The following is a 44844-nucleotide window of genomic DNA, read 5'->3' as shown; positions in this document are numbered from 1 at the left end:
AACGTGCGGTGGGTTCGGTGTCAGCGCGTTCGACGAAGGGGCAGCTTCAGCTGTCTGTGCTGTCGCCGCAGCCGTGCCCTCCTGCTCAAACTTATCGACATGCATTGACTGGTTCTTACGCCATCCGCCATGAAGATAAAGCGCGCCAGCCATAAGCATCGTCGAAAGCATGGCAACAGGGAAGCTGAGCCACAGGGCATCCGGTCCGAGCCAGTCTCTCATGCCGACGGCAACACCAAGCCGCACCGGGTACATCGAAACAAACAGAATGATAAGCGGCCAGATAACTTGTCCATTCGCCCGTACGGTGCCAAACAGAACCATGGAAACGCCAAAGGCGATAAAGCCCCAGGTTGCGATCTTGCCGATGTGCTGACCGATCGGGATGGCAGGGCTGTCAGAGCCCAGGAATATCTGCATGGCCTGCTTGTCGGCAATGAGCAGCACAAAAACCAGAATACCAGTCATCAGAATAGCGTAGAAGACGCCGATCCGTGTGATGCTATTGACGCGATCCCATTTGCCAGCGCCGATATTCTGAGCAGCCATCGCACTCACCGCTGCGCCAAGCGCCATAGCCGGCATCTGAACATAGGTCCATAATTGTTGTGTTGCGCCGAAGGCTGCTGTCGTATTGACGCCTTCCTGATTGACCAACCGCATCATCGTCAGCATGGCACTCGAGACCACGATCATCTGGATGCCCATCGGAAGACCTTTGCTGAAAATCAGCTTCAAGACCTTGAGGTCCGGCACCAGAAGCCAAAGCTCCTGTCCCTTGAGACGCAAAGGCAAATCCTTGCGATAGACATAGATGAGCATGGCTGCGAGGCTGATATAATTGGCTACTGCTGTGGCGAGTGCCGAGCCTGATATGCCAAGCGCGGGAATTGGGCCGATCCCGAGAATGAGCAGTGGGTTAAGCGCTATATCAAGGATGACGGCGAGGCCCATGAATATCAACGGGGTTATGGAATCACCGCTGCCGCGCAGCGCCATCATCAGGATTGTCTGCATGAGAATGGCAGGCATCGCGACGAAAGTTACTTGCAGGAAGGCGCGTGCCAGCGGTTCAATCGTTTCCGGAGTGCCGAGCAGGCCAAGGACGTAAGGTGCGAGGAACCAGCCGACCACAGCCACAATAATGCTGACAGGAATGAAGGCTCCGAGTGTCGTACCTGTGATGGCGCGTGCCGTTTCGATATCCCGCCGCCCAAAGGACTGGCCGATCAGAATCGTCGAGGCCATGCCGAAGCCGAAGACAAAGGCGGTCAGCAGAAACATTACCAGATTGCCGTTTGTTGTCGCTGCGAGAGCGTCTGTTCCCAGCAACTGACCGATCCAGATTGTATCGATGGAGCCGTTGGCCGATTGCAGGATTGACGAGCCGAGCGTTGGCAGAGCGAACAGCAGCAGTGCCTGATTGATGGGCGCGGTTGTCAGATCAATGGTCTTTTTCATCCGGCCTCAATCATGTTGGACTGTATTACTTCATGGTTACGCGACTATCTAGTTCGCTTGATAATGCTTCCAAGTCTCAAACAACACAAATCGCTATCTTGGACGATCCAGTCTCTTTTCGATGAAGATATAGCAAAAACAATGTTCTGGCTTTGAAACTGTCATTTGGCTGCTATCTTGTACCAGAATCAGGCGGGGCACCGTTTCATCCGATGCACCGTTTTGCTCGCAAGAACACAGATTTTCGGAATGGTGTGGCATGATTTCACGTTTTCTCGTTGCTGGCATGACCTTGGTGTTGGCTGGCTCAGCGAATGCTCAATCGGATACTACTCATCCAACATCTCTGGATAAGATCATCCCTGTTTCACAAGTCAGCGGCGTTGATATTGTGCGGCTAGTAGAGCTGCCAAAGGCGCCAAAGAAAAGCGGAGACGCCGCTTCTTGTGATAACCAGGACACCAAAACGACAAGTTCCGAGGCGCGTGCGGTGGAAGAGCGGGGCTGGACCGTGACCGGGGAAGCGAAGCTTGGCGCGTTGCAGGCTGTCAGTTTCGTGGCCGATATGGAACAAGGAACGAGCGGATCGTGCTTGTTGAAAGAAGGCAATCTTGCCTTTTATGAAGACGGCAAACTTGTTGCACTTGCGTATGCCGCCAAAAATGCAGCTCTCAGTCTGGGGCGTGTCGAACAGAACGGTGAAGGCATACGCATTTGGGATGGCGACTGGGTACAGCAGCCGATTGCTGATGTGAAGCTGGTTGGTGGCAAAGGTATTATTGTCACAGCATTACCGGGCGAAGAGAAATTCTGTTCAGGCCAAGTGACGGTACCTAATATTTATCGACTGCCGATTAGTCTGGCGCGTATCATGCTCATTGAACATGGCTGGCAGCCAGAAGAAAGCAAGGATGAGCTGGACATCATATCGAAGGGTTTGCGAGAGATGGGTATCAGCGAGGTTGATGGCTGCTCAGGAACCGGCTTCGGCTATTGCGGCTTCTCCTATAAGAATGCCGGCCACAGCCTGTCTGTCACAACGGTCGGTGATACGCCTTCGGTCCTGTCTTATGATGCGAAGTGCTCGAATTAGAGCGTAATGCGCATCCCGAAAAGTGCGAAGCGGTTTTGCAGAACAAGATGCGCGCAAAATAGATAGAGCAGTTCCAACATTTAATGAAAATTGGAAATGCTTTAAGGCGTGCATCTCAACAAGTTGAGGGCACTGATCTAATCAGTCACGATCTTTGCTTTCACGAAGACATCGTAGCGGGTGCTTTTACCGAGAATCTGATGGGAGGGCTTGCGTAGCCCTGCCATGGGCTCAGCGCGCAGCGGCCATTTCAGTACGACACGGTTTAGCGTGTGTTCAAGAGCCACAAGCATCAGCTTCTCAGAGTCTGCATCGGTGCCGACAATCTCGCGGATCTGACGCATTTCCTTTTTGACCAGAGCCGTATTGCCTCGCGGTGGATGCATGGGGTCAACCAGAACGACCATTGGCTTCAATTCCGGTATCAGCAGGCAGGAATCACCATGTAATAGCGTCATGCGCGCCACGGTTTCCGCATATTGACCGCCTTCAGCTGCAGCGCGCGCAAGGCCTTCAGCCAGCAGCCTGTGCATTTTCTCTGATCGTTCTATCAGCGTTACCTTCGCCCCCAGTGCGGCGAGCAAAAAAGCGTCGCGGCCAAGACCGGCTGTTGCATCCACAATGTCGGGCGTGATGCCACTCGCAAGACCCGCCGCCTTTGCCAGAGCCTGTCCGCGTCCCTCACCGGAACGAAAGCGATGCCCGACGGCACCACCGACAAAATCAACAACCAGTTCCGATGTGTCTATTTTCTGCGACATGGGTATTTCCGAAACATAGCCATTGTTAGAAAGGGCAAGGGGCCGTGAATTTCACATGCCTACCATCCGGGTGATGGAAAGCGACTTCTTCTGCATGAAGAAGCAAGCGGTCTGCTGCGCCAAGTGCCTCACCTTCGGCATAAAACTCATCGCCAAGAATAACATGCCCCAGCGCTTTCATGTGAACGCGCAATTGATGAGTACGACCGGTCAGCGGAAACAACTGCATCCTCGTGCTGTTTTCATGACGCTCCAGCACCTGCCAGTGTGTTTGGGCTGGCTTTCCATTATCAAGATCGACACGATGACGCGGTTTATTGTCCGGATCAATTGCCAATGGCAGATCGATCAGTCCCTCGTCTTGTTCCACCCGACCCCAAACCTCGGCAATGTAGCGCTTCTCTGTCGTGCGCGCTTCAAACTGCGCAGCAATAGCGGCGTGGGCTTTGCGATTGAGCGACATGAGCACGAGACCGGACGTGTCCTTGTCCAGACGATTGATCATCAAAGCTTTTGGAAACTGCTTTTGGACGCGTGTGGCCAGGCTGTCAGAAAGTGCCGGATGACGTCCGGGCACGGATAACAGTCCGCTTGGCTTATCGAGAACCAGAATATCCTCGTCGCGATGAATGATCGAAACATATGGCTCTAACGGCGGATTATAAACGGGAGAAACATCTGACAACACACTCATGACGGCCTTCTAGCACGGACTGGCCATTGCTGAGAAGCGGTGGCCGGAAGCACTCAGCAAGATCATTCTGTGTCAGGCGAGTTGACCTCTTGGCTTTGTCTCTTACTTCCTTTGCAAGTGAGGCTTGTTCGATTGCAAAGAGGAAATTGCTATGACGAAAGTGAATGTAGCTGTTCTGGTTGGGAGCTTGAGAAAAGATTCTTTCAATCACAAGGTTGCGCTCGGCTTGAATGCAGTAATACCAGACGACATGGCATTGACGATTGTCGAGATCGGCGACTTGCCGCTCTATAATCCGGATCTGGACACCGACACTGCGCCTGCCGCCTGGAAGCGTTTCCGTTCTGAGGTGAGCAAGGCCAATGCCGTGTTGTTCGTAACGCCGGAATATAACCGGTCGGTGCCCGGAGGCTTGAAGAACGCGCTCGATGTCGGTTCACGTCCATATGGCCAGAGTGTCTGGAGTGGAAAGCCTGCTGCGATCATCAGTGGCTCGCCGGGCAATATTTCGGCCTTTGGTGCCAATCATCATCTTCGTCAGTCGTTGGTATTTCTGGATATGCCGACTTTGCAGCAGCCAGAGGCTTATCTCGCACATGTTGACAAGCTGCTGGATGAAAGCGGCAAGCTGGTGCCTGATACGGCCAAGTTCCTCGGTGAGTTCCTGAAGGCATTTGATCGGTTTGCTCAGAAGAATTTTTAGCGGCTCTTCAATCCGCAAGCATTACGGTGTCTCAGGCGTGGTCCAGCAGTTGATGATTGTGGGCCGCGCAGGGGAGAACTGCTGTTAGTCAGCGATGTTCGGTGCGATCTCGTTTCAATAGATAAAATGGCGGAGAGGGTGGGATTCGAACCCACGGTGGAGTTACCCCCACGCCGCATTTCGAGTGCGGTACTTTCGACCACTCAGCCACCTCTCCGCATTGTGCACCACGGGTAAAGCGATCCATAAAATCGCGCCGTTGATAAGCATCTAAAGCGAATGCTAAGTGTGTAGCGGCTCAATAACGAGCCAGAGACGATTAGACAAGAGCTAATTTGCATTCTGTTGTGAAAATTCTTGACTTTTCTGCTGCTTCACACCTATAAGCACCAGACTTCAGGCGTGGAGTGATCCGCGCCTATTGTTTTGATTGCGAAATTTCGGGTTTCCGGAGTTGTAATCAAGGGCATAAAGCCCACTCACCAACCGACTGATAAAAAGACGGCCCATCACTTCGGCGCAAATGTCGTGGAAATGAGAGCCGGACCGAACAACCGAAAGGACAACAAATGTTCGCAGTCATTAAGACCGGTGGCAAGCAGTACCGCGTTGCCGCAAATGACCTGATCAAGATCGAAAAAGTTGCTGGCGAAGCTGGCGACATCGTAGAATTCGCAGAAGTTCTGCTGGTTGGCACGACGATCGGTGCTCCGACCGTAGCTGGCGCTCTCGTAACGGCTGAAGTCGTTGAACAGGGCCGTGCACGCAAGGTTATCGCGTTCAAGAAGCGTCGCCGTCAGAATTCGAAGCGCACCCGCGGTCATCGTCAGGAACAGACGACGATCCGTATCTCGGAGATCCTTACCGACGGCGCAAAGCCATCGAAGAAGGCCGCTGAGAAGAAGGCTCCTAAGGCAGACGCCGCTGAAGGCGAAGTCGCAAAGCCAAAGAAGGCAGCGCCTAAGAAGGCTGCAGCCAAGGCCGAGTCGGCTGAGTAAGTAGAAGAGATTAAAGGAGAAATCCAATGGCACACAAAAAAGCTGGTGGTTCGTCGCGTAACGGTCGCGATTCAGAGTCGAAGCGCCTTGGCGTGAAGAAGTTCGGCGGCGAAGCTGTCGTTTCTGGCAACATCATCGTGCGCCAACGCGGCACGAAGTGGCATCCGGGCGCCAATGTTGGCCTCGGTAAAGACCACACCATTTTTGCTACCACCAACGGTTCCGTTGCTTTCCGCACGAAAGCCAACGGCCGCACCTACGTATCGGTAAACCCGATCGCGGAAGCAGCAGAGTAAGCCGGGCACTCATAAATACCGGCGTCCCATTGGACCCGGTATATATGGCGACCAGCCTAAAGATCGAAGGGAAGATGGGACAACCATCTTCCCTTTTTGCATCTGGAGGACAGACAAATGGTCGTCGAAGTTTTAGAAGAAGAATATTACGAGAGCTGTAGCGAGCGGGAGGCCAGTTATGCTGATCTCTCGCCTGGATTAGCAGATCAGTTAGATTGCCCCGTCCTCGTCACGGACAGGCTGGTTCTCCGCCCGCCACATACCGAAGACGTGGATGCAATTTCCTATCTTGCCAATAACGCCCGCGTCTCGACTATGCTCGCCCGTATGCCTCATCCATACACCCGCGAAAATGCCGTGGATTTTGTCGAGCGCGTGCGAAAAGGCGAGATGGGCAATTGCATTTACGCAATCACCCAAGCTGAAACCGGTATCTTTATGGGTTGTTGTGGCATCCACCCGCATAGCCACGGCGAAGGCCTGGAGATCGGCTATTGGCTGGGTGAGCCCTATTGGGGGCATGGTTTTGCCACGGAAGCTGCCCACGCATTGATCGATCTGGCTTTCCGGGCCACGCCAATCGAGCGGTTGCATGTTTCGTGTCACGCTAGCAATGGCGGTTCGCGTCGCGTGATTCATAAGTGCGGCTTTCAGTTCAGCAGCATGGGCATGGCGGATTCACTTGCTGCCGGGAATGTCCCTGTCGAGCGCTATGTCCTTGACCGGCGGACCTGGATCGGCCTGAGAAGCTGGCAGTCATAATAAAAAAGGTCCTGCGTGAAAATCGCAGGACCGATAATCATCGGGGAATATAATGAACGATATTTACGCTGTCGCCCGTGAAAGGGTTGTTGTTCGCGCACTGGATAAGGGAGACCTGCACCGGTTTCGCGCGATCCGCCTGTCTGCATTGCAGCTTGCGCCGCAAGCTTTCGGGTCGACCTTTGAAGAAGAAAATGCCTATTCCGACAGCGTGTTTGCGCGCCGTCTGGAGCAGGTGAACGGCAATGTCATTTTCGGCGCCTTTGATGGTGAAAACCTGATGGGTATCGCCGGCTTGTTCCGCCATGAACGCAGGTCCGAGCGTCATCGTGGCACTCTGGTCAGTGTCTATGTCGCGCCGGAAGCGCGTGGCTTGCGACTTGGCAGGGCACTTGTTGGGCAGATTATCGAACACGCGGCTGAGCACGTCGTGATACTGGATGCGAAAGTTGTGGCAACCAATGAGCCTGCGAAGCGCATCTATTATGAGCTTGGTTTCAAATCCTATGGTGTTGAGCCGAAGTCGCTTTATGTGCAGGGTCAGTATCTGGATCAGGAACTGCTCTATATTGATTTCAGTGATCCTGCGTGGAAACTGAATTTAGGCTGAAAACCTTATGTTTCTGCTGTTTGCAGGACACGGGTTTTGCTGTAATTGCAAATCGGATTGCGCGAGATTGCGCGCAATCCCAAAGTTTAAGACGCACCCAAGTCAAGTTCTATTGCGTCGTAAGAGGTAAGGTTCAATGAAATTTCTCGATCAGGCCAAGATCTATATCCGCTCCGGTAATGGCGGGGCGGGGGCCGTGTCGTTCCGCCGCGAGAAGTTTCTTGAATTCGGTGGCCCTGATGGCGGTGATGGCGGGCGCGGTGGCGACGTCTGGGTGGAAGCCGTCAATGGCCTCAACACGCTGATTGATTATCGCTATCAGCAACACTTCCGGGCCAAGACCGGTATGCATGGCATGGGCCGCAACATGACCGGCGGCAAGGGCGATGATGTCATCCTCAAAGTGCCGGTTGGCACGCAGATTTTTGAAGAAGATGATGAAACGCTGATCTGCGACATCACCGAAATTGGTCAGCGTTATCGTCTGGCCAAGGGTGGTAATGGCGGCTTTGGCAATCTGCATTTTACGACCTCTACCAATCGCGCGCCACGTCGCGCCAATCCGGGTCAGGACGGTATTGAGCGTACACTTTGGCTGCGGCTCAAGCTGATTGCTGATGCTGGTCTGGTCGGCCTTCCGAATGCGGGCAAATCGACCTTTCTGGCAAGTGTGACGGCTGCAAAGCCCAAGATTGCGGATTATCCTTTCACGACACTGCACCCCAACCTCGGTGTCGCGCGCGTCGATGCGCGTGAATTTGTCATCGCTGACATTCCGGGCCTGATTGAAGGCGCTAGTGAAGGTATCGGGCTTGGCGATCGCTTCCTGGGCCACGTCGAGCGTACCCGCGTGCTTCTACATCTGGTGTCGGCGCAGGAAGAAGATGTTGCGAAGGCTTACACCGTCATTCGCGGTGAACTGGAGGCCTATGAACATGGCCTTGCGGACAAGACGGAAATCGTGGCGCTGTCGCAGATCGATACGCTTGATCCGGATGCACGCAAGGAAAAGGTGAAGGCGCTGAAGAAGGCTTGCGGGCGCGATCCGCTGCTGCTTTCAGCGGTCAGCCATGAAGGCTTGAACGATGCGCTACGCCAGCTGGCTGCGGTTATTGATCAGAGCCGGGCTGTTGAAGCCGGTACTGCTGAAGACGAATAAAGCATAGGGTTTTATTTGGTCGCGCATCTTGTCCGAAAACCGCTTCACGCTTTTCGGGATGCGCTTGAGAATGCGGCGAGGGAATGAAGGCATGTTGAAACAACTCAAAGACTATCGCCGCATCGTTATCAAAATCGGATCAGCCCTTCTGGTGGACCGCTCAACTGGTCTCAAGCAAAATTGGCTTGAGAGCCTGGGTCAGGACATTGCGGCGCTCCATCATGCGGGCGTCGAAGTTCTGGTTGTTTCATCCGGCGCTATTGCGCTTGGACGCACGGTTCTTGGTCTGCCCAAGAAATCGCTTAAGCTTGAAGAAAGTCAGGCAGCAGCAGCCGCCGGACAGATCGCGCTCGCAAAAGCCTATGCCGATGTGCTCGGCGGCCACGACATCAAGTCGGGTCAGATTCTCGTGACACTTTCGGATACGGAAGAACGTCGCCGTTATCTCAATGCGCGCGCGACGATTGAAACGCTTCTGAAGCTCGGCGCAGTGCCGATCATCAACGAGAATGATACGGTTGCGACAACCGAAATCCGTTATGGCGATAATGATCGTCTCGCAGCCCGTGTTGCAACCATGATGGGTGCAGACCTTCTTATTCTGCTTTCGGACATTGATGGTCTTTATACGGCACCGCCGCATAAAGACCCGAACGCACAGTTTCTGCCGCTCGTTACAACAATCACACCTCAGATTGAGGCGATGGCGGGTGCCGCGGCATCAGAGCTTTCACGCGGTGGCATGAAGACCAAACTTGACGCTGGCAAGATAGCCAATGCGGCAGGCACTGCGATGATTATCACCTCCGGCACACGTATGGGGCCGCTTTCGGCTATTGATCGGGGTGAACGCGCGACATTGTTTGAGCCAGCGCGTGCGCCGGTAAATGCATGGAAGACGTGGATTTCCGGCAATCTTGAACCTGCTGGTCATTTGCGTGTCGATGCTGGTGCAGCCAAGGCGCTGAAATCCGGTAAGTCGCTTTTGCCTGCGGGTGTGAAAGAGATTGAAGGCCAGTTTGAGCGTGGCGACACGGTTGCGGTTCTCAACGAGGACGGCCGTGAAATCGCGCGCGGTCTGATTGCTTATGATGCGGAAGATGCGCGCAAAATTGCCGGGCACAAAAGCGATGAGATCAGCGCCATTCTTGGCTATGATGCGCGCGCTGCAATGATCCATCGCAATGATCTGGTGGTACGGGGTGTAACCACTAGCGAGACGGAAGAAGCATAAGGGGAAGAGGATGTTGAACAAAGTGGACGCCGGAACTGACATCGCAGCCATCATGGCAGAAGTTGGTCGTAAAGCCAGACAGGCAGCGGCTCCGCTTTCCATCGCTTCGCCTCAACAGAAAAACAAAGCCCTGCTTGCTGCTGCTGATAGCATCCTCGCAAGCAAAGATGCCATTCTTGAAGCCAACAAGCTCGATCTTGCCAATGCTGCGGAAAGCGGGATGGCGGCTTCGTTTGTTGATCGACTGACACTCGATGACAATCGCATCCAGGCAATTGCCGACGGCATTCGCGCTATTGCTGAATTGAATGATCCGGTTGGAGAAGTAATTGCTGAGTGGGATCGTCCAAATGGTCTCCATATCGAGCGCGTTCGTACACCATTGGGTGTCATTGGCGTGATCTATGAAAGCCGTCCCAATGTGACCGCAGATGCTGGCGCACTATGTCTTAAAGCTGGCAATGCGGTCATCCTGCGTGGCGGTTCAGATTCCGCACATTCGTCGGCTGCTATTCACAAGGCACTGGTTGCGGGACTGGAGGCAGCGCAATTACCTGCCGATGCTATCCAGATCGTTCCGGTTACTGACCGTGCGGCAGTTGGCGAAATGCTCAAAGGTCTGAATGGCGCAATTGACGTGATCGTGCCACGGGGCGGCAAAAGCCTTGTGGCGCGCGTGCAATCGGAAGCGCGCGTGCCGGTTTTCGCGCATCTTGAAGGCATCTGTCATCTCTATATCGACAAGTCCGCTGATCTCGACATGGCGCGTGCGATTGCTGTGAACGCCAAGATGCGCCGCACCGGCATTTGCGGTGCGACCGAAACCTTGCTTGTGGATCGCGCGGTGGCTCAAACGCATCTGGTGCCGGTTCTTGAAGATCTGGCTGCCAAGGGCTGCGAAATTCGCGGCAGTGATGAAGTCATAACACTTTATGCAGCCGCTACGCCTGCTACAGAAGAAGACTGGTCGACCGAATATCTGGACGCGATCATTTCGGTGGCGCTGGTTGATGGTGTCTCGGGTGCGATTGAGCATATCAACCGTTACTCCTCCCACCACACAGAAGCTGTTGTGGCTGAGGATGCGGATGTTGTTGCGCGCTTCTTCAACGAGATCGACTCTGCCATTCTTCTGCACAATGCCTCGACGCAGTTTGCAGATGGTGGCGAGTTCGGCATGGGGGCTGAAATTGGTATCGCGACCGGCAAGATGCATGCGCGCGGGCCGGTTGGCGCCGAACAACTGACCTCTTTCAAATATCGTGTTCGTGGGAACGGACAGGTTAGAGGCTGATGAAGTTCGGCTTCGGGCTTTCCGCATTAAAGGCGAGTTATCCGGACGTTGATGCGCAATATTTGCGTATGCCGCATGTCGAAAAGGGCATGACGGTGGGCCTGTTTGGCGGCTCGTTCAACCCACCGCATGGTGGTCATGCGCTGGTCGCTGAAATCGCCATTCGGCGGCTGAAGCTTGATCAGCTCTGGTGGATGGTGACGCCCGGCAATCCGCTGAAGGATAAGCGCGAACTTGCCCCGCTTGCTGAACGTCTGGAGCTCAGCGAGCATGTGGCAAGCGATCCGCGCATCAAGGTGACGGCATTGGAAGCCGCGTTTGACGTGCGTTACACAGCCGACACTCTGGCGCTGATCCGCAAGGCCAATCCCGGTGTGCATTTCGTCTGGGTCATGGGGGCGGACAATCTCGCTTCCTTCCATCGCTGGCAGCGCTGGCGGGAGATTGCGCAGAATTTCCCGATTGCAGTCATCGACAGGCCAGGTTCGACCTTGGCTTATTTATCGTCACGCATGGCGCAAACATTTTCCGATAGCCGGCTAGATGAACATTACGCCCCGCTCCTTGCGCGGCGTACACCACCGGCCTGGACCTTCATTCACGGACCGCGATCTTCGCTCTCGTCGACCGCACTCCGCAAACAGAAATTGAAAAAGTGAATGGTGTAAGCCATTCAAGACTCTTGAAAGAATACAGGGACTCTGCCTATCTTAGGTATGTACGGTGCTTATGAATGCCGTACTGCGTTGTTCTTGTCGGAAAGGAACTACACTGAGAACAGCAATTGAGAAGAAGGCTCACCACGCGCCTTCACCGGTCGGGATGAACGAAACAGCTTTCGTGTCCCAGGCCTTCGACGCGGCTTTGGCCAGTCTCGAAAACTCCAAAGCAGAATCCATTATCCCCATCGACATCCGCGGAAGATCTTCGATCGGCGATTATATGATCGTCGCGTCTGGTCGTTCGCATCGTCATGTGACGGCTGTCGCTGACCATCTTTTGCAGGCCCTTCGTGAAATGGGCTGCAAGGATATGCGGGTCGAAGGGCTCGAGGGCGGTGATTGGGTTCTCATCGATACAGGCGATATCGTCGTCCATATTTTCCGTCCGGAAATCCGTGATTTCTACAATCTGGAAAAAATCTGGATCAACGACGATTTTGAAGATCAGCGCGCATCGGGAACGGTGCACTGATTTGAGCGCATCCGAAACGTGTGGAACGGTTTTCGGATAGAGATGCGCGTTAAAAGAAAGAGTTAGAGCGCCGATCTGATCGAAATGCGCTCTAAGTCGTAAAGAGGACGTGATGCGTGTGAGTGTTATGGCCGTGGGCCGGATGAAAGCCGGCCCCGAGCGGGAGTTGGTCGAGCGTTATTTCGACCGTTTTTCCAAGGCGGGGCCGCCGCTTGGGCTTGAATTCGCCGGTGTGAGCGAAATCCCCGAAAGCCGTGGACAGACGGCTGAACTGCGCAAGGCCGAAGAAGCACAGCGCATCAATGAAGCTCTGGATAATGGTGCTGCTCTTATCCTGCTCGACGAGCGCGGCAAGGCGCTCGGTTCGGAGGTTTTTGCTGAACGCATCGGCCGTATGCGTGATGATGGCAAGCGCCAGCTGATTGTCGCCATTGGCGGCCCGGATGGGCACGATCCTGCTTTGCGTTCGCGCGCCGATCTGGTTCTCGCTTTGGGAGAGCTGACATGGCCGCACCAGATAGCCCGCATATTGATTGCTGAGCAATTATATCGGGCCGCAACAATTCTTGCGGGACATCCTTATCACCGATCCTAATTATTTCATGTTCTTCCAATAGTTGATGCGCCGGGTCGGGTTTTGTAACTGCCTTGTGCATCATTTGAAGAATTGCATGTCGCTCTCATCGACGAATAAAACGCTGCCACAGATCGCATTCGTGACTGATCGTGGTTTTCTCAAGCCAACTCTGGTGGCGATGTGGGGCGTTCTGCGCCACTTGTCTGTCCCGGGTATCATTCATTTCTGGGGTGACGGATTAAGGGACGAGGATTGGGAGGCCGTGCATCGGGTCGCTTCCAAAAATCCTGCAGTCACGCTGAATTGCCTTGCTCTTACTCAGGATGATTTGGACGGGGCAAAAGGGCCAACGGCCTATATCTCTGCCGCATCAATGGGGCGTCTGCATATTCCGACCAGAATTTCAGGTCGTGTTCTCTATATTGATGGCGATACGCAGGTAGTGGGCGACGTCGCCCCACTTTTCGCGCTTAATCTCAATGGATGTCCGGTTGGCGCGGTGCGCGATTGCGTTGTGGCGAAATGGTCTGCCCGCAATCTCAATGTGCGCGAAAAATGTATGCCCCGTGTCCGTGAGTTGCAGGGACTGATGCAGCAAAGCGATATATCGCGCTACTTCAATTCCGGTGTTCTTCTGCTTGATACCGATGCCATCCGCGCAGAGCCTGAACTGCACCGGGCCATGCATGATCTGGTTCGTGCTTCTGCCTGCCCGCTGGGCGATCAGGACCATCTCAACAATGTCTTTCGGGATCGCGTGCATTTGCTCAACCCGGCTTATAATTCGTCGTGGAGACAGGCCGCGAGGCAGCGGCGCCACATCGCCCGACTAGGTGGCGACGCTGAAGAAAGCAAATCCGTGCCGGATATCATCGTGCATTTCCATGGTCCGGAAAAGCCATGGAAACAGCCACGCCGCGACCTCTGGAAACACCGCGCACGCGCTGTCTGGCGTTATCGGCGTGAAATGCACGAATATGTGCAGAGCTATCCTGATCTGGCGCCGTGATAATTAGGCTCATTTATTAGCTTTTGATCTTGGTTGCTCTGTTCGCAATTCTCATGAATATTCACATGAATTGGGAATTGATTACAGAAAGTGGCGTCCTTGAAATCTAATCCAGTCAAGCTTTGGGAAGACTTTTTGAACCCTGATGTCATCAAGGGGAGACTTGTTCGCGCTGGCTTGTTTCTGGTCGCACATGAAATGCTTGTAAGCGCGATCAAAGAAAATCTTCATGCCTTTTATGCGGATTCGTGGTCAGCAGACAAAGGATGGGCGACAGGAGATGATTACCGGAGCGAGGTTTTATCTTTAGATCCAAAATCCAAGGAAGATCCTCATCGTTCGAGTATTGCTTGGCTTAAAAAGAACGACGTTCTGACTGATGATGAAGAAATCGCAATAAGACGTTTGACCCTCGAGCGAAATCGTTTTGCTCATGAACTCCAAAATGTCATCGGTGGAAGCTATGAACCCGATTTTGATACTATGTTCTCAGAAATTGTCGCACTTGTAACTAAAATTAAACGTTGGTGGATACTAAACGTTGAGTTGGAAACTGACCCAGATTGGGCAGGTAAAGTGGTGGAAGTTGAAGATGTTACTCCCGGGTCGTCGATGCTTTTGCAGATAATGGCAAAGGTAGCGTTAGGAGCAGATGACGAAGCTTGGGAACTCTATAAGGAATTTTCTAGAATTCACTCTGAAGCATCTTAACAGTTTGCCTTTCTCCTGAGTTATAAAGATTAAACGTTGCCGCCCTGACTATGGCTAACAATTCCTTAATGCTCTGCGGCTAGTTTTGGCCTTGTTTCTTTCTGATATAGCGCGCCATGAGTCCTTTTCGCCTTTCAAAAAAGTCTTTGCTGTCTGCGTTGATGCGGGCTGGCCTTGTTGCGACTGCACTTATGTCAGGCGCAACGCTGGCTTTTGCGCAAGAAGGAATCCAGCAGCAGCGCGACAAGGCGGCAAGTGAATATGAGCAGCTCAGCACCGAACTCTCTGTATCAAGCGACAAGCTTAAACAGCTCGAAGACGAGGTAGCCAACCTTAAGAAAGATCAGGCAACGATTACGGCAGCGCTTATCCAGTCTGCAAAGACGGACAAGAAGTTGCAGCAGGATATTGCCGATAGTGCCGACAAGCTGGTTTCCTTGCGCGAGCAGGAAGACGGCATTCGCAATTCTTTGCGCGCGCGCCGAAGCGTTTTGGCAGAGGTGCTGGCTGCATTGCAGCGCATGGGTTTGAACCCGCCGCCCGCTATTCTCGTGCGGCCCGATGATGCGTTGGCATCGGTGCGCAGTGCTGTGCTGCTGGGCGCCGTTGTGCCGGAAATGCGCGAGCAGGTGGAAGAGCTGACCGGCGATCTGAAAGATATGCAGCGCGTGGTCGCCTCCATCGCTCAGGAGCAGGACAAGCTCAAGGAAACACGCACAGCACAGGCCGAAGAGCAAAAGCGTCAATCACTTCTTCTTGAAGAAAAGAAGAAATTGCAGGCCCAGTCCGAGCAGGAAATCCTAGCGCAGCGCAAGCGTTCGGAAGAACTTGCTGACAGGGCAGGCAGTCTCAAAGAGCTGATTGACGGGCTGGATGAGCAGATGGCTGGTGTGCGCGATGCTGCCGAGGCTGCACGCAAAGCGGAAGCTGATCGTCTTGCAAAAGCGCAGGAAAAGGCTGGAGAAGCAACGCCTGACGAGAACCGTCTGCACGCGCAGATTGATTTTGCATCGCTGCAAGGAAAGCTTGGATTGCCTGCTGCAGGCAAAACTCTCCGGCATTTTAACGAAAAAGACGGTGTCGGTGGCAACATGATGGGGCAGGTGGTTGAAACCTTGCCCGCTGCCACGATTACGTCACCTTCCGATGGCGTTGTACTATACGCAGGTACATTCAGATCTTATGGGCAGCTCTTGATCCTGGATGCTGGCGGCGGATATCATATCGTGATGGCTGGCATGGGCCGAATCGATGTGGCGCAAGGTCAGTTTGTGTTGGCGGGTGAACCTGTCGGCGCAATGGGTGAAAAACTTCTCGCAAGTGTTGCACCGATTGAGGTGGGCAATGGCGCGCCATTGCTTTACATTGAGTTTCGAAAAGATGGAAAACCCGTTGATCCGGCCCCGTGGTGGTCCGAGCGGCTTTCTGGAAGGACACAAAATGATACGTAAACTGTCGCTGCTGTTCGCCGGGGCCCTGATGGGGGCGTCAGCCATGGTGATGGTTCAGGGCGCGCCTGCCTCCACTGCTTTTGCCGCAGCGGGGAAAGATAGCGATGTCTATAAGGACCTGGCTCTCTTCGGTGATATTTTTGAGCGCGTGCGCCAGCAATATGTGACGCCGCCAGATGATAAGAAGCTGACGGAAAGCGCCATCAACGGCATGTTGACGTCGCTTGACCCGCATTCATCCTACCTCAACCCGGAAGCAGCGCAGGATATGCGCGTGCAGACCAAGGGTGAGTTTGGCGGTCTTGGTATTGAAGTCACCATGGACAACGATCTGGTTAAGGTCATTGCGCCAATCGATGATACGCCAGCCTCCAAAGCTGGTGTCCTCGCAGGCGATCTGATCAGTAAGATCGATGGTCAGGAAGTTCGTGGCCTCAGCCTCAGCGATGCGGTTGAAAAGATGCGCGGTGAAGTTGGTTCGCCAATCGAGCTGACACTTATTCGTCAGGGCGCAGACAAGCCGATCACGCTCAAGATCGACCGTGCTGTGATCAAGGTTAAGGCCGTTCGTTCTCGCGTCGAGAATGATGTCGGCTATTTGCGTGTGATTTCCTTCACCGAACAGACTTCTGATGACCTCAAGAAGGCGATCAAGGACATTCAGGAAAAGCTCCCGGGCGATAAGCTCAAGGGCTATGTGCTTGACCTGCGCCTCAACCCGGGTGGTCTGCTCGATCAGGCTGTCGCTGTTTCCGATACCTTCCTCGACAAGGGCGAAATCGTTTCGACCCGTGGTCGTGATCCGCAGGATGTGACGCGCTTCGATGCGCGCAAGGGTGATCTGGCTGATGGCAAGCCGGTGATCGTGCTCATCAATGGCGGTTCGGCCAGTGCGTCGGAAATCGTAGCTGGTGCGCTGCAGGATCATCGTCGTGCGACCGTGCTTGGTACGCAGTCCTTCGGCAAGGGCTCTGTCCAGACCATTATCCCGCTTGGCGAAAACGGATCGCTGCGTCTGACGACAGCGCTCTATTACACGCCATCGGGCAAGTCGATCCAGGGCAAGGGCATCACGCCAGACATCAAGGTTGAACAGCCGCTGCCACCCGAACTGCGTGGTGAAGATGTCGTTCGTGGTGAGTCTGAACTCAAAGGCCACATCAAGGGCAATGAGGAAGACGATGCCGGTTCGGGTTCGGCCGCTTATGTGCCGCTTGAGACCAAGGATGACGTTCAGCTCAATGAAGCGCTGAAGCTTCTGCGCGGTGAAGAGGCCAATGCTGCCTTCCCACCAGATCCGAAGAAGAGCGTTCTGAACTGATCTGCCTATGAAGGCGATGGAAACATCAAACGCGGGAGTTCAGGCTCCCGCGTTTTCTTTTGTCGCAGTTCAATAATATTGAAACTGTATGTTCTGCCGCATATCAGTTGTGAAAACATTTGCGATTACACGGAGATATCATGTCGAAGCACAAAGGCCCCGTCGATCCTGAAAGCTTGCCCTATCGCCCTTGCGTGGGGTTGATGGTTCTCAACAAGGCCGGTCTTGTCTGGGCCGGGCGACGCATTGTTATTCCGGGCGACGAAATGGATGGCGCAACACAGCTCTGGCAGATGCCGCAGGGCGGTATCGATAAGGGCGAAGATCCGGCAGTTGCGTCGCTGCGTGAGCTTTACGAAGAAACCGGCATGAAGTCGGTGTCGCTGCTTGAAGAAGCGCCGAACTGGATCAATTACGATCTGCCAGCGCGTCTTGTCGGACAGGCGCTCAAGGGTAAGTATCGCGGTCAGACTCAGAAATGGTTCGCCTATCGCTTTGAAGGCGATGAGAGCGAGATTGCAATCAATCCGCCGCCCGGTGGTCATAGGGCAGAGTTTGAGGAATGGGCGTGGAAGCCAATGGAGGAGCTTCCTGAATTGATCGTGCCTTTCAAGCGTAAGGTCTACGAAGAGGTCGTGAGCGCTTTCCGGCATCTCGCGCCATAATTCGTCAGCCCCCTTGTCTAGCGGGGCAACATAATGTCAACTCGTTTCAGACGCGTCGCGGGCGCGTTCTGAGAGGGAGAATTGCTTATGGACGGTATGAGTCTTCTTGTATTCCTTTTCGTTGGTCTGATTGCCGGTTGGCTTGCTGGCAAGGTGGTGCAGGGTGGTGGTTTCGGCCTCATCGGCAATATCATCGTCGGCGTGATCGGTGCCTTCTTTGCGGGCTGGTTGTTGCCTCGCCTGGGCTTCTCGGTTGGCGGCGGTATTATCGCCGCGATCATCAATGCCTTCATCGGCGCGGCGATACTTCTGATTATTCTGCGGATCGTCAAACGCGTTTGATCGCGTATTTCATTTTTTGTAGTGGCCCGGTTTTTTGAGCGCGTTTCGATCTGATTAAATCAGATCGGCGCGTCTCAATATTTGTTTTGGCGCGCATCCTTCCCGAAAACCGTTTCACATTTTTCGGGACGCGCTAAAGACCGGGCTGTTCCTTTTCAAAGTCCTGACACATGACACCGAATTCTCAGCTGTCGCTGGGGCTGGCTCTTACGGCCTCGGCAGGTTTCGTTGATGCAATTGCCTTTCTTGAACTGGGAGGCTTTTTCGCATCCTTCATGAGCGGCAACACCACGCAGCTTGGCATTGCCATCGCTGGTCAGCCCGACGTGATGGGCAACGTCGTCATATGGCTGCCGGCTGCATTGATCGCTCTGTTCTTCGTCGGCGCGTTTTTTGGCACGCTGGCGGTAAGAGCCTATCGCAAGGACGGAAGCCTCGCGGTGATGGCGAGCGTTGTGATTGTGTTGCTGCTGGTAAGTATCTTGCGCCGTGAAGGGCTTGCGCTGGTCCATCCTGTGCTGCTGCTTGCAGCCGCCATGGGCGCACAGAATGCGGCCGTGCAGCCCATCGGTTCTGCACGGCTTGGCGTTACTTACGTGACAGGCACGTTGTTCAATTCTGCCGCTGATCTTGCCGGATCATTGCGTGGCGAGGTTCCGCGCTGGCGCTGGTTGCAGCATTTCGCGGTCTGGTTCTCGCTGATGGTTGGCGCTGTCTGCGGTGGTCTGGCGCATTATTTCATTGGTCTTGATGCGCTGTTTATTCCGGCAATCATGATTGTTGTCGTGATGGTGATCTACTGGAAAGCGCGATAGAGCGGCTTGTTTTTATCGCATTTCCGAACGCAAAACCGGTTCACATTTTTGCTGGAAATGCTTTAGCTAAACAGCGATTTCTCGTTCTCGACCAGTTCCGAAATCAGCGCTGAAACAGCAGTCACGCGGCGAAGTGTGCGTGCGGATTCATGATATGTGAGCCAATAGGCACGGCGGATTGTGCGATCTGGAAAGAGCGGCACGAGATCGGGATCGGCGCGTGCGATGAACGCATGAAGAATGCCGATGCCAGCACCGGCCCGCACGGCTTCCACCTGACCCAGCGCACTCGATACTTCGAAATCCGGTTTCCAGTCACGGCTGATTTCTGCGGCGTAGGCAAGCGACGGGTTGACCACGAGGTCTTCAACATAGCCAATCAGTCTGTGGCCACTCAGTTCTTCAGTCGTTTGCGGCGTGCCATGCTCTTCGAGATAGCTGCGATGGGCATAAAGACCGAGCGTATAATCCACCAGTCTTCGGGCAATCAGCCTGCCTTGCTCGGGGCGTTCCACAGTGATGGCGATATCCGCTTCGCGCCGTGACAACGAAAAAGAGCGTGGCACCGGCACCAGCTGAATAGTCAGGTCTGGGTATTGCTGTGTGAGTCGTGCCAGTCTAGGGGCGAGAAAATTCACGCCAAAACCATCAGGGGCGCCGATACGCACCGTGCCAGACACCGCAACATCGGCATTGCCAACCTGCGCACGGGCTGAAAGCATTTCCGCTTCCATACGTTCAGCCGCCAGAAGAAACTCTTCACCCGCCTGCGTCAGTGTCGAGCCATTGGTGCGGCGTGTCAGAAGTGTTGTCGAGAGTGCGGCTTCAAGCGCTGTCAGGCGACGTGCCACCGTGGTGTGGTTGATGCCTAACCTTTTGGCCGCTCCCAGAATTTGCCCCGAACGCGCAACGGCCAGAAATATCCGAATATCATCCCAGTTCATGGCACTCTCTGCTCAAGCGTATTCTTCGGAAGACCGTACTATAAAAAATGCACAACGGATACGCTTTTCAGCGACTTGCAATTGTGAATTTGCAGAGTCAGGATGTGTTTGAAGAAGGTGGCTCTTAGTGTCGCCTTATTGAACACCACAGCTGGGAGGCATTCCGATGCGTACTGTAGGACATTTCATTGGCGGCAAGCATGTAGCCGGCAAAAGCGGTCGTACGGCTGATATTTTTCAGCCGCTTGACGGCACGGTTCAGGGCACTGTGGCACTCGCCACGAAAGATGAAGTACGTGCAGCGGTCGAAAACGCTAAGGCGGCTCAGCCAGCATGGGCTGCAACCAACCCGCAGCGTCGCGTTCGCATTCTGCGCAAGTTCCTTGAACTCGTCGAAGCTGAATATGACAGCCTTGCAGAACTGCTGGCCCGCGAGCACGGCAAGACGATTGCTGACGCCAAGGGCGACATTCAGCGCGGTCTGGAAGTGGTGGAAGTCTGCCTCGGTTCCGCTCATATGCTGAAGGGCGAATTCACCGACAATGCAGGTACGGGCATCGACACCTATTCGATGCGTCAGCCGCTTGGTGTTGTTGCCGGTATCACGCCGTTCAACTTCCCTGCCATGATCCCGCTCTGGAAAGCTGGCCCAGCGATTGCCTGCGGCAATGCCTTCGTGCTGAAGCCATCTGAACGCGATCCGGGCGTGCCGATGCGTCTGGCCGAACTGTTCATGGAAGCAGGTCTTCCGGCTGGCATTTTCAACGTCGTCAACGGCGACAAGGATGCAGTTGATGCGCTGCTCGACGATAAGGATGTACAGGCAATCGGCTTTGTCGGCTCGACACCAATTGCTCAGTATATCTATGGTCGCGGCTGCTCGAACGGCAAGCGCGTCCAGTGTTTCGGTGGTGCCAAGAACCACATGCTGATCATGCCGGATGCGGATATGGATCAGACCGTGGATGCGCTGATCGGTGCCGGTTACGGTTCGGCTGGCGAACGCTGCATGGCGATCTCGGTTGCTGTTCCGGTTGGTGAAGATACCGCAAACCGTCTGATGGAAAAGCTGATCCCACGCGTTGAATCTCTGAAGATTGGCCCTTCGACTGATAATTCAGCCGATTATGGCCCGGTTGTCACCAAGGCCGCTCTCGACCGCATTCGTGGCTATGTCGATCTCGGTGTCGAGGAAGGCGCAAAGCTCGTCGTCGATGGTCGTGGCTTCAAGATGCAGGGCTACGAAAACGGCTTCTATATGGGTGGCTGTCTGTTCGACAATGTGACGTCAGACATGCGCATCTATAAGGAAGAAATCTTCGGCCCGGTTCTCTCGGTTGTTCGCGCCAAGAACTACGAAGAAGCCCTCGCACTGCCGAATGAGCATGAATATGGCAATGGCGTTGCTATCTTCACCCGTGACGGTGATGCAGCCCGCGATTTTGCCAGCCGCGTTCAGGTCGGCATGGTCGGTATCAATGTGCCAATTCCGGTTCCGATTGCTTACTACACCTTTGGTGGCTGGAAGGCTTCGGGCTTCGGCGATCTCAACCAGCACGGCCCGGATGCATTCCGCTTCTACACCAAGACCAAGACAGTCACCTCGCGCTGGCCGTCTGGCGTTAAGGATGGTGCGGAATTCGTTATCCCAACGATGAAGTAACGCAGGCGCTTCTTCATGTTGCGTGTCCTCGCCTTGCTGCGGGCACGCGGCATGGCGTTAAGGATGGTGCGGAATTCGTTATCCCAACGATGAAGAAACTCCAGGCGCTTCTTCATGTTGCGTGTCCTCGCTCCGCTTTGGGTGCGTGAGATCAAATACCTCCCGCCAAGTGAGAAACCCCGCCCCGCGGTGCCCCCGCCATGTGGCGGGGTTTTCTTTTTCAATGCGCTGACAGGGAGGGAACTGAGTTTCCATCTCTCCGTTAAAAACAAGCATGAAGATTTCCATGCGGTCGTTTGAAGGTCTGTGCGATTCATCTATGTTGCAGGCTTAGTCATCAGCCCGAGTTTTGCAGGAGTGCCACATGAGCGGAAAAATCAACCACCGTATCGTCCTTGCATCGCGTCCCGATGGACGGCCCACGGCAGAGAATTTTCGGCTTGATGAGGCCGCGATCCAGCAGCCGGGCGAGGGCGAAGTTCTGCTGAAAATCCGCTATCTCTCGCTCGATCCTTATATGCGCGGGCGAATGAGTGCGGCCAAATCCTATGCGGCACCCGTTGATATCGGTGCTGTCATGGAAGGGGGAACAGTCGGTGAAGTGGTGGAAAGTAAAAGCGCGGGCTTTCTTCCCGGCGATTTTGTTCTCTCGCATTCCGGCTGGCAGAGCTATGCGGTTGCCGATGCTTCCACGTTGCGCAAGCTCGATCCCCAGCAGGTGCCTGTCACGACGGCGCTCGGTGTCATGGGAATGCCGGGCTTCACCGCCTATTCCGGCTTGCTGACAATCGGCCAGCCCAAAGAGGGCGAAACAGTTGTGGTAGCCGCCGCGACTGGCCCGGTTGGTTCTGCGGTTGGGCAGATTGCCAAGCTTAAAGGTGCGCGGGCGGTCGGTATTGCGGGCGGGGCGGACAAGTGCAAAGCGCTGATCGACGAGTTTGGGTTTGACGTGGCCCTCGATCATCGCTCGGATAATTTCGCGCAGGAACTGGCTTTAGCCTGCCCAAAGGGCATTGATGTGTACTTCGAGAATGTGGGTGGCAAGGTGTTTGACGCCGTTCTGCCGCTGCTCAACCAGTTTGCGAGAGTGCCTGTCTGTGGGCTGATCGCGCAATATAATCAGAGTGGTGCTTTTGACGGGCCGGATCGGTTGCCGTTGCTTATGCGCGATATTCTGACCAAAAGCCTGACTATTCGCGGATTCATTCAACGTGATTTTGCCGATCAGCGCCCGGCCTTTTATCATGAAATGGCAAAATGGATTGCTGACGGCCATGTGCGTTATCGCGAGGATATCGTTGAGGGGCTTGAGAATGCTCCCAAGGCTTTCATTTCGATGCTGGAAGGTGGCAATTTCGGTAAGCTCATCGTGAAACTAGGCTGATCAGACAATATTCTGCTTGCAGAACTGCAATCCGGGCGTGATGCTGTGTCCTGTCCCGGTTCGGGTCTCCGGGAAACGAGTCTTTTCTTGAGGGCAGGCAGATTATGGGTGAGCGCCATCAGGCGGGCATAGGCGAGGGCGGTAGTCCGGGGCGCGAGCGCCAGGACGAGGCTCAACGCATTCTTGAACGACTGGAGCGGGAGCAGACCGGCCCCGAGGGTATTGTGCGTCGTGGGCTTTCCCGTACTGCAAGCCATCTTGCTGCCAATGATGCACCGGAGAACGATCCTATCGAACTCTGGGCCACCCGCATCGGACGCGGACTTGGACTCATCATCACGCTGGCGATTATCGTCTGGCTCATTTCTTATCTCATTCAAAGCCAGGTTTAACATGACGCTTTCTGCGCCTTCGGACGCGACAACCGTTATTGTCATCTCGAGCCATGTCGTTCGCGGTTCTGTCGGAAACCGTGCCGCCGTTTTCGCTCTGGAAACGCTCGGATTTCCCGTTTGGGCCGTGCCGACGGTGGTATTGCCATGGCATCCAGGCCATGGTCCTGCAGGGCGTATTGTGCCGCCCGCGCAGGAATTTGCAACACTGATGCAGGATCTTGAGCGCGCGCCATGGCTTGGCGAAGTGGGCGCTATCCTCACCGGCTATCTGGGCAACCCCGAACAGGCGAAAGCCGTGGCGGGACTGGTTAAAAAGGTGAAGGAGCGCAATCCCAACGCGCTTTACCTTTGCGATCCGGTGATTGGCGATCAGAAAGGTCTTTACGTGCCGGAGGCGACAGCGATTGGTATCCGCGATCACCTGATGCCGCTTGCCGATATTGCAACGCCCAATCGTTTTGAGCTGTCATGGCTGACGGGGGTTGAGCTTGAGGACAACAAGGCATTGATGGAAGCAGCACTTGATACCGGGCCAGCAACCATGCTGGTAACATCTGCATTTCCATTGATGGCGGGCAGCATCGGCAATATTCTGCTCACACCAACCCTTGCGCTGATGGCTGAACATCGTTGTGTCGATGGGCCGACCAATGGCCTTGGCGATCTGACATCGGCGGTGTTTCTGGCACGCAGGCTTGCTGGCTTTTCAGAAGAAAAGGCGCTGCAAAGAACAACGGCGGCAGTGTTCGAGATCATGGCCCGTTCAGCGAAACGGGGTGCCGATGAGCTGATGCTTGAAGCGGACGCCTCAAGCCTCGCAACGCCGATGGCTATGGTACAAACCCGACGATTGGTGCATCCAACCAAGGGATTGCGTGCATAAGAGTTGAATTATAGCATTTCCGAGCCAAAAGTGGGAACCGGTTTTGCGTCGGATAATGCGTAAAAACAAATAGTTACAGCGGTTCCAACGATTCAGTCTTAACTGGAACCGCTGTAAGTGGCAACGGGTCGCAAGTTGCGGCCTCACGTTTTTGATTGCTCTGCGTTTTCGATAGGGATAATGGAAAGTCATGGCTGATATTCCAGATACACTCCTCGCCGGTTACCAAACCTTTATGAGCGAGCATTTCGCGTCTGAAACGGCACGTTATAAGGAACTCGCTGAAAAAGGTCAGGCGCCAGAAACTCTGGTCATTGCCTGCTGCGATTCCCGCGCCGCTCCGGAAACAATTTTCAACACCGCACCGGGCGAAATCTTCGTATTGCGCAATGTTGCCAATCTTATTCCACCTTATGAACCGGATGGTGAATTCCATGCGGCTTCTGCGGCGCTCGAATTTGCAGTGCAGAGCCTCAAGGTGAAGAATATTGTTGTCATGGGCCATGGCCGATGCGGTGGTATTAAAGCAGCGCTTGATACGCAAAGCGCGCCGCTTTCACCAAGCGACTTTATCGGTAAGTGGATGAGCCTGATTGCGCCAGCGGCAGAAACCGTCAGCGGCAACCAGTTGATGACGCCGACCGAACGTCAGACCGCGCTGGAGCGTATTTCGATCCGCTACTCGATCAACAATCTGCGCACATTCCCATGTGTCGATATTCTTGAGAAGAAGGGCAAGCTCACCCTTTATGGCGCATGGTTCGATATCTCGACCGGCGAGCTTTGGGTGATGGATCAGCAGACAGGTGACTTCAAAAGACCTGAAGGTTCGGTCATAGAAGCACCGGAAACAGCAGCATAAGACGAAAAAAGCCCCGAAATTCGGGGCTTTTCTCTGTTCATTTTATGGCGAAACAATGTTCTCGCTTCGCCATAAGTATGATTATTCGTCGATTGCCTTGCCCATGACGGCAATAGCGCGCTGGTAGACCTGTGCAGCATTCCAGCCCTGGATTGCACCATAATTGGCTTCACCCGGCTGGTAGCCAGCACCACGACGCCAGCCGTGGCCGACCAGGAAGTTGGCGGTCGAATATAGTGCGTCAGCCTTCGAGCGGGCCATGTCGATATGACCGCTGCCATCACCATCCACGCCATATTTCAGGACGTTGACTGGCAGGAACTGCGTCTGGCCGATTTCGCCGTGCATTGCGCCGACTGCGTTTGGATCAAGATCTTCGCGGTCAATGAGCTTGAGCGCTGCGTAGAGCTGTTCGGTGAAGTAATCACTGCGGCGGCAATCATAGGCCAGCGTTGCAACTGCGGAAAGCGTATGCTGCTTGCCCAGATATGCGCCGAAGCCGGTTTCCATGCCCCAGATCGCGATCAGCGGGCCAGCTGGAACGCCATAACGCTTTTCGATATTGGCGAAGAGCGCTGCATTCTGCTTCTTGATCGATTTGCCGCGCTGGATGATCGTGTTTGCGCCGCGCTTCTGCATGAACTGCTCAAAGGAGAGCTTGAAGCTCTTCTGATTGCGGTCAGCATTGATGGTGGCCTGAGCGTATTTGGTTTTGCCCAGTGCATCGAGCGCGCGCTTGCCGACGCCGCGGCCTGGTGCTTCCTTCAACGTCTGCTGAAGCCAGGCACTATAGCCGGCGGCATTGTTGCCGCACTGGGCTGCCTCGGCAACACCTGCACCCGTCATCATACCCACTGCAAGAACTGCTGCTGCGGTCCAAGACCGGCCCTTGGCAACCAATGCCATTCGTTTCTCCTTTGGAGTTGATTCTACTTCGGCGCGAATTTGCCATTCTTTACGCCAAATGTCATGTCGGAACAGGACACCAAGTCCCACCATTTCGTTTGTTTTATCGCTAGAATAAGGGAGTTTGACAAGTTTAAGGCTTGAGAACGGCAATTTTCGCTCTGGTTGACAAAGTGCTTTATACCGATGGACTATAGCCTAGCTGGTAAAAACTATTTACCACTATGATTGCAGTTTGATCTTTAAGGCCACGACATTGACGAGGGAGGACGCCACATGTCGAATGGATTTCTTGCTTTATTTGCATTTTTGCCGATTTTCGTAGCCGGTGTAATGCTGGTTGGATTTCGTATTCAAGCCCGGATCGCCATGCCGGTCACTTACTTGATTACAGTCGTTGTTGCGATGGCTCTATGGGGCATGAGTGGCAACCGTGTCATCGCTTCTACCATCCAGGGGTTGATCCAGACCGCCGGATTGCTCTGGATTATCTTTGGTGCAATCCTGCTGCTCAATACATTGAAACATTCGGGTGGCATTTCTGCGATCCGTTCCGGTTTCGCACAAATCAGTCCTGATCGACGCATTCAAGTGTTTCTGATTGCCTGGCTTTTCGGTTCATTCATCGAAGGGGCATCTGGCTTTGGGACGCCTGCTGCTGTTGTCGCCCCGTTAATGGTTGCCGTTGGCTTTCCAGCACTTGCTGCAGTCACATTCGGTCTTATTATTCAATCGACCCCGGTTTCTTTCGGCGCAGTTGGAACGCCATTGATTGTTGGCGTTCAATCGGGTCTTAATCGCGAGGCATTGACGGAGCAGCTCCAAAGCGCTGGTTCGAACTGGGAACATTTCTTTCACATCATAACTTCGGAAGTGGCCATCCTGCATGCAGTTTGTGGGACTTTCATGCCACTTTTCCTCGTTGTCATCATGACACGCTTCTTCGGTCGAAATCGTTCTTGGACTGAAGGGCTCGCTATCTTGCCTTTCGCCATTTTTGCAGCGTTTGCATTCACTATTCCTTATGTTCTCAGCGCTGTGTTTCTGGGTGCTGAATTTCCGTCAATGATCGGGGGACTTGTGGGGCTGGCTCTCGCAACGCTTGCAGCACGGGCCGGATTTCTAATGCCAAAGCAAACCTGGGATTTTGCGCCAGCGTCAGAATGGCCTGAAGGCTGGATGGGCAGCGTCGAGATGAAGCTCGATGAGCTGACATCTCGAAAGATATCGCTGGGACTTGCCTGGGCGCCATATATACTTCTTGCGCTGTTTCTCGTTGTAAGTCGCACATTCCCTGCTGTTGGAAATGCTTTGAAGTCGGTGACTTTCGCCGCAACCAACATCATGGGAGAGACAGGTATAAGTGGTGACTTTGCGCCCTTGTTTCTGCCCGGTGGATTGCTCGTTATTGTCTGTCTGATCACCTTCTTCATTCACCGCATGTCTGTCACGCAACTATCAAAGGCGTTCGGTGAAAGTACGAAGACCTTGCTCGGAGCAGGTTTTGTTCTGCTTTTCACGGTTCCGATGGTTCGTGTGATGATCAATTCCGGCGTCAATTCAAAGGAGTTGGTCAGTATGCCGCTGATGGTGGCAGATTGGGTAGCGGTCGAGGTAGGCAGTATCTATCCGTTGTTCGCCCCGTCCGTCGGTGCTCTCGGCGCGTTCCTTGCGGGCTCCAATACCGTTTCGAATCTCATGCTCAGCCAATTCCAATATGGTGTTGCAGAAGGGTTGGGACTTTCCGGAGCTTTGATGGTTGCGGGACAGTCAGTGGGTGCCGCAGCAGGTAATATGATCGCTATTCATAATGTTGTGGCTGCTTCAGCAACTGTGGGACTGTTGGGTCGCGAAGGCTTGACGATGCGCATGACGATCATTCCGACTATCTATTATGTGACACTGGCAGGTACGTTGTTGCTGATCGGATTCTATATGATGGGCATCGGTGATCCGCTTGTTGGTTCACAAGCAGAATAAAGCCTGTATAAGCGGCCCCGCACCTATTGTGTCGGGGCCGTTTCCCGCCTTTTGCTTGACATTGCAGGCTCAAGCCCCTAAAGCCACACCCAATCTATCCGCGATCTTCAGAACGCGAGCCACCGACCGGGACCCATTTGGTATAAAGAGATCCCGGAGGTCCACATCCGACAGCGCGATGCGCCCTCGGGTGCTGTATCGCTTTGGTTGCTTCTTGAACTGGTCTGATCAAAGAACGATGTATCCCTGACGAAGCCTTACGCCTCCTCTCGGATTAAAAGGAAACTCGATGTTTGAATCACTTCAGGAGCGTCTTGGCTCCATTCTGAACGGCCTTACCGGACGCGGCGCTCTTTCTGAAAGCGACGTGACGGCTGCGCTGCGCGAAGTGCGTCGTGCGCTTATTGAAGCCGACGTTTCGCTGGAAGTGGTTCGCTCGTTTACCGATCGCGTTCGTGAGAAGGCAGTCGGCGCAGAAATTCTGAAAAGCATCAAGCCCGGCCAGATGGTCGTTAAGATCGTCCATGACGAACTTATCGAAATGCTCGGCACTGAAGGCGTTTCGATTGACCTGAACGCACCGGCACCTGTCGTCATTATGATGGTGGGTCTGCAGGGCTCAGGTAAAACGACGACAACCGGCAAGATCTCCAAGCGTTTGACCGAACGTCAGCGCAAGAAGGTGTTGATGGCGTCGCTCGATACACGTCGTCCGGCAGCACAGGAACAGCTTCGTCAGCTTGGCATCCAGACCTCTGTCGATACATTGCCGATCATCGCTGGCCAGTCGCCGGTTGAAATCGCCAAGCGCGCCGTTCAGGCTGCAAAGCTTGGCGGTCATGATGTGGTGATCCTCGATACTGCTGGTCGCACGCATATCGACGAGCCGCTGATGGTGGAAATGGCGGATATCCGCAAGGCCGCCAATCCGCATGAAATCCTGCTTGTGGCAGACAGCCTCACCGGTCAGGACGCCGTTAATCTCGCGCGCAATTTTGATGAACGCGTGGGTATTACCGGTATCGTTCTCACCCGTATGGATGGCGATGGTCGTGGCGGTGCAGCCCTTTCGATGCGCGCCATCACCGGCAAGCCGATCAAGCTGATCGCCACCGGCGAAAAAATGGATGCGCTTGAGGAGTTCTATCCAAAGCGCATTGCCGACCGAATTCTGGGCATGGGCGACATTGTTTCGCTCGTCGAAAAGGCTGCCGAAAACATCGACGCGGAAAAAGCCGCTGCGATGGCCAAGAAGATGCAGTCGGGCAAGTTCGATCTCAACGATCTTGCTGACCAGCTGGGCCAGATGAAAAAGCTCGGTGGTATGGGCAGCATCATGGGCATGATGCCCGGCATGGGCGGAATGAAGGACAAGGCTGCAGCAGCCGGTCTTGACGACAAGGTATTTGATCGTCAGCTCGCCATCATCGGCTCGATGACCAAGGCTGAGCGCGCCAATCCCGACCTTCTCAAGCACAGCCGCAAGCAGCGCATTGCCAAGGGTTCCGGCACCAATGCTGCCGACATCAACAAGCTTCTCAAGATGCACCGCCAGATGGCCGACATGATGAAAGTCATGGGCAAGGGCAAGGGCGGAATGATGAAGCAGATGATGGGCGGCCTTGCCAACAAGATGGGCCTTGGTGGTCTCGGCGGTATGGGCGGTATGCCTGATCTCTCCAAAATGGACCCAAAGCAGCTTGAAGCACTTGCCAAACAGGCCGAAGCCGCGGGTCTCACCAAGGGTGGTGGTCTGCCGGGTCTTCCCGGTGGTGGTCTGCCCGGTTTAGGTGGACCTAAGCTTCCAGGTCTTGGCGGCGGTCTTCCCGGTTTGCCGAAGAAGAAGTGAGTAAGATGGCTGACGAACAGAACACTGTACCTGCTGAACTTCTCGCACTGCGTGCGTCCATCGATAACATCGATGCAGCACTGATCCACATGCTTGCGGAGCGCTTTCGCTGCACCAAGGCTGTGGGTGTCCTGAAAGCTGAGCGTGGCCTTGCTGCTGCTGACCCAGCCCGTGAGAAGCGTCAGGTCGAGCGCCTTCGTGGCCTCGCAGTTGATGCCCATCTCGATCCAGATTTTGCCGAAAAATTCCTGAACTTCATCGTGAAGGAAGTCATTCGGCACCATGAGCATGCCGCTGCCAATCACAGCGGAAACTGAACACCGTAAAAGCGGTTCAACCGATTGCCCGTCAGGGCAGAACTATTGTCTAAAGGAAAGAAAAAATGGCTCTTAAGATCCGTCTCGCCCGCGCTGGCTCCAAGAAGCGTCCTTACTACCACGTTGTTGTTGCTGACGCTCGCAGCCCACGCGACGGCCGTTTCATCGAAACCGTTGGTGCATGGAACCCAATGCTTGCTAAAGACGCTGAACGCGTAAAGCTCGACGCTGACCGCATCCAGCATTGGATTGCACAGGGCGCACAGCCAACCGATCGCGTTCTTCGCTTCCTTGATCAGGCCGGTCTTGCAAAGCGTGAAGAACGCAGCAACCTGACCAAGGGTCTGCCAGGTAAGAAGGCTCAGGAGCGTCTCGCTCTTGCCAAGCAGGCTGAAGAAGATGCAGCTGCAAAGGCTGCAGCTGAAGCAGAAGCCGCTGCTGCCGCAGCAGCTGCTCCAGCTGAAGAAGCTGCAAGCGAATAGTCTTTCGCACATTGCGAATGGAAAAAGCGGCGGAGCAATCCGCCGCTTTTTTTTATGTTCTGATTTAAGGTCTGTATGATTTTACTTCAGATCCATTTGCCAGGTCTGCCCGATCAGATCAACGCCGAACGAATGGTGCGGTGCTTCGTCGACAAGCTGGAATCCAGCCCGCTCATAGAGACGCCGGGCTGTGGTCAAAACGCTATTCGTCCATAAGGTGAGTTGATCGTCACCGACTGCGCGGGCGCGTTCAATACAAGCATTTACCAGCTTCGCCCCGACACCTGTTCCGCGTGCTTCCTGCTCGACATAAAGCAAACGCAGTTTGCCAAGCTTTGGCCGGTCTCCACGCACCAGAAAGACCGAGCCAATGATGCGACCATCGAGTTCAGCCACCCAGGCTCCATCATGTGTTGGGTCAAAGGATTCAATGTAGTCGGCAAGAATACGGGCGACGAGTGCTTCATATTCGTGGTTCCAGCCATATTCTTTGGTGTAAAGCACAGCTTGCCTATGGATGATCCAGCCGAGGTCGCCAGCCTGCAAGTCTCGTAGCTTCGCTTCCGGACGGTGATCCTCATCGAATATGCGCATGATGGTGCCTGCGGCAGCCACCAGATTGGTGCGCTGGTCCGGATGCAGTTCGTCGAGTAGCCCACCGACAGCCTTGCAGGTGTTGCTTTCGAGTGCCGAATAGGCTTTTCGCCCTGCGTCGGTCAGTTCAATCGGACGGCTACGGCCACCATCAGGGTGCTGCGATGTTTCCAGCAAGCCACGTTCAGCAAATCGTTTCAGCGTTCTGCTGAGCTGACCACGATCAAGCCCGAGAACGCGCATGACGTCTGCGGCAGTCGGCATGGCCCGATGTGCGATCTCGTAGAGAATGCGCGCTTCAGTGAGCGTGAACGGGCTCTTGTCGAGATGAGCGTTGAGTAGGCCTAAGCGACGCGTATAGACGCGGTTGAAAGCGCGCAGCTTGCTAATATCGTCCTGATTTTGATTGAGTGTCATACCCGCATCTGCCTTTGCACGTCGCCTGTTATGTTGACTCTATCAATATACTGAATGTTGATAGAGTCAACATGATAGAAGAGCGTCAGTTTGTTTCGTCCAGGACGATGCTCGGATCATCTTGGCAAACGGGCTGGACGATGCGAGAAATTGCTTTATCTTATTGATTTGACGGCTCGCATTTTCGTCAACACGCATATGCGGGCAACCATGATTGTCTCTGGCGCTGCGAAGGCGCCTTTTTCAGGAGAACACTATGTCGGCTGTGACCGCTATCCGTTCTTTCTCATTCCCAGCATCGGTTCGCCGTATTTTCATTGCTCTGGGTCTTGTGATGCTTGTGCCGCTGCTTTCGGCTTGCGGTTTCAACACCATTCCCACCAATGAGGAAAAAGCCAAGGCTGCGTGGAGCGAAGTGCAGAACCAGTATCAGCGCCGTGCCGATCTCGTTCCCAACCTGGTTGAGACTGTGAAGGGTTATGCTGCCCACGAAAAAGAAACTCTGCAGGCTGTCATCGACGCGCGTGCCAAGGCAACGCAGGTGCAGATCACGCCGGAGACGCTCAATAATCCAGAGCTCTTCAAGCAGTTTCAGGACAATCAGGCCAACCTCACCAGTGCGCTTTCGCGCTTGATGGTGGTGGTGGAGCGCTATCCGGACCTCAAGGCCAACCAGAACTTCCTCGCACTGCAGTCGCAGCTTGAAGGCACGGAAAACCGCATTGCCGTGGCACGCCGCGATTATATCGAAGCAGTCCGCGTCTATAATACGGCGATCCGCACCATGCCGACGATGATCTGGACATGGATCTGGTATCGTGATGCCGTGCCAATGCAGACATTCACTGCAGATGCTGCAAACCAGTCGGCGCCTCAGGTCAACTTCAACAACTGATCGGGCGTTCCGTGGCAGCGTTGCTTCCCTTTCGTGAGGCGGTCGTTCGTGGCCTGAATGGGCCACGACTGGTTGCGGCTTTTCTGTTTTTTCTGTTTGCGAGTTTTGTTGCGGTTGGCGCGAATGCGCAGGATGCAGCACAGCCGGCACAGGTGCTGACGGGGCGTGTCGTTGATGCGGCGGGGATCATTGATCCGGCTGAGCGGCAGCAACTCACCCAGAAACTCGCGGATTTTGAAGCAAAGTCATCCGATCAGGTGGTCGTGGTGACTGTTCCAAGCCTCAATGGCGAGGACATTGAAAGCTATTCCAATCGCTTGTTCCGTGCCTGGGCGCTTGGTCAGAAGCAGGAAAACAACGGTATTCTGCTGGTTGTGGCACCCAATGATCGCAAGGTGCGTATCGAGGTCGGTTACGGGCTTGAAGGCACGATGACGGATGCGCTTTCGAGCGTCATCATCAATGGCACGATCATTCCGGAGTTCCGCACCGGCAATTATTCAAACGGTATCGTGCAGGGTGTCGATGGCATTCTGTCCGTGCTGTCCGGCGATGCTGCCGAACTTGAAGCGCGTGCCAAGCGGAATGTTCAGACGAGTTCCGGTTCGGATGACATCGATTGGGTTTTCGTCGTTTTCATTACCTTCTGGGCCCTGATCTTCTTCGGCGGCTTCGGCATGGCAATCCTGACACCGATTTTTGGCCAAAAGATCGGTCCGGGAAAATATCGCTGGCTTGGCATGGTGATGGATTTTAATTCCCGTGGCGGTTCCGGCGGCGGCGGCGGGTTTTCCGGCGGCGGTGGCGGATGGTCATCGGGCAGCAGCGGTGGCGGCGGGTTTTCCGGCGGCGGTGGTTCGTCGGGTGGCGGCGGCGCTTCGGGTAGCTGGTAAGGGAGAATTCTGTGCGAGGCAAAAACCTTATCAGCGATCAGGATCACAAGCGCATTGCCGAGGCGATCCGTGCTGCTGAAACCAATACGAGCGGTGAAATCTACGCGGTTCTGGCACGCACCAGCGATGACTATTTCTTTGCGGCGGGTTTTGTTGCGACCTGCGGCATCCTTATCGCGTCGGTGATCGCAGCGTTTCTTGCGCATTGGTACTGGTTTGATATTCGCCTGCCGATGTTCGGTCTGGCCGTGCTGGCTTCGTTCATCACAGCGATGCTGGTGCTGCGATTTTTGCCGTCAATCCGTCTTCTGCTTGTGCCGCGCCGTATTCGCTACAAGCGCGCGCATCTCAATGCGCTACAGCAGTTTCTGGCGCGCAATGTCCACATCACTGAACACCGCACCGGTATTCTGCTGTTTGTTTCCATGGCAGAACATTATGCGGAGGTGATTGCCGATGCAGGCATTCATGCGCGGGTCGAGCAGGAAGAATGGAACGGCATTGTTGCCACACTGACGCATCACGCTTCGCGTGCGGAAGTGGCAGAAGGTTTCGTGTTGGCGATAGGTCAGGCGGAGGCTTTGTTGGAAAATCATTTCCCCGCAGGCGAGCACAATATCAACGAACTGGACGATCATCTGATCGAGCTTTGATCGGTTGAATTGCGCGGCAGATTCGCCGCTCATTTGTGGCGAAATTTAGCTTTTATGACGCTTACGTAAAGCTCGCATGACCATTTCCGGAAAGCCAAACGGCATATTTCGAAATTTCCCGAAGGGTTTTCGAAGTTTTGTTCCAAATTAAATGGATTAGATGCGAGTTTTCTGGCTTTCACGGAAATATTTGGTTGTTTTCAACGATTTGTCATCGAAACGGGTGCCTAATCTGCTAGTTTGGCGCGCATTGCCATCATGACAGGAGTATCCGACGTGACTGCAAAGCAGGATCGGTCGAGCAAAGTTAAAGGTTCCAAGGCAAGCAAGGAGGAGAAGAAGGGAGGACAGTCGAAGGCGCTCATTGCCTTTTCGCAGCTTCTCTTCGAATGGGCACCGCCCGAAGATCTTGCGGCTTACGATGCTGCAGCACTCGATAAATCTGCCCAGTACGGCTATGAAGCGCTTGAATCTTATCGCAAGGGCAAGAGCATCATCAGCGTCGATAACAGCATCGAACGCCATGGCCGCCCCGTCAGCGTTATTACCATCGTCAACGACAACATGCCGTTCCTGCTCGACTCCATCATGGGTGAGCTGAACGATCATGTCAGCCAGATTTTCATGGTTGTTCACCCGGTTCTCGATATCGAGCGGGAAAAGGACGGCCTTACAATTCTGGGCGAAGCTTCGCAGCTCGCACCCGCCAAGGGCGTTGAGCGCGTCAGCCTTGTGCAGATCCATCTGCCAGCCCTCGACAAGCAGGCCAAAGCCGATCTGACCGCCGCCATCAAACGCGTGCTTGGACAGGTTCGCGCTGCTGTCAGCGACTGGAAACCGATGCTGAAACGTCTTGATGACGCTATCGCCGATTACAAGCGCGTTCAGGAACTGACGCTTGATCCAGCCATGCCGGAGGCAATCGCTTTCCTCGAATGGCTGCGTGATGATCGCTTCATTTTCCTCGGAATGCGCGAGCTGACCTTCAAGGGCAAGGGCGAAAAGCGTGAGTTGGTTCCGGTCAAGGAAACACTCGGAATCCTCAATGACAGCGAAGTCCGCGTTCTGCGCAAGGACGACGATGACACGGTTACGCCGCGCGAGGTTACAGAATTCCTCGATAGCAGCGAACCGCTGATCGTCACCAAGGCCAATTCGCTTTCACTGGTGCATCGCCGGTCTTACCTCGACTATGTTGGCGTGAAGATTTTTGGGCCGAATGGCGACGCGATTGGCGAGCTGCGTCTCGTTGGTCTGTTCACATCTGTTGCCTATATCAGCTCAGTTGCCGGTATTCCGTTCATCCGTTCTAAGGCTGATACGGTTATCAAGCACCTTGGCTTCAATCGTGAAGACCATTCCGGCAAGGCGCTTGTGAATGTGCTGGAAGAATATCCGCGTGATGAACTTTTCCAGATCGATGCGGAAAGCCTCACAGCCAATGCCGAACTGATCCTGGCTCTTGGCGAGCGCCCACGCGTTCGTGCAATCCCGCGTCTTGACCGCTTTGGCCGTTTTGCCACCGTACTGGTCTATATCCCGCGTGACCGTTACGACTCTGTCGTGCGTGAGAAGATTGGTCGCTACCTCGTCGAAATTTATAGCGGCGACAGCTTCGAATTCCATCCAGTCTTCCTGCAAAATGGTCTGACGCGCGTTCAGTTCGTCATCCGTCGTCATGAACGTTCCACGCCGCATGTGGATCGCGATGCGCTGGAAGAAGAAGTGCGTTCAATCGTTCGCACATGGGAAGACGCCGTGCGTGAAAGCTCGGACAGCGCAGATGCAAAGACCATTGCTCTGGCTTCGAGCTTCCCGCAATCCTATCGCGAAATCTTCACGGCTCCGGAAGCGCTGGTCGATGCAGAACGCATTGCTGGCCTGAGTGCAGAAGCCCCGCTTTTCGTGGACTTCTATCGTTATCGCACCGATGGTCCGGATGCGGTTTCGCTCAAGCTCTATCATCATGGCGCGCCGGTTGTGTTGTCACAGCGTGTGCCGCTTCTTGAAAACATGGGCTTCCGCGTTGTTAGCGAGCAGACCATCGATCTGCCGCAAGCAGGCAAAGATGGTGCTGCAGTTTACGTGCATGACATGCAGCTCGTGAACGCCTATGGCGCGCCGGTTGATCTGTCCGATGATGGCGAGATGCTGGAAGATGTGTTCCGCAATGTCTGGGACGCTCTCGCTGACAATGACGGTTATAACGCTCTGGTGCAGACCGCACGTCTGAGCGCACGCCAGATCATGATCCTGCGTTCTTATGGCCGCTATCTGCAGCAGGCAGGTATTGCCTATTCGCAAGGTTTCATTGCCGCAGCACTCAACCGCTATCCGGAAATCGCCAGCGATCTTTATTCGCTGTTTGATCTGCGCTTCAACCCATCGGCCAAGCGTCGCGACGCTGCTGAAAAGAAGCTGGTCGACGGTATCGAAACGGCACTTCTCGGCGTTCCAAGCATCGATGATGACCAGATTCTGCGTCGTTTCCGCAACCTGATCGAAGCAACGTTGCGTACCAATGCCTATCAGCCGGATGCTGAAGGCAAGCCACGCGTGACATTCGCGTTCAAGCTTAATCCGCGGCTTGTCGAAGGTCTGCCTGATCCGCGTCCGTATCGCGAGATTTTCGTCTATGGCCCGGAAGTGGAAGGCGTACACCTACGCTTTGGTGCTGTAGCGCGTGGCGGTCTGCGCTGGTCGGACCGCGCACAGGATTATCGCACAGAAGTCCTGGGTCTCGTAAAAGCACAGCAGGTCAAGAATGCGGTGATTGTCCCGGTTGGTGCCAAGGGCGGCTTCTATCCGAAGCGTCTGCCGGTTGGCGGCGATCGCAATGCCGTGTTTGAAGCCGGTCGTGATGCCTATAAGGTCTTCATTTCCACGCTTCTGTCGGTCACTGACAATATTCATGACAATGATGTTGTGCCGCCTGCGGAAGTGGTTCGTCACGACAATGACGATCCGTATTTCGTTGTTGCTGCCGATAAGGGCACGGCAACCTTCTCCGATACGGCAAATGCGATCAGCCAGGCACATGACTTCTGGCTCGATGATGCTTTCGCATCGGGTGGTTCTGCCGGTTACGACCACAAAGGTATGGCGATCACCGCGCGCGGTGCATGGGAAGCCGTGAAGCGGCATTTCCGTGAGTTCGACAAGGATATCCAGACCGAGCCGTTCACGGTTGCAGGTGTTGGCGATATGTCGGGTGACGTGTTCGGTAATGGTATGCTCCTGTCGGAGCAGATCAAGCTGGTTGCAGCCTTCGACCACCGCGATATCTTCATTGATCCAAGCCCTGTTCCAGCTGACGGCTTTGCAGAGCGTAAGCGTCTGTTCGAACTGCCGCGTTCGAGCTGGCAGGATTACGATCGCTCTAAAATCTCGTCAGGCGGTGGCGTTTATAGCCGCAGTCAGAAGACGATTACGCTGTCGGCAGAAGCGGCAAAGGCCATTGGCCTTGGCAAAACCACTGCTTCGCCGCAGGAAATCATGACGGCGATCCTGAAGGCGGAAGTTGATCTTCTGTGGTTCGGCGGTATCGGTACCTATATCCGAGCCGGTGCTGAAACGGATGCGCAGGTTGGTGATCGTGCCAATGATGCAATCCGTATCACGGGCTCGGAAGTTCGGGCGAAGGTTGTCGGCGAGGGGGCAAATCTCGGTGTCACGCAGCGCGGACGCATCGAATATGCACTGACTGCTGGCCGCAGCAATACCGATGCTATCGACAACTCTGCAGGCGTCAACTGCTCCGACGTTGAGGTCAACATCAAGATTGCATTGGCTGCTGCCATGCGTTCGGGCAAGCTCAAGCGTCCTGCACGCGACAAGCTGCTGGTGAGCATGACCGACGATGTGTCGGAACTGGTGCTGCGCAACAATTATCTGCAGCCGCTCGCACTTTCATTGAGCGAACGTCAGGGCCTCACGGAGCTGCCTTATCAGGCTCGCTTCATGGCCGAGCTTGAAGCGCGCAAGCTGCTGGATCGCAAGGTCGAGTATCTGCCATCGGACGCAGTGCTTAATGATCGTCAGAAATCAGGACAGCCGCTGACGCGTCCGGAACTCGCGGTTCTGCTCGCCTATGCCAAGCTGTCACTGTCGGATGATCTGGTGGCAAGCAGGCTTCCAGACGAGCCGTATTTCGAGCAGCTGTTGTTTGGTTACTTCCCGAAGCGTATGGTGAAAACCTATGCTGACGAAATTTCCAATCACCGCCTGAAGCGTGAAATCGTCGCTACTTTGCTGGCTAACGATATTATCAATCGTGGCGGCATCACCTTCATCAGCCGTTTGGCCGATACGACAGGCAAGTCGCCTGCCGATATCGTCCGCGCTTATGTGGCGGTGCGCGATGGCTTTGAGATCAATGCGATCTATGACGCTATCGATGCGCTCGATAACAAGGTGGCGGGTGATGTGCAGAACCAGTTCTATCATCTGGTTGGCGAGATGCTGCTTGCGACGACCGCCTGGGTTCTGCGCAACGACACCACGCGTGCAAATCTGACAGAACTGGTGAACACCATCACCACGGCCCGCTCGGCTCTTGAGCCACGCTTCGATAGTCTGATGCCGGACTACTTGATTGATGCAGTGCAGGCCGATAAGGCGACCTTTGTTGAAAAGGGTGCGCCTGAGAAACTTGCTCAGCGTCTGGCCAATCTGCAGCTTGCAGGCATCATGCCGGATATCGCATTGATCGCACATCTGGCTTCTGCCGATCTGGTTGCAACCGCCAAGGCTTATTTCGGTGTATCGGAAGCCTTCCGCATTGGTCGTATCGAAGAAGCAGCACGCACCATTCCAGTCACCGACTATTATGACGGTCTGGCACTATCGCGTGCGAGCGATACGATCACGCAGGCAGCGCGTGGCATCACGATTGCAGCACTGAAAAAGCACGGCAAGGACAAGGATCCGGCGGCGGCATGGTTTGCAGAAGATGCAGCGCGCATCGACCAGATCAGAAACCGTATGGTTGCTCTGACCGAAGGCGGCGATCTCACCGTGTCGCGTCTGGCAGTTGCCGCAGGGCTGATGTCCGATTTAACCCAATGAGGGTTCGACAACTCTGATTAAAAGGGGCGGCTTAGGTCGCCCTTTTTTGTTTATTGTCGGTGGTGATACCGCAGTATAAGGTCTGGCTTATTTATGACCGAATAGCTTTTTAACACCGGGGGCGAGGAGCAATTTGTTGAGCGATCAACCTTTAAGCGCGGGAGGTTATGCCTCGCGACGCGGCGTATGGGGCTGGATATTTTTCGACTGGGCGGCTCAGCCGTTTTTTACAGTTGTGATCACGTTCATCTTTGGTCCTTACTTCATTTCACGCATGGCCGAGACTGCAGAAGCCGGGCAGATCGCCTGGGGTTACGGTTTTGCTGCCGCAGGCTTCGCTATCGCAATTCTTTCTCCCATTCTCGGTTCGATTGCCGATCAGACAGGGTCTCGCAAGCCGTGGATCGGGTTCTTTGCCGTACTAAAGATCGTCAGTCTGATGACGCTCTGGTTGGCAGTGCCTGGCGCTAACCTGTTCTGGGTTCTGCTTGCCTTCAGCATTGCAATGGTTTCGGCAGAGTTTTCCATCGTCTTCAACGATTCAATGATGCCGCGTCTGGTGCCGCGCGAAGAGATTGGACGCGTTTCCAATCTGGCCTGGGGCCTTGGTTATCTCGGTGGCATGATCGTTTTGATCTTTGTGGTCTTTTGCCTCGCCGCTTCACCTGAAACCGGCAAAACGATTATCGGTATGAAACCCTTGTTCGGGCTTGATCCTGTGCAAGGGGAAGATGCCCGTATAACTGGGCCGATCTCCGCGCTCTGGTATCTGATATTTATTCTGCCGATGTTTCTTTTTACGCCTGATCAGGCGCGAGGAAAGCCCCTGCGTCAGGCGCTGGGCAAAGGTCTGTCTGAGCTCAAGGCAACATTAAGTGAGGTTCGTAAACGCCCCGGGATCGCACGATTTCTCATCGCGCGGATGGTCTATCAGGATGGCGTTAATGCAATCATTGCACTGGGTGCAGGCTATGCCGCCTCCATGTTTCAGTGGTCGATCACTGAGATCGGCCTGTTCGGCATGATCACCAATGTCATGGCGATTTTCAGTTGCCTTGTTGCGAGCCGCATGGATACGCGTTTTGGCTCCAAAGTCATCGTTATGATTTCACTGTGGCTTTTGTTGCTGGCGTCCGTTGGGATTGTATCGACAGGGCGCGATTATCTGATGTTCGGCATCATGCCACTGGAATATTTGCCGGCTCAAGGTTTGTTCGCGACCCCTGCGGAACATGCCTTCCTGGTTTACGGCGTCATGCTGGGCGCTGCCTTCGGCCCTGTGCAGGCGTCCTCCAGGTCGTGGTTTGCCCGGAGCATCAGGCCTGAAGAATCAGGCCGCTATTTCGGTATCTATGCCTTGGCAGGGCGGGCAACGAGCTTTGTCGGCCCCTTCCTCGTGGCAACAGTGACCGCGATCACGCATTCAGCCGCAATAGGGATGTCGGTGCTGGTGCTCTTCTTTGCGATTGGCATTCTGCTTGCCGCAAGAACACCTTATCCTGCGGATCGATAGGGGAAGTCAGCGCGCATCCCGGCGCGCTGATTTCATCGCTCAATCATTACATCATGCCAGCGGCTTTGGCGCATGTGATCGCGAGAAAGCCGCCGATGATCGGCGCTGCTACGGGCACCCAGGCATAGGACCAATCCGAGCTGCCTTTTCCCGGAATAGGCAGCAATGCATGGGCGATGCGTGGTCCGAGATCGCGTGCCGGATTGATCGCATAGCCGGTGGGGCCGCCAAGTGAAACACCAAGTGCCCAGACAAGCAGGCCGACCATCAGTGGTCCAAGGACGCCTGTTGCACCAACAGCCTTTGCACCAATGGCAATGACCACAAAGACCAGAACAAATGTGCCGATTATTTCCGTCAGGCAATTGGCTGGTATGTTGCGGATGGCAGGCCCGGTGCAGAAGACGCCGAGCTTGAGGCCTTTGTCTTCCGTTGGCTTCCAGTGAGGCAGGTAGGCGAGATAGACAAGCACCGCACCTGCGAAAGCACCAAGCATCTGAGCCGCAATGTAGGGCGCTATTTCAACCGCAGGAAAAGTACCGGCCGCATAAAAAGCAAGCGTCACGGCGGGGTTCAAATGACCCGCACTGCCAGCTGCAACGGCAACCATCACACCACAGAGAACCGCAAAGCCCCAGCCTGCGGTAATAACGATCCAGCCGGAATTCTGGCCTTTGGATTTTGCAAGAAGCACGTTTGCAACCACGCCATCGCCCAACAGGATAAGCACCATCGTGCCGAGAAATTCACCGATAAAACCATTACTCATCATCTACTCCGAGAGAATAATTTAGGTACTAAAAAGTCGCCCGGTGAGCGGATGTGCTCACCGGCTGTCGATAATCATTGATCGTTTTCAAGTTCGATCTGTTACGAGAGCCTTAGAGCGTGTCGCGGTTAATTGTATCCACAACGCTCGCTCTAACTCATTGTTTTTACGCATGTCGTTATCGGAAAACCGGTTCCCACTTTTCCGCGACATGCTTTAGTTTTAATCGACCCAGTTGAGAGACCGCTGCACGGCCTTCTCCCACGCGTTGAACAGACTGGTGCGCTCCTTTGCCGTCATCTTTGGATGCCAGCGCTGGCCGACCTGCCAGTTTTCAATAATGTCGTTTGTCGACTTCCAATAGCCCACGGCAAGCCCAGCCGCATAAGCTGCACCTAGGGCTGTTGTTTCAATGATCTTCGGACGCACGACTGGAACACTCAGAATGTCGGACTGGAACTGCATGAGCAGCTCGTTGATGGTCATGCCACCATCGGCACGCAGTTCAGTAATCTCTACACCTGAATCCTTGACCATAGCTTCCAGCACTTCGCGCACCTGATAGGCGCTTGCTTCAAGGGCGGCGCGGGCAATGTGACCTTTATTGGCAAAGCGCGTCAGACCAGCAATGACGCCGCGTGCGGAATCTTCCCAATGTGGTGCGTAAAGGCCGGAGAAGGCCGGGACGAAATAGACATCGCCATTGTCTTCGACGGTGCGCGCCAGTGTTTCAATGTCAGCGCTGGTTTTGATAATGCCAAGATTATCGCGCAGCCATTGCACCAGTGCGCCGGTGATAGCGATGGAGCCTTCCAGCGCATAGACCGGCTTTTGCTCACCAAGCTGATAGGCAACAGTCGTTAGAAGCCCATAGGTGGATGGAACCAGCTTTTCGCCAGTATTCATCAGCATGAAGCAGCCGGTGCCATAGGTGTTCTTGGCTTCGCCCGGCTCAAGGCAGGCCTGACCGAAAAGGGCTGCCTGCTGATCGCCCAGAATGCCTGCAAGCTTCACACTGACAAGCGCGGGCAGGGTAATCTCGCCATAGACTTCGCTGGAAGAACGAATTTCCGGCAGACAAGCTGCGGGAATACCGAACAGCTGCAAGATTTCCTCGTCCCATTTGAGCGTAGACAAATCCATCAACTGCGTGCGTGACGCATTGGTTACATCGGTGATGTGAATGCCGCCTTTTGCGCCGCCGGTGAGATTCCAGACAAGCCAGCTATCCATCGTGCCGAACAGCGCATCGCCTGCTTCGGCCTTTTCGCGCGCACCGGGAACATTATCGAGTATCCAGCGCAGTTTAAGGCCCGAGAAGTAAGTCGAAATCGGCAGTCCCGTCTTATCGCGCAGGCGATCCGCGCCACCATCTTTGACAAAATGATCGACCAGCTCGTCCGTGCGTGTGTCCATCCAGACAATGGCATTGTAAAGCGGTGCGCCGGTCTTCCCGTCCCACAGCAGCGTTGTTTCGCGCTGATTGGTGATGCCGACGGATGCAATATCGGAAGCCGTGAGCTTCGCTTTCTTCAGTGTTTCGCCGATAACATGCTGCGTGTTGCGCCAGATTTCATTGGCATTGTGCTCAACCCAGCCAGCCTTGGGATAGATCTGCTCGTGTTCGCGCTGATCCATGGCGACAATATCGCCGTTCCGGTCAAAAATGATAAAACGTGAACTGGTGGTTCCCTGATCGATGGAACCGACGAACTGTGTCATTTACTATGCTCCTCCCGCTCGAATGGCAGAGATCTTGTCAGGATGCGAATATGTATGTCCGTTGCAACCCATTTTCGCTAATCTCGAATGAATATATGCATCTCTCCAAAAACCACTTTGCTCTTTTTGAGCAGGTGGCCACTTCAACATAATTCAGGCCCGTATTGCAGCACTCCCAATGCTTTTTCGCTGACACCCTTTATTTCATTTATGCATTAAATGAACTTAATCGAAATAATATGAATATCAAACGAAAGCAATAGGGGTATTTTAGAGCGATTATCCCGCCTCTTTGATAAGATTTGCAGGCTAATTAATAGGGCGCACTTTCGTTTGCGAAAATCCATCCTATTTATCAAGTTCTCAAAGAAAAAGCCCCGGCAACATAGTGTTGTCGGGGCTTTCGGGTTCAATATAGATTGCTGTATTAGAGCGACCTTTGTGCGCCCGGAAGGGCGCACGGCGCTCTAGTGACGGAAGTGACGCATTCCGGTCATCACCATGGCAATGCCATGCTCGTCAGCTGCAGCAATGACTTCATCGTCACGCATCGAGCCGCCCGGCTGGATAACCGCCGTGGCACCTGCCTGAACAGCAGACAGCAGACCGTCAGCAAACGGGAAGAACGCGTCGGACGCAACAACACAGCCCTTGGTCAGCGGCTCGGCAATACCGGCAGCTTCTGCTGCATCTTCTGCCTTACGCGCTGCGATACGGGCCGAGTCCACGCGGCTCATCTGGCCTGCACCGATGCCAACCGTTGCGCCATCCTTGACGTAGACGATTGCGTTCGACTTCACATGCTTACCAACGCGGAAAGCGAACTTCATATCGTTGAGTTCGGCTTCGCTTGGGCTCCGCTTGGTGACAACTTTAAGGTCAAGATCATCGACAACACCGTTGTCGCGCGACTGAACCAGCAAGCCGCCTGCAACGGTTTTCGCTGCAATGCCCTTGGCGCGCGGATCAGGCAGACCGCCCGTTACCAGCAGACGTAGGTTTTTCTTGGCTGCAACGATGGCCTGTGCGCCTTCGGTGGCGTCTGGCGCGATGATGACTTCGGTGAAGATTTTGACGATTTCTTCAGCGGCAGCTTCATCAAGTGTCTTGTTGAGCGCAACAATACCGCCAAAGGCCGAAACAGGGTCGCAGGCCAGTGCCTTGAGATAGGCTTCGGTGATGGTTGCAGCTTCGGCGACGCCGCAAGGATTGGCGTGCTTGATGATGGCAACGGCTGCCGTGCGGGCTGGGTCAAACTCGGCTACGAGCTCAAAAGCTGCATCCGTGTCGTTGATGTTGTTATAGGAAAGCTGCTTGCCCTGAAGCTGCGTTGCTGTGGCCACACCCGGACGCTGTTCGCCGGTCAGATAAAAACCAGCCGTCTGATGTGGGTTTTCACCATAGCGCATGACAGAGTGCAGCTTGCCTGCAACCGAGCGATAGGTCGGGGTTTCCTCACTGATTGCTTCGGCAAACCAGTTTGAAATGGCTGCATCATAAGCGGCA

42 protein-coding genes and 1 tRNA gene (1 of these 43 only partly in view) are annotated in these 44844 nt (G+C 54.5%); 33 read left to right on the top strand and 10 right to left on the bottom strand.

The features are described 5' to 3' along the window. Positions 1 to 1461: MATE family efflux transporter (locus CEV34_RS05165; protein ID WP_094543336.1), on the bottom strand; the 1461-nt coding region annotated here is incomplete at its 3' end. Between the two features lie 259 nt (positions 1462 to 1720). On the opposite strand from CEV34_RS05165, the gene CEV34_RS05160 reads away from it, so the two are divergent. Further along, positions 1721 to 2554: a hypothetical protein gene (locus tag CEV34_RS05160; RefSeq protein ID WP_007876988.1), complete on the top strand. Its 834-nt coding sequence runs from the start codon at positions 1721 to 1723 to the stop codon at positions 2552 to 2554. Between the two features lie 137 nt (positions 2555 to 2691). On the opposite strand, the gene CEV34_RS05155 is transcribed toward CEV34_RS05160, so the two are convergent. Both CEV34_RS05155 and CEV34_RS05150 read right to left on the bottom strand, forming a co-directional pair. Further along, positions 2692 to 3315 carry a class I SAM-dependent methyltransferase gene (locus tag CEV34_RS05155; RefSeq protein ID WP_007876987.1) on the bottom strand — a complete coding sequence of 208 codons (624 nt, stop codon included), beginning with the start codon at positions 3313 to 3315 and terminating at the stop codon, positions 2692 to 2694. A 25-nt stretch (positions 3316 to 3340) separates the two neighbouring features. Continuing rightward, positions 3341 to 4009: an RluA family pseudouridine synthase gene (locus CEV34_RS05150; RefSeq protein ID WP_007876980.1), complete on the bottom strand. Its 669-nt coding sequence runs from the start codon at positions 4007 to 4009 to the stop codon at positions 3341 to 3343. A gap of 151 nt (positions 4010 to 4160) precedes the next feature. Between CEV34_RS05150 and CEV34_RS05145 the strand changes: the two genes are divergently transcribed. Beyond that, positions 4161 to 4712, top strand: a complete 552-nt coding sequence (locus CEV34_RS05145; protein WP_007876978.1) for an NADPH-dependent FMN reductase — start codon at positions 4161 to 4163, stop codon at positions 4710 to 4712. 127 nt (positions 4713 to 4839) lie between these two features. Here CEV34_RS05145 and CEV34_RS05140 read toward each other — a convergent pair. Beyond that, positions 4840 to 4929, bottom strand: a tRNA-Ser gene (locus tag CEV34_RS05140). Between the two features lie 352 nt (positions 4930 to 5281). Between CEV34_RS05140 and rplU the strand changes: the two genes are divergently transcribed. From rplU to CEV34_RS05055, 17 genes are all read left to right on the top strand, one after another. After that, complete coding sequence (gene rplU, locus CEV34_RS05135; RefSeq protein ID WP_007876949.1) at positions 5282 to 5710, top strand: 50S ribosomal protein L21; 429 nt, start codon at positions 5282 to 5284, stop codon at positions 5708 to 5710. 26 nt (positions 5711 to 5736) lie between these two features. After that, positions 5737 to 6006 carry a 50S ribosomal protein L27 gene (gene rpmA, locus CEV34_RS05130; RefSeq protein WP_007876947.1) on the top strand — a complete coding sequence of 90 codons (270 nt, stop codon included), beginning with the start codon at positions 5737 to 5739 and terminating at the stop codon, positions 6004 to 6006. A 117-nt stretch (positions 6007 to 6123) separates the two neighbouring features. Beyond that, positions 6124 to 6768, top strand: coding sequence for a GNAT family N-acetyltransferase (locus CEV34_RS05125; protein WP_007876945.1), 645 nt, complete (start codon positions 6124 to 6126; stop codon positions 6766 to 6768). A 52-nt stretch (positions 6769 to 6820) separates the two neighbouring features. Further along, positions 6821 to 7378 (top strand): GNAT family N-acetyltransferase, encoded by a 558-nt coding sequence (locus CEV34_RS05120; RefSeq protein WP_007876943.1) that lies wholly within the window; start codon positions 6821 to 6823, stop codon positions 7376 to 7378. 136 nt (positions 7379 to 7514) lie between these two features. After that, a complete protein-coding gene (gene obgE, locus CEV34_RS05115; RefSeq protein WP_007876941.1) occupies positions 7515 to 8537 on the top strand; it encodes a GTPase ObgE in 1023 nt (340 codons plus the stop codon). Positions 8538 to 8628: 91 nt separating this feature from the next. Continuing rightward, positions 8629 to 9771: a glutamate 5-kinase gene (proB, locus tag CEV34_RS05110; RefSeq protein WP_007876939.1), complete on the top strand. Its 1143-nt coding sequence runs from the start codon at positions 8629 to 8631 to the stop codon at positions 9769 to 9771. 10 nt (positions 9772 to 9781) lie between these two features. Continuing rightward, positions 9782 to 11065: a glutamate-5-semialdehyde dehydrogenase gene (locus CEV34_RS05105; protein WP_007876937.1), complete on the top strand. Its 1284-nt coding sequence runs from the start codon at positions 9782 to 9784 to the stop codon at positions 11063 to 11065. Next, entirely contained in the window at positions 11065 to 11724 is a 660-nt protein-coding gene (locus CEV34_RS05100; RefSeq protein ID WP_007876935.1) for a nicotinate-nucleotide adenylyltransferase, read from the top strand. The genes CEV34_RS05105 and CEV34_RS05100 overlap by 1 nt, the downstream gene beginning before the upstream one ends. A gap of 163 nt (positions 11725 to 11887) precedes the next feature. Further along, positions 11888 to 12259, top strand: coding sequence for a ribosome silencing factor (gene rsfS / locus CEV34_RS05095; RefSeq protein WP_007876933.1), 372 nt, complete (start codon positions 11888 to 11890; stop codon positions 12257 to 12259). Positions 12260 to 12371: 112 nt separating this feature from the next. Next, positions 12372 to 12854 (top strand): 23S rRNA (pseudouridine(1915)-N(3))-methyltransferase RlmH, encoded by a 483-nt coding sequence (gene rlmH, locus CEV34_RS05090; protein ID WP_007876931.1) that lies wholly within the window; start codon positions 12372 to 12374, stop codon positions 12852 to 12854. A 76-nt stretch (positions 12855 to 12930) separates the two neighbouring features. Continuing rightward, on the top strand, positions 12931 to 13845 hold the full coding sequence (locus CEV34_RS05085) for a glycosyltransferase family 8 protein (protein WP_007876929.1): 915 nt from the start codon (positions 12931 to 12933) through the stop codon (positions 13843 to 13845). Positions 13846 to 13944: 99 nt separating this feature from the next. Then, positions 13945 to 14556, top strand: a complete 612-nt coding sequence (locus CEV34_RS05080; protein ID WP_143853308.1) for a hypothetical protein — start codon at positions 13945 to 13947, stop codon at positions 14554 to 14556. A gap of 191 nt (positions 14557 to 14747) precedes the next feature. Next, positions 14748 to 16007, top strand: a complete 1260-nt coding sequence (locus CEV34_RS05075) for a murein hydrolase activator EnvC family protein (RefSeq protein WP_374891554.1) — start codon at positions 14748 to 14750, stop codon at positions 16005 to 16007. Then, positions 15997 to 17328: a S41 family peptidase gene (locus CEV34_RS05070; RefSeq protein ID WP_007876924.1), complete on the top strand. Its 1332-nt coding sequence runs from the start codon at positions 15997 to 15999 to the stop codon at positions 17326 to 17328. The genes CEV34_RS05075 and CEV34_RS05070 overlap by 11 nt, the downstream gene beginning before the upstream one ends. Positions 17329 to 17468: 140 nt before the next feature. Further along, positions 17469 to 17993 (top strand): RNA pyrophosphohydrolase, encoded by a 525-nt coding sequence (locus CEV34_RS05065; protein WP_007876914.1) that lies wholly within the window; start codon positions 17469 to 17471, stop codon positions 17991 to 17993. A gap of 87 nt (positions 17994 to 18080) precedes the next feature. Next, positions 18081 to 18335, top strand: a complete 255-nt coding sequence (locus tag CEV34_RS05060) for a GlsB/YeaQ/YmgE family stress response membrane protein (RefSeq protein ID WP_007876912.1) — start codon at positions 18081 to 18083, stop codon at positions 18333 to 18335. A gap of 170 nt (positions 18336 to 18505) precedes the next feature. Beyond that, the gene (locus CEV34_RS05055; protein ID WP_007876910.1) at positions 18506 to 19150 is read left to right on the top strand and encodes a YoaK family protein; all 645 of its coding nucleotides are present in this window, start codon (positions 18506 to 18508) and stop codon (positions 19148 to 19150) included. Between the two features lie 62 nt (positions 19151 to 19212). Here the strand turns inward: CEV34_RS05055 and CEV34_RS05050 are convergent, their stop codons facing one another. Continuing rightward, complete coding sequence (locus CEV34_RS05050; protein WP_007876908.1) at positions 19213 to 20094, bottom strand: LysR family transcriptional regulator; 882 nt, start codon at positions 20092 to 20094, stop codon at positions 19213 to 19215. Positions 20095 to 20260: 166 nt separating this feature from the next. Between CEV34_RS05050 and CEV34_RS05045 the strand changes: the two genes are divergently transcribed. The 5 genes from CEV34_RS05045 (at position 20261) to CEV34_RS05020 (ending at position 25281) form a co-directional block, all read left to right on the top strand. Next, the gene (locus tag CEV34_RS05045; RefSeq protein ID WP_007876906.1) at positions 20261 to 21757 is read left to right on the top strand and encodes a CoA-acylating methylmalonate-semialdehyde dehydrogenase; all 1497 of its coding nucleotides are present in this window, start codon (positions 20261 to 20263) and stop codon (positions 21755 to 21757) included. 364 nt (positions 21758 to 22121) lie between these two features. Continuing rightward, complete coding sequence (locus tag CEV34_RS05035) at positions 22122 to 23141, top strand: NADP-dependent oxidoreductase (protein ID WP_007876899.1); 1020 nt, start codon at positions 22122 to 22124, stop codon at positions 23139 to 23141. Between the two features lie 104 nt (positions 23142 to 23245). Beyond that, positions 23246 to 23533 (top strand): hypothetical protein, encoded by a 288-nt coding sequence (locus CEV34_RS05030; RefSeq protein WP_094543331.1) that lies wholly within the window; start codon positions 23246 to 23248, stop codon positions 23531 to 23533. Position 23534: 1 nt separating this feature from the next. Beyond that, the gene (gene pdxY / locus CEV34_RS05025; RefSeq protein WP_007876897.1) at positions 23535 to 24419 is read left to right on the top strand and encodes a pyridoxal kinase PdxY; all 885 of its coding nucleotides are present in this window, start codon (positions 23535 to 23537) and stop codon (positions 24417 to 24419) included. Positions 24420 to 24609: 190 nt separating this feature from the next. Next, the gene (locus tag CEV34_RS05020) at positions 24610 to 25281 is read left to right on the top strand and encodes a carbonic anhydrase (protein WP_007876895.1); all 672 of its coding nucleotides are present in this window, start codon (positions 24610 to 24612) and stop codon (positions 25279 to 25281) included. An 81-nt stretch (positions 25282 to 25362) separates the two neighbouring features. Here CEV34_RS05020 and CEV34_RS05015 read toward each other — a convergent pair whose 3' ends face one another. Continuing rightward, the gene (locus tag CEV34_RS05015) at positions 25363 to 26187 is read right to left on the bottom strand and encodes a lytic murein transglycosylase (protein ID WP_007876893.1); all 825 of its coding nucleotides are present in this window, start codon (positions 26185 to 26187) and stop codon (positions 25363 to 25365) included. 276 nt (positions 26188 to 26463) lie between these two features. On the opposite strand from CEV34_RS05015, the gene CEV34_RS05010 reads away from it, so the two are divergent. From CEV34_RS05010 to rpsP, 4 genes are all read left to right on the top strand, one after another. Continuing rightward, positions 26464 to 28167, top strand: a complete 1704-nt coding sequence (locus tag CEV34_RS05010; protein ID WP_007876891.1) for an L-lactate permease — start codon at positions 26464 to 26466, stop codon at positions 28165 to 28167. A gap of 289 nt (positions 28168 to 28456) precedes the next feature. Beyond that, positions 28457 to 30016 carry a signal recognition particle protein gene (gene ffh, locus CEV34_RS05005; RefSeq protein ID WP_007876890.1) on the top strand — a complete coding sequence of 520 codons (1560 nt, stop codon included), beginning with the start codon at positions 28457 to 28459 and terminating at the stop codon, positions 30014 to 30016. Positions 30017 to 30021: 5 nt separating this feature from the next. Beyond that, the gene (locus CEV34_RS05000; RefSeq protein WP_007876888.1) at positions 30022 to 30333 is read left to right on the top strand and encodes a chorismate mutase; all 312 of its coding nucleotides are present in this window, start codon (positions 30022 to 30024) and stop codon (positions 30331 to 30333) included. Positions 30334 to 30398: 65 nt separating this feature from the next. After that, positions 30399 to 30815 (top strand): 30S ribosomal protein S16, encoded by a 417-nt coding sequence (gene rpsP, locus CEV34_RS04995; protein ID WP_064321108.1) that lies wholly within the window; start codon positions 30399 to 30401, stop codon positions 30813 to 30815. A gap of 81 nt (positions 30816 to 30896) precedes the next feature. Here the strand turns inward: rpsP and CEV34_RS04990 are convergent, their stop codons facing one another. Continuing rightward, positions 30897 to 31826, bottom strand: coding sequence for a bifunctional helix-turn-helix transcriptional regulator/GNAT family N-acetyltransferase (locus tag CEV34_RS04990; protein ID WP_007876876.1), 930 nt, complete (start codon positions 31824 to 31826; stop codon positions 30897 to 30899). Positions 31827 to 32082: 256 nt separating this feature from the next. Here CEV34_RS04990 and CEV34_RS04985 point away from each other — a divergent pair, with 256 nt between their 5' ends. The 5 genes from CEV34_RS04985 (at position 32083) to CEV34_RS04965 (ending at position 40847) form a co-directional block, all read left to right on the top strand. Next, a complete protein-coding gene (locus CEV34_RS04985; protein ID WP_007876874.1) occupies positions 32083 to 32721 on the top strand; it encodes a LemA family protein in 639 nt (212 codons plus the stop codon). 83 nt (positions 32722 to 32804) lie between these two features. Then, entirely contained in the window at positions 32805 to 33614 is an 810-nt protein-coding gene (locus tag CEV34_RS04980) for a TPM domain-containing protein (RefSeq protein ID WP_085982974.1), read from the top strand. Between the two features lie 11 nt (positions 33615 to 33625). Further along, entirely contained in the window at positions 33626 to 34267 is a 642-nt protein-coding gene (locus CEV34_RS04975; RefSeq protein WP_007876872.1) for a TPM domain-containing protein, read from the top strand. Positions 34268 to 34543: 276 nt separating this feature from the next. Continuing rightward, the gene (locus tag CEV34_RS04970) at positions 34544 to 39334 is read left to right on the top strand and encodes an NAD-glutamate dehydrogenase (RefSeq protein WP_094543328.1); all 4791 of its coding nucleotides are present in this window, start codon (positions 34544 to 34546) and stop codon (positions 39332 to 39334) included. 136 nt (positions 39335 to 39470) lie between these two features. Further along, positions 39471 to 40847: an MFS transporter gene (locus CEV34_RS04965; RefSeq protein ID WP_007876863.1), complete on the top strand. Its 1377-nt coding sequence runs from the start codon at positions 39471 to 39473 to the stop codon at positions 40845 to 40847. Positions 40848 to 40893: 46 nt separating this feature from the next. Here CEV34_RS04965 and CEV34_RS04960 read toward each other — a convergent pair whose 3' ends face one another. The 3 genes from CEV34_RS04960 to purH form a co-directional block, all read right to left on the bottom strand. Further along, positions 40894 to 41616, bottom strand: a complete 723-nt coding sequence (locus CEV34_RS04960) for an MIP/aquaporin family protein (RefSeq protein ID WP_007876861.1) — start codon at positions 41614 to 41616, stop codon at positions 40894 to 40896. Between the two features lie 222 nt (positions 41617 to 41838). After that, a complete protein-coding gene (gene glpK, locus CEV34_RS04955) occupies positions 41839 to 43338 on the bottom strand; it encodes a glycerol kinase GlpK (RefSeq protein WP_007876858.1) in 1500 nt (499 codons plus the stop codon). A 467-nt stretch (positions 43339 to 43805) separates the two neighbouring features. Continuing rightward, a protein-coding gene (gene purH, locus CEV34_RS04950) for a bifunctional phosphoribosylaminoimidazolecarboxamide formyltransferase/IMP cyclohydrolase (protein ID WP_007876857.1) crosses the window boundary here: on the bottom strand, positions 43806 to 44844 show its 3' portion. Its footprint extends 578 nt past the window's final position; the window shows 1039 of its 1617 coding nt (coding positions 579-1617); its start codon lies beyond the right edge, outside the window; it ends in the stop codon at positions 43806 to 43808.

The sequence above is a fragment of the Brucella pseudogrignonensis genome (genome assembly GCF_002252525.1).
In the GTDB taxonomy this organism is placed as follows: domain Bacteria; phylum Pseudomonadota; class Alphaproteobacteria; order Rhizobiales; family Rhizobiaceae; genus Brucella; species Brucella pseudogrignonensis.
This window is presented reverse-complemented; position numbering and strand designations above follow the sequence as displayed.

Coding starts and splice junctions, on each gene's coding strand:
- CEV34_RS05160 (WP_007876988.1), top strand. CDS start 1,721: ATGATTTCACGTTTTCTCGTTGCTGGCATGACCTTGGTGTTGGCTGGC.
- CEV34_RS05155 (WP_007876987.1), bottom strand. CDS start 3,315: ATGTCGCAGAAAATAGACACATCGGAACTGGTTGTTGATTTTGTCGGT.
- CEV34_RS05150 (WP_007876980.1), bottom strand. CDS start 4,009: ATGAGTGTGTTGTCAGATGTTTCTCCCGTTTATAATCCGCCGTTAGAG.
- CEV34_RS05145 (WP_007876978.1), top strand. CDS start 4,161: ATGACGAAAGTGAATGTAGCTGTTCTGGTTGGGAGCTTGAGAAAAGAT.
- rplU (WP_007876949.1), top strand. CDS start 5,282: ATGTTCGCAGTCATTAAGACCGGTGGCAAGCAGTACCGCGTTGCCGCA.
- rpmA (WP_007876947.1), top strand. CDS start 5,737: ATGGCACACAAAAAAGCTGGTGGTTCGTCGCGTAACGGTCGCGATTCA.
- CEV34_RS05125 (WP_007876945.1), top strand. CDS start 6,124: ATGGTCGTCGAAGTTTTAGAAGAAGAATATTACGAGAGCTGTAGCGAG.
- CEV34_RS05120 (WP_007876943.1), top strand. CDS start 6,821: ATGAACGATATTTACGCTGTCGCCCGTGAAAGGGTTGTTGTTCGCGCA.
- obgE (WP_007876941.1), top strand. CDS start 7,515: ATGAAATTTCTCGATCAGGCCAAGATCTATATCCGCTCCGGTAATGGC.
- proB (WP_007876939.1), top strand. CDS start 8,629: ATGTTGAAACAACTCAAAGACTATCGCCGCATCGTTATCAAAATCGGA.
- CEV34_RS05105 (WP_007876937.1), top strand. CDS start 9,782: ATGTTGAACAAAGTGGACGCCGGAACTGACATCGCAGCCATCATGGCA.
- CEV34_RS05100 (WP_007876935.1), top strand. CDS start 11,065: ATGAAGTTCGGCTTCGGGCTTTCCGCATTAAAGGCGAGTTATCCGGAC.
- rsfS (WP_007876933.1), top strand. CDS start 11,888: ATGAACGAAACAGCTTTCGTGTCCCAGGCCTTCGACGCGGCTTTGGCC.
- rlmH (WP_007876931.1), top strand. CDS start 12,372: ATGCGTGTGAGTGTTATGGCCGTGGGCCGGATGAAAGCCGGCCCCGAG.
- CEV34_RS05085 (WP_007876929.1), top strand. CDS start 12,931: ATGTCGCTCTCATCGACGAATAAAACGCTGCCACAGATCGCATTCGTG.
- CEV34_RS05075 (WP_374891554.1), top strand. CDS start 14,748: ATGTCAGGCGCAACGCTGGCTTTTGCGCAAGAAGGAATCCAGCAGCAG.
- CEV34_RS05070 (WP_007876924.1), top strand. CDS start 15,997: ATGATACGTAAACTGTCGCTGCTGTTCGCCGGGGCCCTGATGGGGGCG.
- CEV34_RS05065 (WP_007876914.1), top strand. CDS start 17,469: ATGTCGAAGCACAAAGGCCCCGTCGATCCTGAAAGCTTGCCCTATCGC.
- CEV34_RS05060 (WP_007876912.1), top strand. CDS start 18,081: ATGGACGGTATGAGTCTTCTTGTATTCCTTTTCGTTGGTCTGATTGCC.
- CEV34_RS05055 (WP_007876910.1), top strand. CDS start 18,506: ATGACACCGAATTCTCAGCTGTCGCTGGGGCTGGCTCTTACGGCCTCG.
- CEV34_RS05050 (WP_007876908.1), bottom strand. CDS start 20,094: ATGAACTGGGATGATATTCGGATATTTCTGGCCGTTGCGCGTTCGGGG.
- CEV34_RS05045 (WP_007876906.1), top strand. CDS start 20,261: ATGCGTACTGTAGGACATTTCATTGGCGGCAAGCATGTAGCCGGCAAA.
- CEV34_RS05035 (WP_007876899.1), top strand. CDS start 22,122: ATGAGCGGAAAAATCAACCACCGTATCGTCCTTGCATCGCGTCCCGAT.
- CEV34_RS05030 (WP_094543331.1), top strand. CDS start 23,246: ATGGGTGAGCGCCATCAGGCGGGCATAGGCGAGGGCGGTAGTCCGGGG.
- pdxY (WP_007876897.1), top strand. CDS start 23,535: ATGACGCTTTCTGCGCCTTCGGACGCGACAACCGTTATTGTCATCTCG.
- CEV34_RS05020 (WP_007876895.1), top strand. CDS start 24,610: ATGGCTGATATTCCAGATACACTCCTCGCCGGTTACCAAACCTTTATG.
- CEV34_RS05015 (WP_007876893.1), bottom strand. CDS start 26,187: ATGGCATTGGTTGCCAAGGGCCGGTCTTGGACCGCAGCAGCAGTTCTT.
- CEV34_RS05010 (WP_007876891.1), top strand. CDS start 26,464: ATGTCGAATGGATTTCTTGCTTTATTTGCATTTTTGCCGATTTTCGTA.
- ffh (WP_007876890.1), top strand. CDS start 28,457: ATGTTTGAATCACTTCAGGAGCGTCTTGGCTCCATTCTGAACGGCCTT.
- CEV34_RS05000 (WP_007876888.1), top strand. CDS start 30,022: ATGGCTGACGAACAGAACACTGTACCTGCTGAACTTCTCGCACTGCGT.
- rpsP (WP_064321108.1), top strand. CDS start 30,399: ATGGCTCTTAAGATCCGTCTCGCCCGCGCTGGCTCCAAGAAGCGTCCT.
- CEV34_RS04990 (WP_007876876.1), bottom strand. CDS start 31,826: ATGACACTCAATCAAAATCAGGACGATATTAGCAAGCTGCGCGCTTTC.
- CEV34_RS04985 (WP_007876874.1), top strand. CDS start 32,083: ATGTCGGCTGTGACCGCTATCCGTTCTTTCTCATTCCCAGCATCGGTT.
- CEV34_RS04960 (WP_007876861.1), bottom strand. CDS start 41,616: ATGAGTAATGGTTTTATCGGTGAATTTCTCGGCACGATGGTGCTTATC.
- glpK (WP_007876858.1), bottom strand. CDS start 43,338: ATGACACAGTTCGTCGGTTCCATCGATCAGGGAACCACCAGTTCACGT.